The organism is Streptomyces wuyuanensis (assembly GCF_900103455.1).
Classification (GTDB): domain Bacteria; phylum Actinomycetota; class Actinomycetes; order Streptomycetales; family Streptomycetaceae; genus Streptomyces; species Streptomyces wuyuanensis.
This window is the reverse complement of record NZ_FNHI01000013.1, coordinates 52181-108446: the sequence shown is the minus strand read 5'-3', so window position 1 is coordinate 108446 and position 56266 is coordinate 52181. Positions and strand designations below refer to the sequence as shown.

49 protein-coding genes and 3 pseudogenes (1 of these 52 only partly in view) are annotated in these 56266 nt (G+C 72.8%); 22 read left to right on the top strand and 30 right to left on the bottom strand.

Features of this window, described 5'->3' with window-relative positions; genetic code table 11:
* Nucleotides 1–213: 213 nt before the first annotated feature.
* Nucleotides 214–1473 carry an MFS transporter gene (locus tag BLT82_RS20100; RefSeq protein WP_093656743.1) on the top strand — a complete coding sequence of 420 codons (1260 nt, stop codon included), beginning with the start codon at nt 214–216 and terminating at the stop codon, nt 1471–1473.
* Nucleotides 1474–1821: 348 nt separating this feature from the next.
* On the opposite strand, the gene BLT82_RS20095 is transcribed toward BLT82_RS20100, so the two are convergent.
* Nucleotides 1822–3087, bottom strand: coding sequence for a S8 family peptidase (locus BLT82_RS20095; protein ID WP_093656741.1), 1266 nt, complete (start codon nt 3085–3087; stop codon nt 1822–1824).
* Between the two features lie 420 nt (nt 3088–3507).
* Between BLT82_RS20095 and BLT82_RS20090 the strand changes: the two genes are divergently transcribed.
* Nucleotides 3508–7191, top strand: coding sequence for a S8 family serine peptidase (locus BLT82_RS20090; protein ID WP_093656739.1), 3684 nt, complete (start codon nt 3508–3510; stop codon nt 7189–7191).
* A gap of 146 nt (nt 7192–7337) precedes the next feature.
* Here the strand turns inward: BLT82_RS20090 and BLT82_RS20085 are convergent, their stop codons facing one another.
* The 7 genes from BLT82_RS20085 to BLT82_RS20055 all read right to left on the bottom strand — a co-directional run bounded on the left by BLT82_RS20085 (nt 7338) and on the right by BLT82_RS20055 (nt 14722).
* On the bottom strand, nt 7338–7583 hold the full coding sequence (locus BLT82_RS20085; protein ID WP_093656737.1) for a hypothetical protein: 246 nt from the start codon (nt 7581–7583) through the stop codon (nt 7338–7340).
* Nucleotides 7567–7818, bottom strand: coding sequence for a DUF6400 family protein (locus BLT82_RS20080; RefSeq protein WP_093656735.1), 252 nt, complete (start codon nt 7816–7818; stop codon nt 7567–7569). The genes BLT82_RS20085 and BLT82_RS20080 overlap by 17 nt, the downstream gene beginning before the upstream one ends.
* A gap of 277 nt (nt 7819–8095) precedes the next feature.
* Nucleotides 8096–9454, bottom strand: coding sequence for a carboxyl transferase domain-containing protein (locus BLT82_RS20075; RefSeq protein ID WP_093656733.1), 1359 nt, complete (start codon nt 9452–9454; stop codon nt 8096–8098).
* Nucleotides 9447–10928, bottom strand: a complete 1482-nt coding sequence (locus tag BLT82_RS20070; RefSeq protein ID WP_093656731.1) for an acyl-CoA synthetase — start codon at nt 10926–10928, stop codon at nt 9447–9449. The genes BLT82_RS20075 and BLT82_RS20070 overlap by 8 nt, the downstream gene beginning before the upstream one ends.
* A gap of 153 nt (nt 10929–11081) precedes the next feature.
* Entirely contained in the window at nt 11082–12977 is a 1896-nt protein-coding gene (locus BLT82_RS20065) for a GAF domain-containing protein (protein WP_244292053.1), read from the bottom strand.
* Nucleotides 12978–13002: 25 nt separating this feature from the next.
* Entirely contained in the window at nt 13003–14040 is a 1038-nt protein-coding gene (locus BLT82_RS20060) for a rod shape-determining protein (protein WP_093656729.1), read from the bottom strand.
* Nucleotides 14041–14164: 124 nt separating this feature from the next.
* Nucleotides 14165–14722, bottom strand: coding sequence for a hypothetical protein (locus BLT82_RS20055; RefSeq protein WP_093656727.1), 558 nt, complete (start codon nt 14720–14722; stop codon nt 14165–14167).
* A gap of 138 nt (nt 14723–14860) precedes the next feature.
* Between BLT82_RS20055 and BLT82_RS20050 the strand changes: the two genes are divergently transcribed.
* Complete coding sequence (locus BLT82_RS20050; RefSeq protein WP_244292052.1) at nt 14861–15586, top strand: SCO2400 family protein; 726 nt, start codon at nt 14861–14863, stop codon at nt 15584–15586.
* A gap of 38 nt (nt 15587–15624) precedes the next feature.
* On the opposite strand, the gene BLT82_RS20045 is transcribed toward BLT82_RS20050, so the two are convergent.
* On the bottom strand, nt 15625–16062 hold the full coding sequence (locus tag BLT82_RS20045) for a MarR family winged helix-turn-helix transcriptional regulator (protein WP_093656723.1): 438 nt from the start codon (nt 16060–16062) through the stop codon (nt 15625–15627).
* Between the two features lie 89 nt (nt 16063–16151).
* On the opposite strand from BLT82_RS20045, the gene BLT82_RS20040 reads away from it, so the two are divergent.
* Nucleotides 16152–17171 carry an NADP-dependent oxidoreductase gene (locus tag BLT82_RS20040; protein ID WP_093656721.1) on the top strand — a complete coding sequence of 340 codons (1020 nt, stop codon included), beginning with the start codon at nt 16152–16154 and terminating at the stop codon, nt 17169–17171.
* Nucleotides 17172–17398: 227 nt separating this feature from the next.
* Nucleotides 17399–17821, top strand: a complete 423-nt coding sequence (locus BLT82_RS20035; RefSeq protein WP_093656719.1) for an organic hydroperoxide resistance protein — start codon at nt 17399–17401, stop codon at nt 17819–17821.
* A gap of 185 nt (nt 17822–18006) precedes the next feature.
* Here BLT82_RS20035 and BLT82_RS20030 read toward each other — a convergent pair whose 3' ends face one another.
* Nucleotides 18007–20565, bottom strand: coding sequence for a M14 family zinc carboxypeptidase (locus tag BLT82_RS20030; RefSeq protein WP_093656717.1), 2559 nt, complete (start codon nt 20563–20565; stop codon nt 18007–18009).
* A 236-nt stretch (nt 20566–20801) separates the two neighbouring features.
* Between BLT82_RS20030 and BLT82_RS20025 the strand changes: the two genes are divergently transcribed.
* Nucleotides 20802–21698: an EI24 domain-containing protein gene (locus tag BLT82_RS20025; protein WP_093656715.1), complete on the top strand. Its 897-nt coding sequence runs from the start codon at nt 20802–20804 to the stop codon at nt 21696–21698.
* Between the two features lie 64 nt (nt 21699–21762).
* On the opposite strand, the gene BLT82_RS20020 is transcribed toward BLT82_RS20025, so the two are convergent.
* Together BLT82_RS20020 and BLT82_RS20015 are read right to left on the bottom strand one after the other, a co-directional pair.
* A complete protein-coding gene (locus BLT82_RS20020) occupies nt 21763–22989 on the bottom strand; it encodes a pyroglutamyl-peptidase I (RefSeq protein WP_244292056.1) in 1227 nt (408 codons plus the stop codon).
* Nucleotides 22990–23383: 394 nt separating this feature from the next.
* Complete coding sequence (locus BLT82_RS20015; protein WP_093656713.1) at nt 23384–24274, bottom strand: SGNH/GDSL hydrolase family protein; 891 nt, start codon at nt 24272–24274, stop codon at nt 23384–23386.
* Nucleotides 24275–24528: 254 nt separating this feature from the next.
* Here BLT82_RS20015 and BLT82_RS20010 point away from each other — a divergent pair, with 254 nt between their 5' ends.
* Complete coding sequence (locus BLT82_RS20010; RefSeq protein WP_093656711.1) at nt 24529–25023, top strand: DUF3145 domain-containing protein; 495 nt, start codon at nt 24529–24531, stop codon at nt 25021–25023.
* 361 nt (nt 25024–25384) lie between these two features.
* On the opposite strand, the pseudogene BLT82_RS38025 reads toward BLT82_RS20010, so the two are convergent.
* Nucleotides 25385–25495, bottom strand: a pseudogene (locus BLT82_RS38025) (hypothetical protein); the annotation flags it as partial.
* On the opposite strand from BLT82_RS38025, the gene BLT82_RS38020 reads away from it, so the two are divergent.
* Entirely contained in the window at nt 25494–25706 is a 213-nt protein-coding gene (locus tag BLT82_RS38020) for a hemerythrin domain-containing protein (protein ID WP_342029418.1), read from the top strand. The pseudogene BLT82_RS38025 and the gene BLT82_RS38020 sit on opposite strands and share 2 nt — an antisense overlap.
* 53 nt (nt 25707–25759) lie before the next feature.
* Entirely contained in the window at nt 25760–26023 is a 264-nt protein-coding gene (locus BLT82_RS38015) for a hypothetical protein (protein WP_244292051.1), read from the top strand.
* Between the two features lie 151 nt (nt 26024–26174).
* Here BLT82_RS38015 and fabF read toward each other — a convergent pair whose 3' ends face one another.
* The 5 genes from fabF to BLT82_RS19975 all read right to left on the bottom strand — a co-directional run bounded on the left by fabF (nt 26175) and on the right by BLT82_RS19975 (nt 31089).
* A complete protein-coding gene (fabF, locus tag BLT82_RS19995; protein ID WP_093656709.1) occupies nt 26175–27437 on the bottom strand; it encodes a beta-ketoacyl-ACP synthase II in 1263 nt (420 codons plus the stop codon).
* Nucleotides 27438–27516: 79 nt separating this feature from the next.
* The gene (locus tag BLT82_RS19990; protein ID WP_017945077.1) at nt 27517–27765 is read right to left on the bottom strand and encodes an acyl carrier protein; all 249 of its coding nucleotides are present in this window, start codon (nt 27763–27765) and stop codon (nt 27517–27519) included.
* 80 nt (nt 27766–27845) lie between these two features.
* Entirely contained in the window at nt 27846–28847 is a 1002-nt protein-coding gene (locus BLT82_RS19985; protein ID WP_093656707.1) for a ketoacyl-ACP synthase III, read from the bottom strand.
* A 17-nt stretch (nt 28848–28864) separates the two neighbouring features.
* Nucleotides 28865–29803 (bottom strand): ACP S-malonyltransferase, encoded by a 939-nt coding sequence (locus tag BLT82_RS19980; protein WP_093656705.1) that lies wholly within the window; start codon nt 29801–29803, stop codon nt 28865–28867.
* 89 nt (nt 29804–29892) lie between these two features.
* The gene (locus tag BLT82_RS19975; protein WP_093656703.1) at nt 29893–31089 is read right to left on the bottom strand and encodes a PucR family transcriptional regulator; all 1197 of its coding nucleotides are present in this window, start codon (nt 31087–31089) and stop codon (nt 29893–29895) included.
* Between the two features lie 165 nt (nt 31090–31254).
* On the opposite strand from BLT82_RS19975, the gene BLT82_RS19970 reads away from it, so the two are divergent.
* Nucleotides 31255–31908, top strand: a complete 654-nt coding sequence (locus BLT82_RS19970) for a pirin family protein (protein ID WP_093656701.1) — start codon at nt 31255–31257, stop codon at nt 31906–31908.
* A gap of 213 nt (nt 31909–32121) precedes the next feature.
* On the opposite strand, the gene BLT82_RS19965 is transcribed toward BLT82_RS19970, so the two are convergent.
* Together BLT82_RS19965 and BLT82_RS19960 are read right to left on the bottom strand one after the other, a co-directional pair.
* A complete protein-coding gene (locus tag BLT82_RS19965) occupies nt 32122–32946 on the bottom strand; it encodes a serine hydrolase domain-containing protein (RefSeq protein ID WP_093656699.1) in 825 nt (274 codons plus the stop codon).
* Nucleotides 32947–32956: 10 nt separating this feature from the next.
* Nucleotides 32957–33422: pseudogene (locus BLT82_RS19960) on the bottom strand (GNAT family N-acetyltransferase).
* A gap of 97 nt (nt 33423–33519) precedes the next feature.
* Here BLT82_RS19960 and BLT82_RS19955 point away from each other — a divergent pair.
* Together BLT82_RS19955 and BLT82_RS19950 are read left to right on the top strand one after the other, a co-directional pair.
* Nucleotides 33520–33975 carry a MerR family transcriptional regulator gene (locus BLT82_RS19955; protein WP_093656961.1) on the top strand — a complete coding sequence of 152 codons (456 nt, stop codon included), beginning with the start codon at nt 33520–33522 and terminating at the stop codon, nt 33973–33975.
* A gap of 80 nt (nt 33976–34055) precedes the next feature.
* Nucleotides 34056–34986 (top strand): annotated as a pseudogene (locus BLT82_RS19950) (aldo/keto reductase).
* 69 nt (nt 34987–35055) lie between these two features.
* Here BLT82_RS19950 and BLT82_RS19945 read toward each other — a convergent pair.
* From BLT82_RS19945 to BLT82_RS19915, 7 genes are all read right to left on the bottom strand, one after another.
* The gene (locus tag BLT82_RS19945) at nt 35056–36258 is read right to left on the bottom strand and encodes an acyltransferase family protein (protein WP_093656697.1); all 1203 of its coding nucleotides are present in this window, start codon (nt 36256–36258) and stop codon (nt 35056–35058) included.
* A complete protein-coding gene (locus BLT82_RS19940; RefSeq protein WP_093656695.1) occupies nt 36255–37325 on the bottom strand; it encodes an alpha/beta hydrolase in 1071 nt (356 codons plus the stop codon). The genes BLT82_RS19945 and BLT82_RS19940 overlap by 4 nt, the downstream gene beginning before the upstream one ends.
* A gap of 200 nt (nt 37326–37525) precedes the next feature.
* Nucleotides 37526–38206 carry a response regulator gene (locus BLT82_RS19935; protein ID WP_093656693.1) on the bottom strand — a complete coding sequence of 227 codons (681 nt, stop codon included), beginning with the start codon at nt 38204–38206 and terminating at the stop codon, nt 37526–37528.
* Nucleotides 38203–39597 carry a sensor histidine kinase gene (locus tag BLT82_RS19930; protein WP_093656691.1) on the bottom strand — a complete coding sequence of 465 codons (1395 nt, stop codon included), beginning with the start codon at nt 39595–39597 and terminating at the stop codon, nt 38203–38205. Before BLT82_RS19930 ends, BLT82_RS19935 begins: the two co-directional genes overlap by 4 nt.
* A 210-nt stretch (nt 39598–39807) precedes the next feature.
* The gene (locus BLT82_RS19925; protein WP_093656689.1) at nt 39808–40674 is read right to left on the bottom strand and encodes a DUF4429 domain-containing protein; all 867 of its coding nucleotides are present in this window, start codon (nt 40672–40674) and stop codon (nt 39808–39810) included.
* An 86-nt stretch (nt 40675–40760) separates the two neighbouring features.
* Entirely contained in the window at nt 40761–41972 is a 1212-nt protein-coding gene (locus tag BLT82_RS19920) for an alpha/beta hydrolase (RefSeq protein WP_167746047.1), read from the bottom strand.
* An 86-nt stretch (nt 41973–42058) separates the two neighbouring features.
* Nucleotides 42059–42778: a TetR/AcrR family transcriptional regulator gene (locus BLT82_RS19915; RefSeq protein ID WP_093656687.1), complete on the bottom strand. Its 720-nt coding sequence runs from the start codon at nt 42776–42778 to the stop codon at nt 42059–42061.
* A gap of 126 nt (nt 42779–42904) precedes the next feature.
* Between BLT82_RS19915 and BLT82_RS19910 the strand changes: the two genes are divergently transcribed.
* Together BLT82_RS19910 and BLT82_RS19905 are read left to right on the top strand one after the other, a co-directional pair.
* Nucleotides 42905–44509, top strand: a complete 1605-nt coding sequence (locus BLT82_RS19910) for an MFS transporter (protein WP_093656685.1) — start codon at nt 42905–42907, stop codon at nt 44507–44509.
* 277 nt (nt 44510–44786) lie between these two features.
* Nucleotides 44787–45209 (top strand): peptidase inhibitor family I36 protein, encoded by a 423-nt coding sequence (locus tag BLT82_RS19905; protein WP_093656683.1) that lies wholly within the window; start codon nt 44787–44789, stop codon nt 45207–45209.
* On the opposite strand, the gene BLT82_RS19900 is transcribed toward BLT82_RS19905, so the two are convergent.
* Nucleotides 45190–45969, bottom strand: coding sequence for a potassium channel family protein (locus BLT82_RS19900; RefSeq protein WP_167746046.1), 780 nt, complete (start codon nt 45967–45969; stop codon nt 45190–45192). The two genes, BLT82_RS19905 and BLT82_RS19900, sit on opposite strands and share 20 nt — an antisense overlap.
* 103 nt (nt 45970–46072) lie before the next feature.
* Nucleotides 46073–48820 (bottom strand): pyruvate dehydrogenase (acetyl-transferring), homodimeric type, encoded by a 2748-nt coding sequence (aceE, locus tag BLT82_RS19895; protein WP_093656679.1) that lies wholly within the window; start codon nt 48818–48820, stop codon nt 46073–46075.
* A 339-nt stretch (nt 48821–49159) separates the two neighbouring features.
* Here aceE and BLT82_RS19890 point away from each other — a divergent pair, with 339 nt between their 5' ends.
* The 6 genes from BLT82_RS19890 to BLT82_RS19865 all read left to right on the top strand — a co-directional run bounded on the left by BLT82_RS19890 (nt 49160) and on the right by BLT82_RS19865 (nt 53774).
* Nucleotides 49160–49588: a DUF3052 domain-containing protein gene (locus BLT82_RS19890; RefSeq protein WP_093656677.1), complete on the top strand. Its 429-nt coding sequence runs from the start codon at nt 49160–49162 to the stop codon at nt 49586–49588.
* A 168-nt stretch (nt 49589–49756) separates the two neighbouring features.
* On the top strand, nt 49757–50215 hold the full coding sequence (locus BLT82_RS19885; protein WP_093656675.1) for a peroxiredoxin: 459 nt from the start codon (nt 49757–49759) through the stop codon (nt 50213–50215).
* Between the two features lie 133 nt (nt 50216–50348).
* Nucleotides 50349–50924: a TerD family protein gene (locus BLT82_RS19880; protein WP_093656957.1), complete on the top strand. Its 576-nt coding sequence runs from the start codon at nt 50349–50351 to the stop codon at nt 50922–50924.
* A 90-nt stretch (nt 50925–51014) separates the two neighbouring features.
* Nucleotides 51015–51590: a TerD family protein gene (locus BLT82_RS19875; protein ID WP_093656673.1), complete on the top strand. Its 576-nt coding sequence runs from the start codon at nt 51015–51017 to the stop codon at nt 51588–51590.
* 159 nt (nt 51591–51749) lie between these two features.
* Entirely contained in the window at nt 51750–52883 is a 1134-nt protein-coding gene (locus tag BLT82_RS19870; protein ID WP_093656672.1) for a DUF475 domain-containing protein, read from the top strand.
* A gap of 153 nt (nt 52884–53036) precedes the next feature.
* Nucleotides 53037–53774, top strand: a complete 738-nt coding sequence (locus BLT82_RS19865) for a TerD family protein (RefSeq protein ID WP_093656670.1) — start codon at nt 53037–53039, stop codon at nt 53772–53774.
* 32 nt (nt 53775–53806) lie between these two features.
* Here BLT82_RS19865 and BLT82_RS19860 read toward each other — a convergent pair whose 3' ends face one another.
* Nucleotides 53807–54646 carry a TerD family protein gene (locus tag BLT82_RS19860; RefSeq protein WP_093656668.1) on the bottom strand — a complete coding sequence of 280 codons (840 nt, stop codon included), beginning with the start codon at nt 54644–54646 and terminating at the stop codon, nt 53807–53809.
* A gap of 335 nt (nt 54647–54981) precedes the next feature.
* Between BLT82_RS19860 and BLT82_RS19855 the strand changes: the two genes are divergently transcribed.
* The gene (locus BLT82_RS19855; RefSeq protein WP_093656666.1) at nt 54982–56145 is read left to right on the top strand and encodes an HpcH/HpaI aldolase/citrate lyase family protein; all 1164 of its coding nucleotides are present in this window, start codon (nt 54982–54984) and stop codon (nt 56143–56145) included.
* A protein-coding gene (locus BLT82_RS19850) for a phosphoribosyltransferase (RefSeq protein ID WP_093656664.1) crosses the window boundary here: on the top strand, nt 56145–56266 show its 5' portion. It continues 2410 nt past the right edge of the window; only the first 122 of its 2532 coding nucleotides appear in the window; the start codon lies at nt 56145–56147; the stop codon falls past the right edge of the window. Before BLT82_RS19855 ends, BLT82_RS19850 begins: the two co-directional genes overlap by 1 nt.

The window sequence follows — 56266 nt, the reverse complement described above, 5'->3', positions numbered from 1 at the left end:
CGCCCGGGCGCCCTGCGCGTGCCGCCGGGCGCCCGGCCGGCCCGCTCCGTACAGCCGAGCTCCGTACAGCGGACGACGGGCCGAGGGGCCGAGGGCGGGCCCCGCCTCGTGGAGGGCTTGTGCGGTCCGCGCACGGTGTAAGGGGCTCCGTCGCCGGCGCCCATATACTTCCGCCATGCCGCCCATAGCCGCCCGCCGTGCGACGGTCCGCGCATGACCGCCACCGGCACCCCCGCCCGCAGGCCCCGCATACTCGCCGACCTCACACCGCTGCGCGCCTCCGCCGACTACCGGCGGCTCTGGTTCGGCAACACGGTCTCCTGGATCGGCCAGGGCATGACCACCCTGGCGATCTCGCTCCAGGTCTACGACATCACGCACTCGACGTTCTCCGTCGGGCTCGTCGGTCTCTTCTCCCTCGTCCCGCTGATCGCCTTCGGCCTGTACGGGGGCGCCGTCGCCGACACCGTGGACAGGCGCGCGCTCGGGCTCTACAGCGCGGCGGGTTCCGCCGGACTGTCGGCCGCGCTCGCCGCGGCGGCGTTCGCGGGCTTCCACCACGTCTGGTTCCTGTACGGCGTCGTCGCGCTCCAGGCCGTGTGCGCCGCGCTCAACGCGCCCGCCCGCAGCGCGATGATCCCGAGGCTGCTGCCTCCCGAACAGCTGCCGGCCGCCAACGCCCTCTCGTCCATGACGATGACGTCCGGCATGCTGCTCGGCCCGATGCTGGGCGGACTGATCGTCGGCTACGGCGGCTACCAGTCCGCCTACTTCGTCGATTTCGTCGCCTTCGGCGCCGCGCTGTACGCGATGTGGCGGCTGCCGTCGATGCTGCCCGACCGCGACGGAGCGAAGGGCGGGCGCGCGTCCGTGCTCGACGGGCTGCGCTTCCTCGCCACCCGGCCGAACATCCGGATGACGTTCTTCTCCGACTTCTGCGCCATGATCCTCGCCCATCCGCGCGCGCTCTTCCCGGCCGTGGCCGGGCTCTGGTACGGCGGGGACGCCCGTACGACGGGTCTGCTCGTCGCGGCGCCCGCCGTCGGCGCGCTGCTCGGCGGGGTGTTCTCCGGCTGGCAGGGGCGCATCCGGCGGCACGGGGTGGCGATCCTGCTCGCCGTGGCCGCGTGGGGCACCGCGATCGCCGTGTTCGGTCTCACCAGGAACCTCTGGCTCGGACTGCTCTTCCTCGCGCTGGCCGGCTGCGCGGACACGGTCTCCATGGTCTTCCGCAACACCATGCTGCAGGCGGCCGCGCCGGATGAGATGCGCGGCCGCCTGCAGGGGGTGTTCATCGTCGTCGTGGCGGGCGGCCCCCGCCTCGGCGACTTCCTCGCCGGCTCGGTCGCCGACCTCACCTCGCCCGCCGTCGCCGTCACCGGCGGCGGGCTCGCCTGCGTCCTGGCGATCGGTCTGCTCACGCTGCGCGGCAGGGGCTTCGTGCGCTACGACGCCCGTCGGCCGACGCCGTGACGACCGTGGAGCCGTTCCCCCGGTGACGCTCGCGCCTTGACGCCGTCACGCCCTCACGCCGTCAGCAACGCTGTCACGCCTTGACGCCCTCACGCCGTCGGGTACGCGTCACGTCCTTGACGCCTTGACGCCTTGACGCCTTGACGCCTTGACGCCTTGACGCCCTGACGTCGCGGCGTCCGGAGGCCCGTGCCGAGGGCGGCCCTCGGCACGGGCCTCCGATCCCCGGACCCCCGAGGTGCCGGGCCCGTCACCGGACCTTCCGGTCCCCGGGGCGCCGGGCCCAGACCGCGTCCCCGAACCCGGCCTGGGGCCCGGGGATCCCCGGGGCCGCCCCGTTCGGCCGGGTCAGAAGTTGCGGAGCCTCAGCAGAGGCTCCTTGATGCCGTCGAGGTCCTCCGACGGCCAGATCCAGTCCATGCCGCCCGCGTTCACCAGCGCCGACTTCACATCGGCGGGGGAGGCGCCCGGGTGGGTCGCCCGGTGGAGGGCCGCGCCGCCCGCGACGTGCGGCGCGGCCATGGAGGTGCCGGACAGGGTGGAGTAGCCGCCGTTCCTGAAGGTGGAGCGGATGCACACGCCGGGGGCGATCAGGTCCACGTCGCGGCCGTAGTTGGAGAAGTCCGCCAGGGTGTCGTCCCGGTCGGTGCGGCACGTCGCGCTGCCGAGGCCGCCCGACTTGCCGTCGAAGTCGGCCAGTGCGCTGACCGTGATCACCTCGTCGTAGGCGGCGGGGACGAAGCCGGCCGCGTCGTTGTGGTCGTTGCCGGCGGCGACCGCGTAGGTGACGCCCCTGGCCACCGAGTTGCAGATCGCCTGGTGCATGGCGTCGTTGTTGGACTTGCCGCAGTTGCCGTCGTCCTTGCCCGAGCCGCCCAGGCTCATGTTGGCGACCTCGATCTCGTCGGCGTGCTCGGTGACGTAGTCGATGCCGCAGATGACGTTCGAGGTGCTGCCCGAGCCGAACGGGCTGAGCACCTGCACCGGCCAGATCCGTACGCCCGGTGCCACGCCGACCACGCCCGTGTCGTTGTCGAGGGCGCCGATCGTGCCGGCCACATGCGTGCCGTGACCGTGCATGTCCATGGGCGGCAGCATCGGGAGCCAGCAGTTCTTGCCCCCGGCCTTGTACACGTTGAGATCGGGGTGGCCCGCGTCGACACCGGTGTCGATGACCGCCACGTCGGCGTCGACCCTGGTGTCCTTGCCGTCGATCGCGGCAGTCGGGCTGAGGTCGGCCTCCGCCCGGTCCACACCGGTCGGCACCGACTGGGCGGCGATCCGCACCGGACGGTCGGGCTCCACGGACCGGACTCCGGGCTCGTCCGCGAGCGCGGCCGCCGTGGCCGCCGACATCGACGCCGCGTAGCCGTGCAGGGCGTGCCGGTAGACGTGCGACACCCTGGCGCCCATGGACGACGCCCGCACGACGGCGGCGTTCACGGCCGCGTCGGCGCTCCCCGCCTCGGAGGCGTCCTTGAGCGTCACGATGTACCGGCCGGTGGTCTGACCGTGGGTCTGGCCGGGCTGTGCGGTCGTGCCGGCGACCGCGGTGGCGGAGGGAGCGGCCGCGAGTGCCAGGACGACTAGTGCAGCGCCGAAGATCTTGGGCATCCCAGACCTTTCTTGAGTAAGTCGACGGAAGCCGACCGGCTTTCGCCGGGTCTGTTCCGGAACGTCAATGTCCTTGGCGCTTACAGCTAGCAGCTCGCGGGAGGTGCGGCGGTCCGACATCCGGGCGGTCACCGGATTGCTGACTACTCGTCATCCATATAGCTGCGTCATATGCCCTGAAGAATTCGCGGATCCCGGCCCCCGGCGGGCCGCGCGCGGTGGCCCGGCCGTCCGGGCGGTCCCACCCGGCGGCCCGACGCCCCGCCCCCGGCGGGCGTCCCGGTCGCACCGCACCCATGGCAAGTAGCCGCCATGGCAGATAACCGCCAACGCTCCGCCGCCCCAACCGACTTCCCAGCCCCCAGACTCGTCGCCAACGCCCGTCACCCCCCGTCACCGGGCGTACGAGGAGAGACATCCATGACCAGAGCGCCCGCGAGAAGGAGAGCCCGGCTGCTCGCCGCCGGCCTGTCCCTCGCCCTGCTCCCGGCCGGACAGGCCCTCGCCGCCGGGTCACCGCAGCACGGCACCGGGACCCGCGCCCCGTCCCAGGCCCCCGCCCGGCACACCGTCACGCTGATCACCGGGGACACGGTCACCGTCACCGAACTCGGCGGCGGACGCAAGGCCGTCGCCGTGGACCGCCGGGAGGGCGCCACCGGCGCCGTGCGCAGCGAGATCGTGGACGGCCGGGTCACCGTCGTACCCGACGAGGCCCGCCCCTACCTGGACGCAGGCGTCCTCGACGAGCGCCTCTTCGACGTCACCGGACTCGTCGCGCAGGGCGTCGACGGCGATCTCCCGCTGATCGTCACCTACGCCGGGGGCGCCCGTGCCGCCGCCCCGCGCGGCGGTGACGTCACCCGGGATCTGCCCAGCGTCGGCGGTGTCGCGATGACCGCCGAACCGGGCGTCCTCTGGAGCGCCGTCACCGGCTCCGGCTCCGGTGTGCGACGCACGTTCTCCGGAGGCATCGAGAAGATCTGGCTGGACGGCCGGGTGCGCGCCGACATGGCCGAGTCCAACGCCCAGATCGGCACTCCCGACGCCTGGCAGGCCGGGCTCACCGGAAAGGGCGTCAGGGTCGCCGTACTGGACACCGGGGTCGACGCGGGACACCCCGACCTCCGGGACAGGATCTCGGCGAGCAGGTCGTTCGTCGAGGGCCAGGAGGTCGCCGACAAGGACGGCCACGGCACCCACGTCACCTCCACCGTCGGCGGCAGCGGTGCCGCGTCCGACGGACGCGAGAAGGGCGTCGCGCCCGGTGCCGAACTCGCCGTCGGCAAGGTCCTTTCCGACGAGGGCTTCGGCAGCGAGTCGCAGATCATCGCCGGCATGGAGTGGGCCGCCAAGGACATCGACGCCAAGATCGTGTCGATGAGCCTCGGCTCCCGGGAGGCGAGTGACGGCACCGACCCGATGGCCGAGGCGGTCGACACCCTCTCCGCCGAGACCGGCGCCCTGTTCGTCATCGCGGCCGGCAACTCCGGCGCCCCCGGCACCATCGGTTCGCCCGGTGCGGCGGACTCGGCGCTCACCGTCGGCGCCGTCGACTCCGGGGACCGGGCCGCCTGGTTCACCAGCCAGGGGCCGCGGTACCGGGACAACGCGCTCAAGCCCGATCTCTCCGCGCCCGGCGTCGGCATCCTCGCCGCCCGCTCCCAACTGGCCCCAGGCAGCGGCCTCTACACCTCCATGGACGGCACGTCCATGGCCACGCCGCATGTCGCGGGCGTCGCGGCGCTGCTCGCCGAGCAGCACCCCGACTGGACCGGGGCGCAGCTCAAGGACGCGCTGATGTCGTCCTCGAAGCCGCTCGACGAGTCGCCGTACGCCCTCGGCGCCGGCCGGGTGGACGTACCGGCCGCGACGCGCGCCCGGATCACCGCCACCGGCTCCGCCGACCTCGGCTTCCTCGCCTGGCCGTACGACGGCAACGAGCCGGTCACCAGGACCCTCACCTACGCCAACTCCGGTGACACGCCCGTCACTCTGGACCTGGCCGTCGAAGGAGCTCCGGCCGGGGTCGCCACCCTCGCCGACTCCACCCTCACCGTTCCGGCCCACGGCACCGCGCGGACCACCGTCACCGGCGACGGGGCCAAGGCCGCAGTGGGCACCAACGGCGGCCGGATCACCGCCACCGCGGCCGACGGCACGGTCGCCGCCCGTACCGCCTTCGGCCTGGTCAAGGAGGAGGAGCGGTACACCCTCACGGTCCGGGTCAAGGACCGTGACGGGGCCCCGGCCGCGACCCGACTCGTGGTGCAGCGGCTCGCCGAGGGCGAGGACCCGTTCCCGGCCGACGTCGGCGCCTCCGGCACGCTCGAACTGCGTCTGAAGCCCGGCACGTACACCGCCTCGACCTTCCTCGACGTACGCGGCAGCAAGGGCGCCGACTCGCTCGGCCTCGGCTTCCTCGGCGAACCCGAGATCACCCTCGACCGCGATCGCGAGATCACCCTCGACGGCCGCCGGCTGCGCGAGATCCGCGCCGAGGTCGACAGGCGCACCGAGACCCGTCAGCTCCTCATGGAGTTCGACCGCGACGCGAACGGCGTCTCCTACGGCGGGGCCGTGCAGGTGCCGTTGACGTACGACTCGGTCTTCGCCGCGCCCACCCGCAGGCCCGCCACCGGCACCTTCGAGTACCGGACCGTCTGGCGGCTCGGCAAGCCGCTGCTGGAGGCGGAGGCCGGCGGCAAGCGCCTCGCCGACGCGACCGTGCAGCCCGGCAGCACCGTCCTCGACGGCGGCCTCGGGCTCCCGGTCGTGGACGCGGGCGCCGGTGACACGGCCGCCTACCGGGGCAAGGACGTGCGCGGCAAGGCCGTCGTCGTACGGCACACGGACGCGGTCGGGCCCGTGGAGCTCGCCCAGAACGCCGAGGACGCCGGCGCCAAGGCCCTGTTCGTCACCGACGACGTGCCCGGCCGGCTGATGGCCTGGTTCGGCACCGCCGACTACGAGACCCGTCCGCTGCACGTGGCCACCGTGGGCTCCGCTGACGGGGCGCGGCTGCGCTCCGCCGCCGCCCGCCACCAGCGGCTGGAGCTGACCGGCACCCGGTACACGCCGTATGTGTACGACCTCTCGCAGGGGCACCCGGGCGCCGTCCCGGAGGACCTCGTCTTCCGGCCCGGCAAGCGGGATCTCGCCGTTCTGGACAGCCGCTTCCACGGCACCCGCCCCGCGGACGGCGGCGAGTTCCGCTACTCGATCACCGACACGTTCCCGATCGGGTTCGGCTTCCCGGAGCGGATCGCCTTCCCGGCCGAGCGCACCGACTACGTCAGCACCGGCCCCGGCCAGCGCTGGCACGAGTCCGTCACCAACGGCCCCGACGCGATCGAGCAGCGCAGCGGCACGCCCGTGTACCGGGGCGGCACGCGCACGACGCTGAACTGGTTCCGGCCGGTGTGGCACCCGTGGCTCGGCACCGGTCTCGGCTGGGGCCAGCAGCGCACCGGCAACGACCTGAGGTTCAACACGCCGGGCTGGGGCGACTCGGGCCCCGACCACACCGGCTTCGGCAACGTCTGGGGCGACGACTCGATGACCCAGTTCACCGAGGTGTACGTGGACGGGGAGCGGGTCGACCGCCGGATGAGCTCCGGCGCGTACGCCTGGGACGTCAAACCGACCGAGCAGGAGTTCCGGGTCGTCACCGACACCACGCTGGACCCGGAGCGGTGGCGGCTGTCCACCCGCGGGCACTCCGAGTGGACCTTCCGCTCCGAGGAGACCCCGGCCGACCGCGAAACCCTCCTGCCGATGCTGAACCTCGGCTTCGACGTGGACACCGACCTGACCGGGAACGTCCGCGCCGGGCGCAAGCTCGACGTTGGGGTCTTCTCCGAGTACGTCAAGGGCGCCACCGGCACGGGCCGGATCACCGGGGCGACGCTGGAGGTGTCGTACGACGACGGGGCGACCTGGCACAAGGTTCGGCTCGACCACGAGCGTGGGGCTCGCGCGGCGTGGGAGACGTCGCTCACCGTGCCGAAGGGCGCCGGCTTCGTCTCGCTGCGGGCCTCCGCGTCGGACGACCGGGGCGGCTCGGTGAAGCAGGAGATCATCCGGGCGGTCGGCGTGGAATGACGCGCCGGCGGCACCGGTAGGGCAGGCCCGGTACGGCGAAGCGGCGCCGTACCGGGCCGTTCCACGCCCGGCCCGAGGGCCGTGGTTCTGCAGTGCGGCCCGGGTTCAGCAGGGCGGCGGGTCACCCGCCGGGCTGCGGCCCGGGTTCAGCAGGGCGGCGGGTCACCCGCCGGGCGCTTGGCGCGGCGGCGGGTGTCGACCGACCACATGTGGGTGCAGCCGGGGCACTGCAGGTGGACCACCGCGCCCTGGTTGGAGATCAGATAGCGCCAGTGCTCCCCGCAGTTGCGCCGGTCGGCGCAGGTGGCGCAGTCCCGTGCGTCGTCGCAGGCGGGGCAGGGCAGCCAGGCGCGGCGGGCGATGTCGGCCTGCGGATCAATGGGAAGGCGCACGGCCTGGGCCCCCTTCCGGAAGGACCCCGGCGGCGACGAGCATGTCGTACGTCCGCTGCTGCTCGGCGTCGAGACCCGAGTAGAGCAGCGCGTACGCCGCCTCCTCGCCCTCCAGCGCGGCCACGGGGTCCCAGTCGGGTCCCAGCGCGGCCACCACCTCGGCCCGGCGGCGGGCCTCCTCGAAGGTCAGGTCGATCTCGAACGGTATGAGGTCGGGCGAACGGTCCTGGTCCATGGGCGACACTTCCGGTGGTGCTGCGGTGCGGTGGCCCTCTCGGGCGGAGTGCCACGTCTACCAGAGGCGACCGCGCGAGGGAAGGGTTGCCTAAGTTGCTGTGACGCACCTCATGGGCCCCCACACGGACAACTCGGCCCCGCACGCCGGGTCGCGCGGATCCAGCGAACCGCAGGGATCCCCCGGGCCGCGCGGATTCCGCGAACCGCACGGTTCACCCGGGTCGCGCGGATCCCTCGAACCGCACGGTTCACCCGGGTACGGCCGGATCGCCGGGTCACTCTGCGCGGGCCACGATCCCCCGCACCACCCCGAGCTCGACGAGGTCCCGCGGCCGCAGCCGGAGCTGGTCGGCGGTCGCCGGTGTCTCGGAGGGGTCCCGCTTGAGGATCGCCGCGGCGAGTTCGGGCGCGATGACCGAGAAGTAGCTGTCGGGCGTGACCCAGGTGTTTCCGGGAGCGGCCAGCGCCAGCGCCCCGCCGGAACCTCCCTCGCCGATCACGAGCGTCGTCACCGGGACGCGCACCGACGCCACCGCCGCGAAGACGTCGGCGATGGCCGCGCCCGCCCCGCCCCGCTCGGCCTCGGCGTCGTTCGCGGCACCGGGCGTGTCCACGAGGGTGAGCACCGGTATCCCCAGCCGGTCGGCGAGCCGGACCAGCCGGGCCGCCGTGCGGTAGCCGGCGGGCCGGGTCGCGGTCCCGGCCTGGGCGGCGTACGCCACCACCCGGCCCTCCCGCAGGCCGAAGCCGCAGATCATCCCGGGGTCCGTACCGCCGCACCGGTCGCCGTGCACGTCCGCCCGCTCGTCGAACCACGCGTCGAGATACGCCTGCGCACGGGGCCGGTGCCGCGCCCGCGCCCGCCGCACGGCCTCCCAGCCGGTGGCCGCGGCGCCGTACGCGCCGTCGAGCGCCAGGGGCGGCGGGACCGGCGCGCCGCCCGGCACCGGCTCCCTGGTGCCGCCCGTCAGCAGCCGCAGCCACAGCGACAGCGCCGGACGCAGCCGCTCCGGGGCGACGACCGCGTCGATCTGCCCCGCGGCCAGCTGCCCCTCGGCCGTGTACGCCGACGGGTCCGCATCCGGCGGCCTGACCCGGGACCCGGCGAAACCGACCTGCGCTCCCGGCAGCGCGAGGATCACGTCCGCGCCCGCCCCGAGCGTGGCCCAGCCGCCGCCGGTGGTGGGGTCGCGGACCACCGCGAGCTGCGGCAGCCCGGCCGCGCGGGTCAGGGCCGAGGCACGCGCCACCCGCTGGAGCTGGCCGAGGGCGACCATGCCCTCCTGCATCCTGCTGCCGCCCGTCGCGATCAGCGACACCAGCGGCAGCCGCTCGGCGCGGGCGTGCGCGTACGCCTCCTCCAGCAGGTCCCCGGTCCGCCGGCCCAGCGACCCGCCGAGGAACCGGAACTCGAACGACACCAGCACGGCGGGCCGGCCACCGATGTGCGCCGTCCCCCAGACGACGGACTCCCTCTCACCCGTCCGCGTCTCGGCGCGCGCCCTCGACCGCGCGTATCCGTCCCACCCGAGCGGTCCGTCCCCGGAGCGGTCCTCGGCCGTTGTCTGCGGGTGCTCCTCGAAGACGTCGGCGGCCAGGGCCGCCGCCTCACGTGCCGTCAGGGCGTCAGCCATGGAGGGCCCGCTTCATGATCTTGCCCATGTCGTTGCGGGGGAGCGCGTCGAGGAAGCGGACCGTGCGCGGGCGCTTGTGCGGGGCGAGCTGGGCCGCGACATGGTCCGCGAGCTCGTCCCCGGACGGCGGACCGGCCGGATCGGCGGGCACCACCCACGCCACCACCCGCTCGCCCAGGTCGTCGTCCGGTTCGCCGGTCACCGCGGCCTCCCGTACCTGCGGGTGCTCCAGCAGCGCGTTCTCGATCTCACCGGCGCCGATCTTGTAGCCGCCGCTCTTGATCAGGTCCGTCGCCTTTCGGCCCACGATCCGCACCTGCCCGTCGGGGGCCCGGACCGCCATGTCGCCCGTGCGGAACCAGTCGCCGTCGAAGGCCGCCGCGGTCGCGTCCGGCCGGTTCAGATAGCCGGTGAACAGGTTCGGCCCCCGCACCTGGATCTCGCCGACGGTCTCACCGTCCAGGTCCGTGATCTCCGTCCCGTCCTCCTCCACCAGCCGCAACTCCACACCCGGCAGCGGGAGGCCCACCGATCCGGGGCACGGTTCGCCGGCCACCCGGACGCTCGTGTTCATCAGCGTCTCGGTCATTCCGTACCGCTCGACCACCCGCCGGCCCGTCGCCGCGAAGAGCCGCTCGTGGTCGTGGACGGGCAGCGCCGCCGAGCCCGACACCAGCAGACGTGCGCCGGCGAGGGACCGCGTCAGCTCCCGGTCGCCGCCCACCGCCTCCGCCAGCCGGTGGTACATCGTCGGCACCCCGAACAGCATCGTCCCGCCGGCCCCGAGCTCCCGCCCGACGCCCTCGGCCGAGAACCTCCCGAGGTGCCGCACCGAGCCGCCCCGCCGCAGCGGCCCCAGGACGCCGAGGATCAGCCCGTGCACGTGGAACAGCGGCAGGGCGTGGACGAGGACGTCGTCGCCCGTCCACGCCCAGGCGTCGGCCAGCGCGTCCAGGGTGGCCGCGATCGCCCGGCGCGGCAGCACCGCGCCCTTCGGGGGGCCGGTGGTCCCCGAGGTGTAGACGATCAGCGCCGGGGCCTCGGGACCCGGCTCGGCCGGCAGGCCACCGCCACCACCCACCGGTTCGTCCCCGGCCCCCGCCACGCGGACGTCGATCCGCTCCAACCCGGCCAGCGCGGGCGGCAGTTCGTCGTCCGGGCCGGCCAGCACCAGCCGCGGCGCGCTGTCACCGGCGATGTGGGCCAGCTCCCGCTCTCCCGTACGCGGGTTGAGCGGTACGGCGGGCACCCCCGCGAGCAGGGCGGCCACCACGCCGACGGCGGTCTCCAGCGTGGGCGTGGCCCAGACCGCGACCCTGCCGGCCCCGGCGATCCGCTCCGCCGTCGCCCCGGCGGCGGACGCCAGCGCGCCGTACGTCAGCTCCCGGTCGCCGAAGCACAGCGCGGGCCGGTGCCGTACGTCGCCGGACGTGCCGTCCGCGACGGCCGCCAGAGCCGGGAAGAGAGCACTCACGGGTCCGTCCTCCTCAAGTCGCTTCCGCACGGGGCAGGTCGTGGGCGCCCGCGGCCCCACCATTCTCCCCGCGAACACCTACCCGTGCGTAACGAACGCCCGGGCCCGGAGCGGGACGGGACGGTGCGCCGGCGGCAGGTCGGAGAGGGGCGGTCAGAGGGGCGTCTCCCACACCACCGTCGTGCCGCTCCTGGCCGAACCCTCGCCTCCGGGCGAACCCTCGCTCCCGGCGGCACCGCGCGGGGCGACACGGTCGGGCGCGGTGCCGTCCGGTGCGACACGGTGTGGCGCGGTGTCGTCCGGGGGCGCGTGGGCAGGCGCGGCGCCGGTCCGTTCCACGGGCGGCGGTTCGGTGCCGCGCCGATTCCCGTCGTCCGTTGCGCCGACGTCTGCGCCGACGTCCCGCGGCGCGTTGTCGCTGACGGTGAGGCGCAGGGCGCGGCGGCCGTCGGGGAGGGTCCCGGTGGCGTCGACCTCGACGTCGACCGCGGTGAGGCCCGGCCGCCGACGCGCCGCGGTGAGCGCGGCACGCAGTGCTGCGAGGAGCGCGTCTTGGTGCTCCTCGTCCACGAGGGCGTCCACCGGCCCGGCGAAGTGCACGGAGGGCCGGAAGCCGAGCCGGCCCGCGGCGCCGCCGGTCTCCCGCAGCACCCGGCCGCGGAAGGACGCCGACGCGTCCGCCGGGGGCTGCTGGAGAGCGAAGATCGCGGTCCGGACCTCCTGGATGGTGGAGTCCAGTTCGTCGATGGCCCGCCCGAGCAGCTCGTTCTCCGCCGACTGGTCCGCCGCCCGCCGCCGCGTCGACTCCAGCATCATCTCCGTGGCGAACAGCCGCTGGACGACGAGGTCGTGCAGATCCCGGGCGATCCGGTCGCGGTCCTCGTACACGGCGAGCTGCTCCCGGTTGTGCCGGGTGTCCGCGAGGACCAGAGCCATGGCTGCCTGGGAGGCGAACTGCGAGGCCAGCAGCCGCTCGACCGCCGTGTACGGGCGCCCGCCGCGCCGCCGCGGCAGGGCGAGCGTGCCGATCAGGCGCCCGCAGCTCTGCAGCGGCAGCATCATCGACGGACCGAACCGGTGCCGTACGGGCGTCGTCATCCGCGGGTCCGTCGCGGAGTCCTCGATGAAGACCGGCTCCCCGCCGAGGAGTTGGACGAGTACGTCCGAGCCGGGCTCGATGGTGGTGCCGATCAGGTCCCCGGGATCGTCGAGCGTCGAGGCCGCGACGATCTCCATGCCGCCTCCCGGGGTGGGCATGAGGACGACACCGGCGTCGGCGTCGGCGAGCACCCGGGCCCGCTCGGCGACCGTCATCAGCGCGTCAGCGGCGGCCTCGCCCGTGAGCAGGGCGTTGGTCACGGCCGCGGCGCCCTCGATCCAGCGCTCCCGCTGACGGGCCGTCTCGTACAGCCGGGCGTTGCCGATGGCGATACCGGCCTGCGCGCCGAGGACCCTCAGCAGCGCCAGGTCGTCCTCGGTGAAGGGGCCCTCGCGCTTCTCGGCGAGGTAGAGGTTGCCGAACACCTCGGTGTGCACGCGGATCGGTACGCCGAGGAAGGACTCCATCGCCGGATGTTTCTCCGGCACCCCGGCCGAGCGCGGGTCGCTGCCCAGGTCGTCCACGCGCAGGGGCCGCGGGTCCTCGATGAGAGCGCCGATGAGGCCGGTGTGGCCGCCGGGGAGCCGTCCGATCCGCTCCCGCTCGGCATCGCTCAGTCCGGAGGTGTACAGCTCGGTGATCGTGTCGCGTTCCGGGTCGACGACGCCGAGCGCCGCGTAGCGCGCGCCGGTCAGCTCGGTCGCCGAGTCCACGAGGTGCTGCAGCGTCGCGCGCAGTTCGAGGTCGGTGCCGACGCCGAGCACCGCCTCCAGCAGCGCCGGCAGCCGCTCGTACACCGGGCCGGGCGGCTCCGAGGCCCCGGGGGAGGGGCCGTCCGGCGCGGTGCCCGCCGGCTCGGAGTTGTCCGGTGCGGGGCCGTCCGGCGCGGTGCCGTCCCGCCCGGAGCCGTCCGGTGCGGGACCCTCCGACGACGTACCGGCAGGCGGCATCACCGGGCCCGGGTCCGGGGCGGGCTCAGGCGGTGAGCGGGGAGAGGACCATCGAGGAGATGTTGCCCTCCAGCATCTCCCCGAGTCCCAGCACCGCACACACGTCGGGCCGTTCGGCGATGAGGACCGGCATACCGGTCGCGTCCCGCAGCATCTGGTCGAGTCCGGGCAGCAGCGCGCTGCCGCCGACCATCATGATCCCGCGGTCGGCGAGATCGGCGACGAGGTCGGGCGGGCAGTCGCGCAGGATCTTGCCGATGCCGTCCAGCACCGCGGTGAGCGGTGTGTGGATCGCGTCCCGGACCGCGGCGGTGTCGACCCGTACGGACCGCGCCAGCCCGGTCGCCACGTCCCGGCCGTGGATCTCGGTGGTGGAGGGTCCCTGGAGGGTGAGGCCGTTCTCGCTGAGCGCGATCTGGAGGGGGCGCACCGACTGGCTCGGCAGCATCAGCTCGTGCTGGTGGCGCAGGTGCTGGATGACGGCGTGGTCCACGGCCTCGCCGCCGACCGGGATGCGGGCCGCGGTGACGATGGAACCGAGGGACAGGACGGCGACCTGGGTGGTGGCCGCGCCGCACATCATGATCATCGTGGCGGTCGGCTGCTCCACCGGGAGTCCGCAGCCGACGGCCGCGGCGATCAGCGTGTCGACCAGTTCGACCCGCCGCGCCCCGAGTCCGACCAGCGTCTCCACGGTGGCGCGCTGGGCGAGGGGATCTGCCTCGTGGGGGGTGCACGCGGCGGCGCGCAGCCGCGGCTTGCGGCGCAGCTGCCGGCGGAGCTTCTCGCCGAGCAGATGGCGGAGCATGCGCTGGGCCATGTCGATGTCGACGACGGTGCCGCCGGAGACCGGGCGCATCACCCGGATGTAGTCGGGGGTGCGGCCGGTCATCTGCTCGGCGAACTCGCCGACGGCGATGAGAGCGCCGTTGCGGATGTTGACGGCGGCGACGCTCGGCTGGTCGACGACGAGCCCGACGCCCTTCACGTAGACCCGGGTCCGCGCGGCGCCCAGGTCGACGGCGACGTGGCAGCGGCGCAACTGCTCAAGACTTACGGTCATGGCAGGTCCTCCCGAGACGGTTCCCTCCTCGCATCCTGCGATCGCCGGGCGCGTGACGCGCGCTGGGCTGAGCCGGTCGGGGGTGCGGTCCACGAGGGGACGCGTGCCGGGGCGTGACGTCACATCAGGAGGCGTAGGCGACGCGTTGCAGCAGGCCCCAGGTGAATTCCGCCACGCACGAGCGCCCGTCGGGCACCTCGAACGCGAGCCGCCAGCGGGTGGGCGCCGTGCCCTCCATCGGCCGTACCGGGGCGAAGGCCGCGGCGACCTCGTCGACCGTGCAGCACCAGGGGCGCAGGTCGTCCGCCGTCCGCAGCTCGGGCCCGGGGGCACCCGGCGCCCGTACGAGCCATTCGTTCCAGACGGCCCCGCCCGGCCCGGCCAGCACCTCGAACCGCAGGTCGGGCCACAGGGGGACGCGCCACCGCAGCGCGTCGCACTCCAGGTCGCCGATCCTGCGGCGGTCCGTGGACTCCGGTTCGCCGAGCACGGAGCGGTACCGGGCGAGGGACCCGCGGGCGCGCGGGGAGCGCACGATCGCCTGCCACCGGCGGTTCGCCTCCCGCATCTCACCGGCCGACGCCCCCAGCTCACGGCGGGCCTCCTCGACGAGTTCCGGCTGATGGTCGGCCATCCGGCGGAGCAGGACGAGCTGGAACGCGCGCGGTCCGAAGGGGTTCATGCCCTCATCGTGCCCGTATGGACCGGTCCGTGAGGACGGCCTGACCAGCCGACGTGCCGAGGAACTTCGGATTCCACACAGGATCCTCACAGTCCCGCCTACCTCAGGTGTCGCATCGCTGCATACGCTCCGGGAGCCATGGATTACTGCCACCAGTGCCGCCGACACCTCAACGGGGCCTTGGCGTGCGCCGGGTGCGGTACTCCCGCCGAGGAACTGCGCCACTTCCGGCCCGCCTCCGCCGCGGCCGAGAGCGACGTCGTCGTCGAACTGGGCGGCGCGTACGGCGACGAGGACCGGTCGCCGGCCGGCCGCCGCCGGGCCGGTGCTCAGGGCCGTCGCGCCCGCAAGGCTGCCGGCACCCGCAGGGCGCGCCGCAAGCGCGGGCGGAAGGTGCTCATGGGGACGCTCGGGCTGGCGCTCGCCGCGGGCGCGCTGAGCCTGGCGGAACTGGCCCGGGAGTCCTCCGGCGGCGGTGACGACACCTCCGTCGAGGTGCGTGAGCAGGAGTCCCTGGAGGTCGACGACATACCCGAGCCGACCGGCAGCGCGGAGCCGCCGCCGGGGCCGAGTGCGGTGAGCGAGCCGCCCACGACGACGTCCGCCACGGCCAGGCCGACCGGAGCGGTCGGGCGCGGCAGCCCCAGACCCACGGTGGAGGCGTCCGAGCCCCAGGAGGGTCCGACGGAATCGGCGCCGGCCGAGTCCGATCCGCGTGACGACGACGCCCCGTCCCCGACGGGCGACCCGTCGCAGGAGCCCTCGCAGTCGCCTTCGTCCCCGCCGCCGCCTCCGCCCCCCGCGGAGCCGTCGCCCTCACCGACGCCGACGAGGGACTGCTGGCTGATCTTCTGGTGCTCGTAGCGCCCTGAGCCCGTCCGGTACCGCGCCGCGCAGGGTGCCTACGCGCCGGCCTCGGCGCCCAGCATCCGCTGCAGCAGGTCCCGCAGCGTCCTGCGCTCCTCCGCCGACAGCTCCGCGAGCGGCTCGCGCGCGAAATGCAGGGCGTCGCGGAGCTCGCGGGCCGTCTGACGGCCCTCGTCCGTGGCCGCGGCTATCTTCACCCGGCGGTCGGCCGGGTCCGGCCGGCGTTCCACCAGGCCGCGCGCCTCCAGCCGGTCGATGATCCCCGTGACGTTCGACGGCTCGCACTTCAGCTTCAGGGCGATCCGGCGCATGGCCGTGGGCTCCATGGACAGCAGCCCGAGCACCCTGGCCTGCGCGCCGGTGAGGTGGTAGCGCGCCGCGACCTCCTCGTACTCGTCGTGGTACCGCGCCACGACGGTGCCGATGAGATCGACGACCTCGAGGGTCAGCGGGTCCGTGCGCGTGGTGGCCATGCCGTCAGCATACCCAGATACTTGACAACGTGAAATATTCAGTCGCATGGTTGTTTCAGAACATGAAGCATTTCTAGGAGGCCCGCACCATGCCCGCACTTCCCGCGACCAGCCGCGAATGGCACCTCGTCTCCCGCCCGCACGGCTGGCCCCAGCCTGAGGACGTCGCCCTGCGTGAGGCCCCGGTGACCGAACCGGGCGAGGGGCGCATCCTCGTCCGCAACCTCCACTTCTCCGTGGACCCGTACATGCGCGGGCGCATGAACGACGTGAAGTCGTACGTACCGCCGTTCCAGCTGGACCAGCCCATGGAGGGCGGCGCGGTCGGCGAGATCGTCGCTTCGAACGCGGAGGGCTTCGCGGTCGGCGACCACGTCCTGCACGGCCTCGGCTGGCGCGAGTACGCGGACGTGGAGGCCCGGCACGCCGTCAAGGTCGACGCCTCCGTCGCCCCGCTCTCCGCCTACCTCGGCGTGCTCGGCATGCCGGGCCTCACCGCCTACGCCGGGCTGTTCGAGGTCGCGTCGTTCAAGGAGGGCGACGCGGTCTTCGTCTCGGGCGCGGCCGGTGCGGTCGGCAGCCAGGTCGGCCAGATGGCGAAGCTGAAGGGCGCCTCGCGCGTCATCGGCTCGGCCGGCTCCGACGAGAAGGTCAAGCTCCTCGTCGAGGAGTACGGCTTCGACGCCGCCTTCAACTACAAGAAGGGCCCCGTCGCCGAGCAGTTGAAGGAGGCCGCTCCCGACGGCATCGACGTCTACTTCGACAACGTCGGCGGCGAGCACCTGGAGGCCGCGATCTCCTCGTTCAACGTGCACGGCCGCGCCACCATCTGCGGGATGATCGCCCAGTACAACGCGACCGAGCCCACCCCCGCGCCGCGCAACCTCGCCCTGGTCATCGGCAAGCGCCTGCGGCTGCAGGGAATGCTCGTCAACGACCACCGCGCGCTCCAGGGCCAGTTCGTCCAGGAGGTCGCGGGCTGGCTGGCCTCGGGCGAGCTGAAGTACGACGAGACGGTCGTCGAGGGCATCGAGAACGGCTTCGACGCGTTCCTCGGCCTGCTGCGCGGCGAGAACACCGGAAAGATGATCGTCTCGCTGACCCGCTGAGGGCTGTCCCGTAGTCACCGGTGGATCAGCTCGCGGCGTCGGATGCGGTGCATCGCAAGGCGGAGGGTCGCCCTCATACCGGGCGTACTCGGGCGATCCGACAACGCAGCGAGGTGCCGTGGCTGTCGACGCGCGCCGGCTGGGGATCGCGGACAGCCCTTAGACTCGGCTCAGCCGTCGCGGTCGTGGGCGCGAGCCGCGGCGAACGACAGAAGGAACCCAGACCCATGTCGATCCAGCAGTCCGACGTCCTGTACACCGCGGTCGCCACGGCGGAGAACGGCCGTGACGGCCGCGTCGCCACCGACGACGGCAAGCTCGACGTCGTCGTCAACCCGCCGAAGGAGATGGGCGGTTCCGGCGCGGGCACGAACCCGGAGCAGCTCTTCGCCGCCGGCTTCAGCGCCTGCTTCCAGGGTGCGCTCGGCGTCGTCGCCCGCCAGGAGAAGGCCGACGTCTCCGGCTCGACGGTCACCGCCGAGGTCGGCATCGGCAGGAACGACGACGGCTTCGGCATCATCGTGAAGATCTCCGCGGTCATCCCGAACGTGGACGCCGCCACCGCCCGTGAGCTGGTCGAGAAGGCCCACCAGGTGTGCCCGTACTCCAAGGCCACCCGCGGCAACATCACGGTCGAACTCGCGGTCTGACACGGGTGTGCCGGGCCGCCCGGCGCACCCGCCCGACGCACGGGACGAGGGCCGCACCCCCCGGGGGGTGCGGCCCTCGTCGCGCGCCCGGCCCGCCCTGCCCGCCCGGCCCCCTCGTCGCGGGCACGCCCGACTCACGGGCACACCGGACCGGTCGGTATCGCCGCCGGTCCGGCCACGCCCGTTCAGCGCAGCAGCAGTGCCCGGCCGACCTGCGCGAACACACCCTTCGGATGGTCGCGGAACAGCGGCTCGGTGCCGAACAGCACCACCGGGCCGCCGTACGCCGACGTGCCGCCGACCACCGACGCCCTGCCCGCCGCGTCCCGCGGGCCGCCCGTACCGTCCGCACCCGCCGGCCAGTGTCCCGACACCAGCGGGTTCCCGGAGGCGTAGTACTGCTCGGCGCGCACACCCCGGCCGAGGTCGGTGAACCACATCGGGGAGTAGACGAACGTGTGCGGCGGGGCGCCCGCGGTGATCCGGCCGGAATTGACCACCCGTACGACACCGTTGGCGTCCCCGTTGCCCTCCACCGCACGGACCGGCAGCAGACCGGCGGAGGCGTTGAAGGCGGCCCCCGCCGCGCCGGACGCGACCACGGCCGTACCGCGCCGGGTGAGGAAGCCGTCGAGGGCGGCCCGCGCCGCCGGGGTCAGCCTGGCGAGGTCCAGGCCCGAGGACACGAACAGCGCGTCCGCCGACGACCAGTCGAAGCCCGCGTTGAGCACGTCGGCCGACACAGGCACCACGTCGAAGCCCATCTCGCGAAGCGCGAACAGCTCCCCGGCGCTCACCGCTGCGGCCACCCTCGTCCGCCTCAGCGGTACCGGGCTCCGCTCCCCGGTCGCCCGGAACTCCACTCCGTACCGGGCGGCCGCCGCCCTCGCCTCCGCCCGCGCCGAGCCCGGCACCAGCGCCGAACCGTCGGCGGCCCGGCGCACCGGGACGCCCCGGGCCAGGAGGGAGTTGACCGCCGCCAGCTCCCTCGGGTCGTCGAGCCGCAGCCGGAGGTCGCCGCGGCGCGCGACGGAGCCCGCCGGCGCGGCGGACCGCACGGGCCGGCCGTCCACCCCGACGGCGCCCCCGGTCACCTCGTCCACGGTCGCGCCCCACAGCAGCCCGAGGCTCCAGCCCGAGATGTCGTACATCGTGGAGACGTCCGCGCTGATGTCCCGGCCGTCGGCGAGGATCACGTTCGCCAGGCCCCGCTTGGGCTGGTGCATGTCGACCAGGTACGTGCCGGCCGGGTAGCCGCGGCCCGCCGCCCGGAAGGGCGAGCGCGCCCGCTCCACGCGCACGTCGTTGGCGACCAGATGGTCCACGAGCCGCGCCGCCGCCGTCGCGCTGCGCTGACGGGCACCCGCCGGGATGACGTACGCCCGCGGGAACGTCGTCGTGTAGACGTCCTCCGGGCCGATCCCGGGCACGCCCGGCACGGTCGCCTCCGACACCGGCCGCTGGGCCTCACCCGCCGCGCCGCGCCGGAACGTCTCGATCTGGTCGGCGATCACGGACGCCCGGTGGGTGTGCGTCCAGTCGAGGGCGGCGCGCATCGCCGCACCCGCGATGTCCGTGTTGATCGCGGCCCTGCGGCGCAGCTCGGCCACGGGCAGGGTGTCGTACGACCGGTTGTTGACGGTCATCGGGAACTCGATGGTGTGCGAGGCCACCGCGCCGTGGAACGGCATGTACTGCGGGGTGAAGATCGGCGGCCAGTCGTCCCAGCCCTCCTCCTGGTCGCGGAAGGGGATGGCGGCCGGCTCGACGCCGTCCTTCTCCGGGGTGTAGCCGAGGCCGTTGACGGCCTTCTCCATGCCCAGCGCGTTCGCGTAGGCGTTCTTCAGGAAGAGGTCGTACTCGTAGTTCTCGCCGTGCGGCGGGGTGGTCGGCTCGATCAGCGTGCCGTTGACGTACCCGTGGAGGTCGAGCATCACCGCGGGCTGCTTGTCGACGGTGATCCGGCGCATCGCGCGGGTCTCCGGCTGGGAGGCGGTGATGAAGTCCCGGTTGAGGTCGAAGCCGTTGGCGTTGGAGCGGGTGCCCGCGATCCGGCCGTCCGGATTCGCGGTGAGGTTGACGTAGATCCGGTTCCTCGCGAGCAGGGACGCGGTCCGCGCGTCCTTCGCCCGCGCCAGCTCCTCGATGAGCCTCAGTGCGGCGTCGGTGCCCTCCCACTCGTTGCCGTGGATGTTGTTGTTGAGGAAGACCGGGGTCTTGTAGGCGGCCTTGACGTGCCGGTCCCGCGCCGCGACGGCGGGGCGGTTCTCGATGAGCTCGCGCATCCGCTCCTGGTCACGGGCCTCCTTGGCGGTCTCCGGAGCGGTGACGGTCACCAGGTACAGATCGTGCCCGCCGGCCGAGCGCCCGGCGATCTCGACGCTGACCCGGTCGCCCAGCCCCTGCAGGGCGTTCAGCCGGGGCGCCAGCGAGTGGTACGGGGCCAGCCCCAGCTTGACCGACTTGTCGGCGGGGTTCACCGGCGGGGGAGCGAGTGCCGTCCGCCGCGGATAGCCGCCGTCCTTGCGCAGCCCCGGCTCCGCGACCTCGAGGGCCCGCAGCGCGCCCGCCCCGACCGGGGCGGCGTCCCGCCCGGTGTCCCGGCCCGCTCCTTCGCGTACGTGGTGGGGGACGTCGGGCCCCGGGACGGCCGCCGCCGGGCCGGGGGCGAGGAGCAGCGCACCCGCCACGGCGACGGCGGCGGCGCCCGCGGTGGCGGCCAGGACGGATCTGGACATGCCCATGCGTACGGACCTCCGGTGGGTCGGAAGCGTTCGGTACGCAGGGTCTACCTGTTCAACTGGGGCACGACAAGAGGGGCTTGAGTGGCGAACGGGGGACGGTCCGCCGTGCCGGCCGGGGAGCCGCGGGACGGCGGCGCTGCCGGCGCGGCCCGCCGCGGAGCCCCGGTCCACAGGCGGGCGGACTTCGTCCACAGGCCCACGACCGGGGGTTCCGGTCCCCGTATAGGGTGTTGCGCATGCGTGATCTGGGTGCGGGCTTCGGCTACTTGGTGAAGGGGCAGCAGTGGGTGGGCCGGCACGGCCGGTGGTTCGGCATCGGGCTGCTGCCCGGGCTGATCACCCTCGTGCTGTACGCCGGAGCCCTCGTCGGGCTCGCCTACGGCGCCGACGACCTCGTGAGCTGGGCCACCCCGTTCGCGGCGGACTGGTCGTCGCCGTGGCAGGGGCTGTTCCGCGGCTTCCTCACGGCACTGGTCTGGGTCTTCGGCCTCTTCCTCGCCGTGATCACGTTCACCGCCGTGACGCTCCTGGTGGGCCAGCCGTTCTACGAGTCGCTCTCCGAGGCCGTCGACCGCTCCGAGGGCGGTGAGGTCCCGCGCTCCGGGCTGCCGCTCTGGCGCGAGCTGTGGATCTCCGCACGGGACAGCCTGCGGATCGTGATCCGCGTCGCGGTGTACGGCGTGCTGCTCTTCGCCCTCGGGTTCGTGCCCGTCGTCGGCCAGACCGTCGTCCCCGTGCTCGGCTTCTGCGTCACCGGCTTCTTCCTCGCCGAGGAGCTCACCGCCGTGGCCCTCCAGCGGCGACGGGTCGAGCTCAGGGAGCGCCTCGTGCTGCTCCGCGGCCGGCGCATGCTCACCCTCGGCTTCGGCGTTCCGCTGGCGCTGGCCTTCCTCGTCCCGTTCGTCGCGGTGCTGCTGATGCCGGGCGCGGTCGCGGGCGCCACGCTGCTGGTGCGCGACCTGACGGAGGACAGGGGCGAGGCGGAGCCCGGCGACGGGACTCCGGACCGCCACCCGTACCCGGCGCCGGAAGCGCACGCCCACCCTCAGCCGGGGCAGGCCCCGTACGCGAGCCGCAACCAGGGCCAGACCTCCGCGCCGTACGGCTTCGGCAAGGACGAGGCCCGCTCCTGAGGGCTGGCCCGTAGGACCGGCGGGCGGAGTGCCACCGCCCGCCGGTGGGTTTCAGCGGTGGGCCTCAGCGGTGGGCCGCCGACACCGCCACGATGGCCCGCACCTGGGCGATGATGTCCAGCCGGTTCCGTACGAACCCGGGGTCGGTCACGGTGCCCGTCGCCGGGTCGGTGTTGCCCGCGCCGAACTCGAGCACCGGTGTGTGCACATGGCCACCGGGCAGGGTGTCGTGCAGGCCGAGACGGTCGCGCAGCAGCGTGGCCCGGTAGGCGATCTCGTTGGACAGGTAGTTCCCGCCGCCTCCCGCACGGGCCGTGGAGCCGGAGGTCGGGCCGTCGGGGCGGACCACCGGTTCGGTGCCGCCCGCGGGTATCTCGGTGACGGACGTGTTGTCGTACACCGGGAAGCGTCCGGTTTCCGCGGCCACGACGGCCGCGTACGGCAGGGTCGTCGAGGTCCACTGCGGCTGTGCCGCGGGCCCGGCCACCGGCACGGTCTCCGTGCGCGAGACGTTCTCGTTGTCCGGGAAGCCGCCGCGCCAGGCGCCGTTGGTGCGCTCGATGTCGAAGCGCCCGACCCGGCCCTGGCTCACGGTCGTGAAGAGATCCGCCTCGGGCAGCCGTTGGCGCAGGGTCCGCTCGACGGTGCCGGCGGCGAAGTCCGCCCAGCGCACCGGGAAGACCGCGGTCTCGATCCGGGCCAGGCCGCCGTCCGGGGTGCGCAGCCAGGTGCCGTCGAGGGCGAGCGCCGTCGCCCCGCTCGGGTTGCTGATCCTGATGTCGCGGTCCAGGGTGAACGGGTCGAAGCCGGTCAGCACGATCCGCTTGAAGCCCTTGCCGACGGTCCTCCCTGCTCCCGGGAAGTCCATGGTGTCCTGGCCGCGGGAGGTCCGCTCCAGCTCACCGAGCAGCCGCTCGCGCGCCTCGGCGGACAGGGCGAACCGCGGCTCCCAGGCGCGCAGTTCTCGGGTCATGCCCAGCCGCGCCCAGTACAGCGGGCGGTCGTCGTCGCGGCTGAGGTCCCCGCGTGCGGGACCCCTGCCCTGCGCCCGGTCGACGGCCCGCCGCCACAGCGCCGAGCCGTGCCGGTCCACGACCCGGCCGGCCTCGGCGTACGAGTCCGCCGACCGCAGCGCCGCGGCGAACCCGCCCGCCACGGAGTCGAACCCACTGCGCCGCAGGATCTCCCGCGGCACGGCCCGGTCCAGCCGCTGCTCCTCCACGGCCGCCGCGGCCGGAGCCCCCGCCCCCGCCGGTGGTTCGCCCGCGCTCGCCGGGACCGTGCCGGCCATCGTGCCCGCCACCGCCGTCACGACCAGCACCCCGAGTGTCCGCCGCACACCGCATCCCTCCGCCGAAACCGCTCTGCCCGAAGTCGCCAGTATGGGAAAGAAGTTGGGGGCGTGACCAGAGGGGGAGCCGGTGCCTGCCGGGCGGGGGTGGCGGTCCGAGCGGGGCCGGACACGGCAGCGGAGCCCGCAAACGCGATACACGTCACGTGGAGGCCGGCGGTTCGGCGCGCCTGCACGACTCATGACGGGGAATCAGCATCCTGGAGGTTCGCCCCGGTTCCACGAGGTCCGGCGCGCCCTACGGGGAGCGCCACGCGACCGGTGATTCCCCGGGGCTCCCGATCACCCCGGGGCGGTCCCTGACAGCCGCCCCGGGGCCCGCCCGGTCCGCGGCCTACGCCGGCGGCCGCGCCGCGGTGATGTTCCGGTACGCGATCTCCGCCAGCCGGCTCTGGCCGTTCCTGCTCGGATGGAACCAGTCCCAGGGGCTCAGCTGCTCGCCGGTGAAGCGGTAGTCGAAGACGGCGTCACCGTCGTACCGGCAGCGCAGGTCCTTCGCGCAGACGTCCCGCAGCGCCCGGTTGTAGGCGACGACACGGTCGTGCACGAGCGCCCTGCGCTCCTGGGCCGCGGGGCCCAGGTCGTCCGCGTCCTCCAGCATCGAGGCGCAGATGCCGAGCTTCCAGATCTGCTTGCCGAGCGGATTGCCGCGCCCGGTCGACCAGAGCCGCTTCAGGTCCGGCACGCTCGACACGTACACGTGCGCCTTCGGCGCGGTGCGGCGCAGCGAGCGCATCGCGGCCGTGAACGACTCGGTGAACTCCGCGACCGGTGTCATCCGCGCGGGGGTGTCCCGGCAGGCGTCGTTGGCCCCCACCATCACCGTCACCAACTCGGGCCTGCGGTCCGCCGCCGCGGTCATCTGCGCGGGCAGATCGGCCATCCGCGCCCCGGACCGCGCGTGGTTCCAGGCGCGCTGCGTCGCGGCCGTCGTCCCCAGCAGCCTCAGCGCGAGACTGCGCACGGCCGTGTCGGTGCCGGTCGCCCAGGACACCTCGGGGCAGTCCGCGAACAGCGAGCAGGCGTCGAAGCCGCGGGTGATGGAGTCGCCGACCGCGGCCAGTGAGCCGGGAGCACGGTCCCAAACCCGCGTGGGGGACGGTTTCGGCCGCTCCGCGGACTCGCGCCGGGGCTCCGGGGGTGCGTCGCATCCGACCGGACCGGCCGTGATCGCCACGGCCGCCGCGACGGCAGCGGCGACGGCGCGGCGCCGGATTTCACGCATCTGCCCTCCCCCGAGGCGTCCTGGCGGGTGAATGCTTGGTGCGTACGGGGCCCGGGAGGGGCTGTACGACACACCTGGGCCCCCGTCGCACGGTAGCTTTGCCCACGTCGAACCAGAGGCACCTGGCTCGCCGGCTCCAGTAAATTACATCACGTCATATGCTGTCCGCTTTTTGGTGTTTGGCGGGATTCGTACTTGATGTTGTTTACTGAGGCCGCTGGGAAGGTGATCCTCGTCCCACACTGGAGGTCCCGGTGACGACACGCGGCGTTCTCTATGTCCACTCCGCACCACGCGCGCTGTGCCCGCACGTCGAATGGGCGGTCGCGGGCGTCCTCGGCGTACGGGTCCAGCTCGACTGGATCCGCCAGCCCGCGTCCCCCGGCACCTGGAGATCCGAGTTCTCCTGGCAGGGTGAGAGCGGCACGGCCTCCAAGCTGGCGTCCGCGCTGCGCGGCTGGCAGCTGCTCCGCTTCGAGGTGACCGCGGAGCCCTGCACCACCGCGGAGGGCGAGCGCTACAGCGCCACGCCCGACCTCGGCATCTTCCACGCCGTCACCGGCATCCACGGCGACATCCTCATCCCCGAGGACCGCCTCCGCGCGGCCCTCGCGCGTTCGGCCCAGGGCGAGACGGAGCTCGAGGCGGAGATCTCCAAGCTGCTCGGCAAGCCCTGGGACGACGAGCTCGAGCCGTTCCGGTACGCGGGCGAGGGCGCCCCGGTCCGCTGGCTCCACCAGGTGGTCTGACCCACCGGTTCCACCCGGGCGGCCGAGGGGCCGGTCCCGTGTCCTGCTCCGCGCCCGTCCGCTCTCGGGGCCTCGCCTCTCGGCGCGGCTGTCCCGCCGCTACGGCCGCGGGCTCAGCGCTTCCCGGCCGCCCGCTCCTGGCGGTCCAGCTCGGTGAGCAGCCGGCGCAGCAGTGACCGTGCCGCGGCGACCTCGGCGTCCGGCACGTCCGCGAACAGCTCGCGATGCCGCTCCGTCGCCCTCTCCGTGACCTTCCCCAGTGCCTTCCGGCCGCCGGCGGTGAGGGTGAGTACGGGGAGCCCCGGTGGTCGGGGTTGTCGGCGTAGGCGGCGTGGCCCTGTTCCACGAGGTCGTTGGCGACCCGCTGCACGTTCTGCCGGGTCACCCCCAGGCGTCGTGCCGCCTGGGGCACGGTCAGGGACGGCGCTGACCCGGCGTCCGGGGAGCGGTCCGCCGAGCGCTGCCTGGCCATGACCGCGGAACTGCACGAGCACGCCGCCCACGAGGACACGTACATACATCCCCTGCTGCGGGAGCGGGCCCCGGCCGCGGCCGACGCCCTGGACGCCGAGCATCTGAGGCTCGACGCGGCCCTCGCGGCCCTCGACGAACGAGCACGCGCCTTCCCGGGAACGGCCCCGCAGCCCGCCCCGAGGTCCAGCACGGGTTCTACCTGGCCCTGAACGAGCTCATCAGCGCCTACCTGGCCCATCTGCACGCCGAGGAGACCGTCGCCGTGCCCGCGCTGTGGCGGCACTGCGGAGACGACGAACTCGGGGCCGTCTTCGGGGCGTTCCGCGCTTCCCGAACCCCGGAGGAGGGGCTCACCGACCTCCAGCGGATGCTCCCCGCCCTGCCGCCCGCGGTCCGCGCGGCCGTCGCGCGCGCGAGCGTCGAGTCCGTGCCCGGCGAGGAGGCGGGCCGCAGCCTCGACGCCCTCTCCACCACGCTCACCCCGGGACAGCGCGCCCGTCTCTGCACGGACCTCGGCGTCGCGTAGGCGTGGGCGCTGCGCTGACGGACGGCCCCAGGCGGCCCCGTACCGGGGGAAGGGCCGAGCCGACCGGGGACCGTCCCGCGGCAACGACCGGGCCCCGCCTCCCGCGAAGGGAGACGGGGCCCGGTCCTCGTCGTCGTGCGTCGGACGTGCGTCAGACGGTTCGGAAGGCAAGCACCACGTTGTGGCCGCCGAAGCCGAACGAGTTGTTGATCGCGGCGATCGTGCCCTCGGGCAGCGCACGCGGCTCACCGCGGACGATGTCCGCCTCGATCTCGTCGTCCATGTCGTCGACGTTCACGGTCGGCGGGGCCTGGCGGTGGTGCAGCGCCAGGACCGTCGCGACGGTCTCGATACCGCCGGCGCCGCCCAGCAGATGGCCCGTCATCGACTTCGTCGCGGAGATCGCGACATGGTCGAGGTCGTCGCCCAGCACCTTGCGCAGCGCCTTGATCTCGGCGATGTCGCCCTGCGGCGTGGAGGTGGCGTGCGCGTTGAGGTGGACCACCTCGGACGGCTTCAGACCCGTGTTGTCCAGCAGGTTCTGCACCGCCGTGGCGACACCGCGGCCGGTCGGCTCGGGCTGCGCGATGTGGTGGCTGTCCGCGGACAGGCCCTGACCCAGCGCCTCGCAGTAGACACGTGCGCCGCGCGCGGCCGCGTGCTCGGCGGACTCCAGGATGACGACACCCGCGCCCTCGCCCAGCACGAAGCCGTCACGGGCCTTGTCGTACGGCCGGGAGGCCCGCTCGGGCTCGTCGTTGTTCTTGGACATCGCCATCATGTTGGCGAACGCCGCGATCGGCAGGGGGTGGATCGCGGCCTCGGTGCCGCCGGCGACCACGACGTCCGCGCGGCCGTTGCGGATCATCTCGATGGCGTAGCCGATCGCCTCGGCTCCCGACGCGCAGGCGGAGACCGGGGTGTGCACGCCGGCCTGGGCGTTCACCTCCAGACCGACGTTGGCGGAGGGGCCGTTGGGCATCAGCATCGGCACGGTGTGCGGGGAGACGCGGCGTACGCCCTTCTCCTTCAGCACGTCGTACTGGTCGAGCAGGGTGGTGACACCGCCGATACCGGAGGCGATGACCGCGCCGAGGCGGTCGGGAAGGATGTTCCCGTCCTCGCCGGCCGGGGCGGTGAAGCCCGCGTCGGCCCACGCCTCACGTGCCGCGATCAGCGCGAACTGGGCCGAGCGGTCCAGCTTGCGCGCCTGCGGCCGGGGCAGGACCTCGCCCGGGTCGACCGCCGCGGGGGCGGCGATGCGGACGGGCAGTTCCTCGAAGCGCTCTCCCTCGAGGGGCTTGACGCCGGAACGTCCCGCCATCAGACCTTCCCAGGTCGATGCGGAGTCGCCACCCAGCGGTGTGGTTGCGCCGATACCGGTGACGACCACAGTGCGATTGGTCGAGCTCACAGGAATTCTTTCTCCACGGTCTATGAGGGTTCGTGAATCAGCGGCGCCACCGCTGGGTGGCGTACCTGATCGGCCTGGATCAGGCCTGGTGCTTCAGGATGTACTCGGCTGCGTCGCCGACGGTCTTGAGGTTCTTGACGTCCTCGTCCGGGATCTTGACGTCGAAGCGCTCCTCGGCGGCGACGACGACCTCGACCATGGACAGCGAGTCGACGTCCAGGTCGTCGGTGAAGGACTTGTCCAGCTGGACGTCCTCCGCCGGGATACCGGCGATCTCGTTGACGATCTCGGCGAGACCTTCGACGATCTCTTCCTGAGTGGCGGCCATGTGGCGCTCCTTCGGTGTGTAGCAGAGGGTTGAACGGGCTTGCCCGGAGGACCGGATATCCGGAAGATCCGGATGCTTGCCTAGGGGAGGGTAACGACCGTCGCGGCGTAGACGAGACCCGCCCCGAAGCCGATGACGAGCGCGGTGTCGCCGCTCTTCGCCTGCCCGGTCGCCAGAAGCCGCTCCATCGCGAGCGGAATCGAGGCGGCCGAGGTGTTGCCGGTGGTCTCCACGTCACGGGCGACCGTGACGTGCTCCGGCAGTTTCAGAGTCTTCACCATCGAGTCGATGATCCGCATGTTCGCCTGGTGCGGGATGAAGACGTCCAGTTCGTCCGCGGTGATCCCGGCCGCGTCCAGCGCCTGCTGGGCGACCTTCGCCATCTCGAACACGGCCCAGCGGAACACCGCCTGGCCCTCCTGGGTGATGGCGGGGAACCGCTCGACGGCGCCGTCGCGGTAGTCCGACCACGGCACGGTCTGCTTGATGGTCTCCGACTTGTCGCCCTCGGAACCCCACACGGTGGGACCGATCCGGGGCTCCTGCGCGGGACCGACGACGACGGCGCCCGCGCCGTCGCCGAAGAGGAATGCCGTGGCGCGGTCCTCCAGGTCGGTCAGGTCGCTGAGCCGTTCGACGCCGATGACCAGCACGTACTCGGCCGAGCCCTCGACGACCATGCCCTTGGCGAGGGTCAGGCCGTAGCCGAAGCCCGCGCAGCCCGCGGAGATGTCGAACGCGGCGGGCTTGACCGCGCCGATCTTGTCGGCGATCTCCGTGGCGACGGCCGGGGTCTGCTTGAAGTGCGACACGGTCGAGACGATCACGCCGCCGACCTGCTCCGGGGTGAGCCCGGCGTCGGCGATGGCCTTGCCCGCCGCCTCGACCGACATCGCCGTCACGGTCTCCTCGTCGTTCGCCCAGTGACGGGTGGAGATGCCCGAGCGGGAGCGGATCCACTCGTCGGAGGAGTCGATCGTCTCGAGGATCACCTCGTTGGGCACGACCCGGGTCGGACGGTAGCCGCCGACACCCATGATGCGTGCGTACGGGGCGCCCTTGCTGGGCTTGATCTTCGACATGCTGTCTCGGCTCCTTGTCAGGCGCCCGCCGCGTCAGCGGCAGGTGAACCGGTCTCGGCGAGCAGCGTGCGGGCCGCGTCGAGGTCGTCGGGGGTCTTCAGCGCGAGCGTCTTGACGCCCGGCAGCGCGCGCTTGGCGAGACCGGTGAGGGTGCCGCCCGGGCACACCTCGACGAGGGCGGTCACGCCCAGTTCCTTGAAGGTCTCCATGCACAGGTCCCAGCGGACCGGGTTGGCGACCTGGCCGACCAGCCGGGACACGACCTCGTCACCGCCGGCGACGGTGCGCCCGTCCTTGTTGGAGACGTACGGCACCTTGGGGTCGGCCGGGGCGAGCGCCTTCGCGGCCTCCTCCAGCCGTGCGACCGCGGGGGCCATGTGGTGCGTGTGGAACGCTCCGGCGACCTTGAGCGCGACGACCTTCCGGACGCCCTCGGGCTTGTCCGCCTCCAGCGCGGCGAGCTGCTCCTTGGTGCCGGCGGCGACGATCTGCCCGGCGCCGTTGACGTTCGCGGCGGTCAGCCCGAGCTTCTCCAGGTGCGCGGTGCTCACCTCGGGGTCGCCCCCGAGCAGGGCCGACATGCCGGTCTCCGTGACGGCGGCGGCCTCGGCCATCGCCAGACCGCGGGTCCGTACGAGCCGGAGCGCGGCGGTCGGGTCGAGGACGCCCGCGAACGCCGCGGCCGTGAACTCACCGACGCTGTGACCGGCGACGGCGTCCGGCACGACCTCACCGAGCGCGGCGGCGGACAGCAGGCCGGCCGCGACGAGCAGCGGCTGGGCCACGGCCGTGTCGCGGATCTCGTCCGCGTCGGCCTTCGTGCCGTAGTGGGCGAGGTCGAGCCCGATGGCGTCGGACCAGGCCGCGATGCGGTCGGAGGCGCCGGGGAGTTCGAGCCAGGGAGTCAGGAAGCCGGGCGTCTGAGCGCCTTGGCCGGGAGCGACGAGTACGAGCACCCTCACACTCTCTCTTGTGGATGGTCCCGGCCGCCCGTGGGGACAGGGACCAAGAACCGTCAGGGGAATTGTTGGTGTCCGACAAAATCCTAGAGTTGCTGATCTCCGTCTACCAGACGCCCGAGGATGAGCGCGATCCGCAGAGTGAACGCGGAACGGACATCGGACGGTGACCAGCCGGTGACATCAGTCACACGTCGCAGCCGGTAGCGGACGGTGTTGGGATGCACGAACAGCATCCGTGCCGCCCCCTCCAGACTGCTTGCCTGCTCCAGATACACACTCAGCGTCTCCAGGAGGGCCGAGCCCGCCTCCTCGAGCGGTCTGTAGATCTCCTCCACCAGTTGTTCTCGCGCGGACGGATCGCCCGCGATCGCGCGCTCCGGAAGGAGATCATCCGCCAGTACCGGCCGCGGCGCGTCCTGCCACGCGGAGCACGCCTTCAGTCCGGCCGCCGCGGCCTGTGCCGACCTCGTCGCCGCCAGCAGATCCGGCACGACGGGGCCCGCCACCACCGGGCCGGCCGCGTACGGGCCGATCAGGGCCTTCGCCACGTGCAGCGGGTTGTCGCTGCCGCCCGCGATCACGACGAGCCGGTCGCCGAGCACGCCCGTCAGCACCTGGAGCTTGGCGTGCCGGGCCGCACGCCGGATCGCCTCCACCGTCAGCTCGCTGTCCCCGTCGGGCGCTGTGCCGAGCACGACGCACACGTGCTCCGGGGCGTTCCAGCCGAGCGCCGCGGCCCGGCTGACGGCCCCTTCGTCGGCCTCGCCCGACAGCACGGCGTTGACCACGAGCGACTCCAGCCGGGCGTCCCATGCGCCGCGGGCCTCGGCGGCCTGCGCGTACACCTGGGCGGTCGCGAAGGCGATCTCCCGCGCGTAGACCAGCAGCGCCTCGCGCAGCACGGACTCGTCGCCCGGCGCGGCGACCTCCTCGATCGCGGACTCCATGACCTCGATGGTCGTCCGCACCATCTCCACGGTCTGGCGCAGGGTGATCGCACGGGTCAGCTCGCGCGGGGCGGTGCCGAAGACGTCCGTCGAGATCGCCTGCGGCGTCTCGGGGTGCCGGAACCATTCGGTGAACGCGGCGATACCGGCCTGGGCGACCAGGCCGATCCACGACCGGTTCTCCGGGGGCATCGCCCGGTACCACGGCAGCGTCTCGTCCATGCGGGCGATCGCGTTCGCGGCGAGGCGCCCGGACGACTGCTCCAGGCGCTTCAGGGTCGCGGAGTGCGGATGGGCGGCGTTCGGGGGCAGAGCCGGTTCGGGATGGGGCACGGGGACAAGAGTGCCTTATCCGGACGCCGCGGCGGAGACGCGGGTCCGGGACAGGGCCCCGGACCCCGGTGGGCCACCGCCGGCGCCCCGGTTCCGCCCGGCATAAGGAACGGGCGGACCGCGGGGAGGCCGCCCGGCCGGTCCGGCGTCTACGGTGGAGGCGTGATGTCCATACGGCGCGCCGGTGAGCGCTACCGCGGTGGGGACGCGTCCGCCGGCATCGAGTCCCTGCACTCCTTCTCGTTCGGTCGCTTCTACGATCCGGACAACCTCCGCTTCGGCGCGGTCATCGCCTGCAACGAGGAGCGGCTCGCCCCCGGCGCCGGGTTCGACGAGCACCCGCACAGCCACACCGAGATCGTGACGTGGGTGGTGGACGGCGAGCTGACCCACCGGGACTCCGCGGGCCACGCCACCGTCGTACGGCCGGGCGACGTCCAGCGGCTCAGCTCCGCCGGCGGGGTGCGGCACGTCGAACGGAACGACGCCGGCACACCGCTCACGTTCGTGCAGATGTGGCTCGCGCCGAAGGAGCCGGGCGGCGAACCGTCCTACGAGATCGTCCGCGGCATCGCCGACTCGACGCCCTACGCGCTTCCGGAGGCCGGGGCGATGCTGCACGTGCGCCGCCTCGCCGGCGACGAGCGGACCGCCGTGCCGGACGCCCCCTTCGTGTACGTCCACGTCGTCCGGGGCGTCGTCAGGATCGACGGCGAGGCGCTGGGCCCCGGCGACGCCGCCCGGATCACGGATGCCGACGGCCTCGAACTCACCGCGGCCGCGCCCGCGGAGGTGCTGATGTGGGAGCTGTCCGGCTGACCGGGCCCCGCTCCCCGGTGCCCGGCCGGCGGCGCCGGACCCGACCCGCCGCGCCCGGCAGCCGCCATGTCGCGTGCGTGGAGGCGGCGTCCGGACGGGCGGGGCTCGGCATGGACGTGCGGCGGGTCGTCAGGACGCCCTGGGAGAGGACCGGTTGGGCGGGGCCTTGGTCGTCGAAGGGCTGCCGGCCGGCCGTGTGAACCGCCCTGGTGTTCAGTGCGCCCGGCCGCGCAGTTCGGCGAGCACCGCGTCGGTGAACGGCGGCCATGCCTCGACCGCCCAGGGCCCGAAGGCGCGGTCGCTCAGCGCCACGCACGCGGCGCCGGCGTCCGGGTCGATCCACAGGAACGTGCCGGACTGGCCGAAGTGGCCGAAGGTGCGGGGCGAGGACGCGGAGCCGGTCCAGTGCGGGGACTTGCCGTCGCGGATCTCGAAGCCGAGTCCCCAGTCGTTCGGCTTCTGGTGGCCGTAGCCGGGCAGCACGCCGGACAGGCCGGGGTGCACCACCGACATCGCCTCCAGGACCGTCCTGGGGTCGAGCAGCCGCGGGGCCTGCACCTCGGCGGCGAAACGCGCGAGGTCGTCGACCGTCGAGACGCCGTCCTTCGCGGGCGAGCCGTCGAGCGTCGTCGAGGTCATGCCCAGCGGCTCCAGCACCGCCTGACGCAGATACTCGGCGAACGGGATGTCCGTGGCCTTCGCGATGTGGTCGCCGAGCACCTCGAAGCCGGCGTTCGAGTACAGCCGGCGGTTCCCGGGCGGGGCCGTCACCCGGTGCTCGTCGAACGCGAGGCCGCTGGTGTGCGCCAGCAGATGCCGCACGGTGGCGCCGTCGGGCCCCGCGGGCTCGTCCAGCTCAACCGCGCCCTCCTCGTAGGCGACGAGCGCGGCGTAGGCCGCGAGCGGCTTGGTGACCGAGGCCAGCGGGAAGCGGTGCCCCGTGGGGCCGTGGGCACCGGCGACGGTGCCGTCCGCGCGCACGACTGCGGCGGCCGCGGTGGGGACGGGCCAGTTCTCGATCAACGCCAGGCTCTGCATGGCTACGAGCCTAGAGGGTCAGCCGCATCGCGGGATCCGGGGTCCGTACGAAGCCGAGGGAGGCGTACAGGGGCTCGCCCTCGGCGCTCGCCCGCAGGTCGACCCGGCGGACTCCGCGCGCCCGGAACCAGCCGAGCAGCCCCCCCCACGCACGCGCGCGAGTGGCCCCGGCGGCGCCGGTCGGGATCGGTGGCGACACTGAAGACGTGGCCGGTCCTCCCCGTGGGATCGGCAGGGCTCCCGACGCGGTGCTCGATCGTGCCGACGGCGCAGGCGGCGAGTCCTCCGGGGCGCTCGACCACGAAGGCGGCCATGTCCCCCTCGGGATCGGCGAGACGCCTGCGGAAGGTCTCGACGGCGGCGGCCTGCCAGCCCGTCTCCGAGGTCTCGTGCCGCGCCGTCGACGCGAGCATGACGGCACGGAGGCGGACCAGCTCTCCGGCGTCGTCGGGGAGTGCGGGTCGTGCGAGGCTCATGGACGGAGGAGGCTACCGCTCCGGCGGCCGCCCCCGGCGCGGAACCGGCGGGATTTCGCTTGCTTCGAGTGCACTCGAACCTTCTAGCGTGGAGGTCATGACGGTGCTGGAGACCACATCCGCGACGACCGACATCTGCGCATCGGCGCCCCCCGCCCATCCCCGCCCCGACGGGCAGGACCACTACACCATCAGCGAGGTCGCCGACTGGACCGGCCTGAGCGCGCACACGCTGCGCTGGTACGAGCGGATCGGCCTGATGCCGCACATCGACCGCTCGCACACCGGACAGCGGCGCTTCAGGAACCGCGACCTGGACTGGCTGACCTTCGTCGGCAAGCTCCGGCGGACCGGGATGCCGGTCGCCGACATGGTCCGCTACGCCGAGCTGGCGCGCGCGGGCGAGGACACGTACGAGCAGCGGCAGGAGCTGCTGGAGTCGACGCGGCGCGACGTCCGCGCCCGGATCGCCGAACTCCAGGACACCCTCGCCGTGCTCGACTACAAGATCAACTTCTATGCGGGCGCCCAGCGGGCGCCGGAGAGGCCCTGAGCCCCATGACGGACGGCACGATCGAGAAGGTACGGCTCGGCACGGCGGGTCCCGAGGTCGGGGTGCAGGGGCTCGGCTGCATGGGCATGAGCGAGTTCTACGGAGACACCGACGAGGCGGCGGCCCGCGACACCCTGGACGCGGCGCTGGAGGCCGGCGTCACGCTCTTCGACACCGCCGACATATACGGCGGCGGCGCCAACGAGGAGTTCCTCAGGCCGTTCGTGACGGCGCACCGGGACCAGATCACCCTCGCCACGAAGTTCTCCATCGTCCGCCGCGCGGACGACCCGGCCTTCCGGGGCATCAGCAACGACCCCGCGTACATCCGCGAGGCGGTGGAGGCCAGTCTGCGCCGGCTCGGCGTCGACGTGATCGACCTCTACTACATGCACCGCCGCGACCCCGGCGTACCGCTCGCCGAGTCCGTCGGCGCGATGGCGGAACTCGTGCGGGCGGGCAAGGTCCGCCATCTCGGACTCAGCGAGGTGACCGGTGCGCGAGGCGCACGCCGTCCACCCCATCGCCGCGCTGCAGTCCGAGTGGTCGCTCTTCAGTCGCTCCGTCGAGCGGAGCGCGGTGGGCGCGGCCGCGGAGCTGGGCGTGGCGCTGGTGCCGTACTCGCCCCTCGGCCGGGGCTTCCTCACCGGCGCGTTCGCGAACGCGGCGGAGCTCTCCGAGGGCGACTTCCGGCGCCGGCAGCCGCGGTTCACCGGCGATGCGGCCGCGGCGAACGCGCAACTGCTGGAGCCCGTCCGCAAGATCGCCGCCGCGCACGGCGCCACACCGGCGCAGATCGCCCTCGCCTGGGTCCAGCAGCGGGCCGGCGTCCACGGCCTCCCGGTCGTCCCCATCCCGGGCACCCGCAAGCGGGGCCGCCTGGAGGAGAACGTCGCGGCCACCCGGATCACGCTCACGCCCGGCGACCTGGCGCTGCTGGAGCCGATCGCGGGGCGCGTGGTGGGGGACCGGTACCCGGACATGTCCTCGACATCGGAGGCCCGCGAGTAGCGCGCTCGCGCCGGGCCGATCCCGGTCCCGGCCGTCTGCTCGGCCGCGGCGCGCAGGCGGAGCGGCCTCCTACGTCAAGCCCAGCACGAACGCCGTGAAGCCCAGCGCGAGAACGCCCGCCGCCGCGCGCCGGGCCGCGCCCACGCCGCGCCACGGAGGCTCGAAGCCCCGTGCGTACCGGCCGATCAGCACCAGCAGCAGGGCGAACACGGGCAGCCAGGCCGCCCGCGCGGCCACCCAGCCCAGCGTGTCGGGCGCCGTCGTCAGCCCCGGGACGGCCCCCGCGTACGACGCGGGTACCGCCGCGGCGAGCATCGCTGTCTGGTGCCAGCAGAGGATCGTCATCGCGGAGAGGTTGACGACGACGACCGGCGCCCACAGCGCGGGCCGTGCCAGCAGCCGGCCGATGCGTTCGCGGAGCAGGATCGCCGCGCCGCTCTGCGCCGAGGCGAGCGCGAGGACCAGCAGCGACGGCGGATGTGAGTTGGTGCGGGACTCACCGGGGACCCCGACCATCGACGCCGGGTAGTGGAAGACGCCGATCAGCACGGCGAACAGCGCGGCCCCGCCCGCCGCCAGCAGCAGCGCACCGCGCCGGCCGATGCGCTTCTCGCCCCAGGAGACGCCGAGTTGGTAGGCGAAGAGCCAGCCAGGGAGGATGTTCAGCACGCTCAGCCAGGACGGTACGGCGCCGGCGTACGGCCCGTACCGCAGGAGGTCGACGGCGGCGACGGACAGCAGCAGCGGTACCGCGGACCAACCGCCGAGGCGCCGGGCGGCACGTACGCAGAGCGGTGTGAGCGCGGTGACGACGACGTAGACGCCCACGAACCACAGCGGCTGGACCACGAGCGTCGCCCCGGTCCGCAGGGTGTCGTCCGGCACGCCCGCGGCCGACAGCACCGCGATCAGCGCCGCCCACACGGCCGTCACACCCAGCACGGGGCGTCCGAGCCGGGCCACCCGTCCCTTCAGCCAGTCGGTGGCACCGCCGGGCCGGCGGTGGTAGGAGAGGGCCGACGCACAGCCGCCCACCAGGAAGAAGATGCCCAGCATCTGCAGGACCCAGCTGACGGGCGCGAAGGCGCCGAACGCGGACAGCGGGCTCGCGTTGTGGATCGCGCCGTCCGCGTCCACGGTGAAACCGCCGAGCATCCAGTGCCCGGCCGGCACGGCCAGCAGCGCGAGGGCGCGCAGACCGTCGATCGCGCGGTCGCGGTGGGCCGGGGTCGACGCCTCGATCCTCGCGACGAGCGGGGCGAGTGTCCTCATCGGGCCTCTCCCCGCGCGATCGAGGCGAAGGCGCGCAGCGACGAGGTGCCGCGCGCGAAGTAGCCGGTGTGGCCCTCGGTGTCGTCCGCGGGCACCCGACGGGCGCCGAACTCGGGTGCGGTGGGGTCGGTTCCGTGGCCGAGTCCGGCGAGCCGGACGTGGGGCACCTTGGAGATCCAGTCGGACGGGGCTTTGGCGGCCCAGACGCGGGCGTCGGTGCGCAGGTCGGCGACGCTGTCCGCGCGCATCCCGGGGGAGCCGAAGGCGACGATGTCCGTGGCGCCGGCCCGCTGCGCGGCGAGACCGCAGACGACGGAGCCGTAACTGTGGCAGAACAGGGCCGGGCGGGCGGCGCCGGTCGCCGCGATGCCGCGGGTGAACCGCGCCAGCCGCTCGGCCCCGGCCTCGGCGAGGTCCCCGGTGGCGGCGTCGACGCCCACGCCGACGGGCGTGGTGTAGCCGGCCCAGGCGACCACGGCGACGCTCCCGGTGGCCTTCCCGGCGCGGTCGTACCCGGCGGGGCCGTGGCCGGCGGCGCTTCCGGGGACGTCCCACGCCCGGTCGTTCGCCGCCTCGTACAGCGACCGCGCCATCTCACGCGTGCGGTCGAAGGTCCCGGCGTCGATGTCCGAGCCCGGGACGACGACGGCGACGCGGCCGGCCCGGGTGAGGTCCCCGAAGACCTCGGCGACCTGGCCGCGGCCGCGCGGGTCGTACGCGAGGATCTGCCGGCCGTCCGCAGCGCCGCCCGGCGCCAGGGCGTTGGCCCGGTACCGCAGGGCCGGCGGTGCGCCGTCGAGATTGCCGACCACGAACGGGTGCCGCACGAGCAGCCGTTGCCGCTGAGCAGCCGTCAGGCCGGCGAAGAACTCCGATACGTCACCCGGGGCCGCGGTGCCGGGGTCGGGCAGGGCGCGGCCCAGCGAGCGGTCCGCCCGCCATTCCTCCGAACCGGGCGGCGGCCCCGTGACGGGTGTCTGGGAGGTGCCCGAGGCCCACCCCGCCGTGCCGGTGACGACGACCGCCGCGACCGCCACCGCGGCCAGGGTCCTTCTGAACCGTCGCATGATCCCCTCTTCCTCGTCCGTCCTGTCGACGGCGAGGAAGGTAGGAACGGGACGGGTGAGGGGGCGTCACACCCGGGAGCCAACTCCGGGGTGATACCGGGGTATTCGGGGGTGGTACCGGAGTAGGGGGCGGGCCGGGCGCGCGCCCGCGATCATCACCGCCCGACCGCCCGCGATCACCACCGCCCGACCGCCCGCGGCTACCGGTCGCCCGGGGTCACCAGGCCCGACTCGTACGCGAAGACCACCGCTTGGGCGCGGTCGCGCAGCCCGAGCTTCGACAGCACCCGGCCGATGTGGGTCTTGACCGTCTGCTCGGCGAGAACCAGCCGGCCGGCGATCTCCTGGTTGGACAGGCCGCGGGCGATCAGCTCCAGGACCTCCGTCTCGCGCGGCGTGAGCCCGTTGAGCCGCAGGGCGGCGCCGTTCTTCCGGAGGGCCGGCCGCTGGGCCGCGAAGTCGGCGATGAGCCGCCGGGTCACCGACGGCGCCAGCAGTGCCTCGCCCGCGGCGACCACCCGGACCGCGGAGATCAGGTCGGCCGGCGGGGCGTCCTTCAGCAGGAACCCGGACGCGCCCGCGCGCAGCGCCTCGTACACGTAGTCGTCCACGTCGAAGGTGGTCAGCATCAGCACCTTCGGCACCTGCACCACGCCCGGCGGCGGGGACAGGATCTCGCGTGCCGCGGCGAGTCCGTCCAGCTCCGGCATCCGCACGTCCATCAGGACCACGTCGGGGAGCGCGGCGCGGGCGGCCTCGATGCCCCGGCGGCCGTCGGGGGCCTCGCCGACGACGTCGATGTCCGCCTGCGCGGCCAGCAGCGCGGCGAACCCCGCGCGCACCATGGCCTGGTCGTCGACGATGATCACGCGGATGGTCAACTGGGGTCCTTCACCTCGTCCGGGTCCGCCACGGTCGTCAGCGGCATGCGTGCGGCGATCCGGAAGCCGCCGTCCGGCAGCGGCCCGGCGTCCAGGGTGCCGCCGGTCAACCGTACGCGTTCGCGCATCCCGACCAGCCCGTGTCCGGTCCCGGACGCCTCCAGCGGTGAAACGGGTTCCGCCGCGGGGCCGTTGACCACGAGCACCGTCAGATGGGCGTCGTCCGAGCCGACCGAGACCCGCGTCGCCGCTCCCGGTGCGTGCCGCACCACGTTCGCCAGTGCCTCCTGCACGATGCGGTACGCCGAGAGGTCCACCGCCTGCGGTACGTCGCCCGGGTCCGCTGCGAGCGACAGTTCGGCCGGCACCCCGGCCCGAACCGTCGCCTCCACCATCTGCTGGAGCCGGTCGAGGCCGGGCTGCGGCGCGCGCTCGCCCTCGGAGCCCTCGCTGCGCAGCACCGCGAGGAGCCGCCGCATCTCGGTCAGGGACTCCCGTGCTCCGGCCGCGATCGTCGCGAACTCCTCCCGGGCGGCGGGGGACAGCCCGTCGATCCGGTACGGCGCCGAGTCGGCCTGCACGGTGATCACGGACATGTGGTGGGCGACCACGTCGTGCAACTCGCGGGCGATGCGGGCGCGCTCCTCCAGCAGGGTGCGCCGGGCCCGTTCGGCTTCGCTGATGGTCTCCTGCTCGGCGAGTCGCCGCTGCACCTCGCCCCGGGTGCGCAGGGTGTCGGCGACCAGCAGCACGATCCCGCTCAGCACGAACAGCAGTACGTGGATGCCGTCACTGAGCCGCTGCGAGACCAGCTCGAAGAGGAAACCGGCCGCGCCCGTCAGCAGCCAGACGGCCACCAGGGTGCGCCGTCGCTCGCGCAGCCCCAGGCACAGCATCAGCAGCAGGTAGCCGACGACCGCCATCGGCGTCCAGGGCCAGCTCCTGCCCTCCGTGCCGTCCGCGCCCAGCAGGGCCACCGCGCCGAGCACATCGGCGGCGAAGACGATCCACCACGCCTTCAGCGGCCGGGTCACGGCCAGCAGCAGCGGGGCGGTCTGGGCCGTGGCCAGGGCTCCGGCGAGGGCGCCGCCGAGGCGGTAGTCCTGGGTGAGGACGTTGATCGTGACGGGCAGGAGCGCACTCACGGCGGCCAGCCCCAGCGCGTACGGCAGCCACCGCCGGGTGCGCGAGGACGTCCTCGGCAGCGGGGGGCCAGACGGCGGTGCCGGTGTGGTGAGCGCCGCGGCGAGCGACCGCAGGGCCTCCCGAGCGGCGGAACGGGCCTGTCGCGCGGGCTTCGAGCGGGCGGCGTCCCGCAGCAGGCTCCCGGCCCGGGACGCCCGTGCCGGTTCCGGGCGGCCGTTCCCGGCGGAGGAGGGCGTGGTGGTCATGGCGGCTCCAGCGTAGGCACCCCGGAGAGGCGGCCGCGTCATACCGGAGGGCCGGACGGGATGTCATACCCCGGTATGACCTCCCGTGCCGCGGTCCGGTCGGGGCGTGCGGTGGTCACGGCGTGCCGGTGGTGCCGGCGCGGTCCGGGTGTGACGTCGGGCGGTACCGGTGGTTTCCGCGGCCCGGTGCGGTTCGCCGGGTACGGGTTCCTACAGCTCCGCGAGCAGCTCGGCCTTCTTGGCGCGGAACTCCTCGTCCGTGACGAGCCCCGAGCTGTGCAGTTCGCCGAGGTGCCGTATCCGTTCCGCGACGCCCGCCGGGTCGTGCGGGTGCGCGGGTGCCGCCGGCTGCACGGGCGCGGCCTCGCGGACCGCCTCGAGGACAGCGGCCGCGAACGGCAGCGATTCGTGCACCGGTCCGTAACCGAGGCCGAAGACGACCGCGGCGGGGTCCTGGTCGGCCTGCGAGGGCCGCTCCCCGGTACCGCCCGGGGCGCCCCGGAGCAGCAGCCGCAGATGGCCGTCGAACACCTCCGGGGAGCGCCACTCGACCCCGGTCAGCTCGGATACGGCGTAGCTCTGGTCGCCGGCCTTCCACTTCGCCGACGAGGCACCCGTCCACGACCAGCGGAAGGACACCCTGTCCCCGTCGAACACCGCCTTGCCGTCGTACGCCTTGAACTGCCGCGGCGCGCCGACGGACGAGACCAGGTACCGGGCCGCGGGGCCGGCACCGGGGCCGGGCAGCACGGCGCGCAGCTCGTCGGCGTAGTACTCGGCCAGCGTCTCGCGATCCGCCGGCAGCACCAGCCGGTACGGGTCCGCGCCCTCCTTCAGCTGGCCCGCCGCCGCGTCCATCAGCGGATCGGCACCTGGTCTCGGCACCGCGTGCAGCACGACGGTGCCGCGTTTGCCCGGGGAGAGGGTCACCGACTCGAGCGCTTCGAGGGGGACGTGCCGTTCGTCCAGCACCTGGAACAGCTTCGGCGTACCGCGGTTCCCCCGAGTGAAGCGGATGAGCACGGAGTCCGGTTCGAACTCCCAGGTGGCATGAATTCCGGCCAGCACATCACCCATGCGCCTCATCGTATGCGGCGGGCGCCCGCGCGTCGCCCCCGTGAACAAGGCGGTCATATGCCCCTCGCCACAGTGCTCTACGCGCGTCAGATCACTTCCGCACCGTAAATTCCACTGCGGCACGCGGAGTTGCCGTCTTCGCAGCTGACCGTCCGGTACGAACCGACGCCTATCTCGGCGAAGTTGCTGAGGCTCTCCGTGCCCGGCTCGAAATAGCCGGTGTGGCCGACCGCTCCCGCCGCCGACAGCACCCGTGCCCCGAAGTCCGGCGTCACCGGGTCGGCGCCGTGGCCGAGCCCGCCGACCTCCAGGTACGGCACGTCCTCGATCCAGTCGTCGCTGTCCCGCATCGCCCACACCCGGGCGTCCGTGCCCAGCTGGGCCGCGGTCTCGGCGCGCATGCCGGGGCTGCCCGCGACCGCCATGTCACGGACCCGTCCGGGCAGTTCGCGCGCGGCGACCCCGCATACCACCGAGCCGTAGCTGTGGCAGAACAGCGACACCTCGGCCCGGCCGGGCAGCGCCCCCGTCAGGGCCACCAGGCGGTTCGCGCCGTTCGCGGCGAGCCGGCCGGTGGAGGCGTCGAGTCCGACGCCCGCGGGCGAGGTGTAGTCGGCCCAGGCGATGACGGCCGTGCGCACGGAGGGGGCGGCGGCGCGCTCCGCCGTGTAGAGGGACTGCGCCATGCCCACCGGGGCGGAGTACTTGCGCTTGCTCCGCTCGAACGTCAGGAGGTTGGTGTCGACTCCGGGGACGATCACGGAGACCCGCCGCGCCCGGTCGAGATCGCCGAAGACCTCGGCGACACGGCCCTTCCCGCTCGGGTCGAAGGCGAGGATCTGGCGGCCGGGGCGCAGCAGCGACTCGTACCGGTGCATGCGCCGGCTCGCCTCGTGGCGCCCCTCGGCGGAGAGCCTGCCGTCGCGCATCCGCCGCTTCTCCTCCTGGCGCGCCTGGTCCAGTGCGATCCGGTTGGCGCGGTAGCGCAGCGTCACCGGCGCACCGTTGAGATTGCCCACGACGAGCGGATGGCGATCCGCCAGCGAGGCCGCCTTCCTGGCTCCGAGGGAGGAGAAGAATCCGGCCAGGACGCCGGGGGACGACTCCGGGTCCGGGAGCGCGCGGTGCCCGACACGGGCCTGCTCCCACGCGGCGAGCGCGGTCACCCGGGCGTCGACGGGACCGCGTTGGTGCCGTACAGCGGTCCAGCCGGTGGTCGCGAGCAGCACGAACACCACGGCGAGAGCGAGGAGGGCGCGCCAGACGTTCAGTGTGGGGGAGGAGTCGAAAGCAGTCACTGGGGGAACAGCCTAGGGCGAGCCCGGGGGCCCTCACGGCGACCGTGAGGGAGATCACGCGTCTGGGGGCGCGCGACGGCGTGCGGCTACTCCGTGTGTGCGCCGGCCTCACGTTCCGGCGTGTCCGCGGCGTCCGGGCGCGTCCGGTCCGTCCGGCCCCGGGCGGGACGCGCGGCGGGGCTGCGCCAGTCCGTGGCGAGGGCGGGCTCCAGGTGGTCGAGGTAGTCCTCGGTCAGCTCCCGGATGGCCTCGACGCTCGCGTCCTCGCCCTGCCCCCAGAGCCGTCCGGTGACCCGCATCACGGCGGCGAAGGCGGCGACGGCGACGCGCGGCCGGGGGTCCGTGTCGACGTCTAGGCCCTCGCGGTCGGCGATCAGCCGGGCGACCTGCTCGTCCAGCTCGGCGGAGCGGCGCAGGTGGACGGCGATCAGGGACGGCGTCGACTCGATCATCTGGTAGGCCCGCATGTGGAGTTCGACCGGAACGACCTGCCCGATGGCCTCTCCTATGGTGTCCCAGGCCGACCGCACCGCGTGGCGCATCGCCTCGAACGGCCCTTCCTCCGGCGGTCGTCGGCGCAGCGCGTCGACGAAGTGGGACTCGACCATGTCCTGGACGGCGAAGACGACCTCCTCCTTGTTGGCGAAGTAGCGGAAGAAGGTGCGCTGGGAGACCTCCACGGCGTCGGCGATCTCGTCGACCGTCGTGTGCTCGTACCCCTGCGTCGTGAAGAGCTCCAGCGCCGCGCGCAGCAGGGCGTCGCGGGTGCGCTGCTTCTTCAGCTCACGCAGTCCGGTTCCCGTCACCTATGGGCCCGCTCTCCGTCGTCCTTGTGTTGCTTTTCCCAGCTCAGCGTACTTGTGAGCCACGTGACAGTTACCGGCGGATGAAATGTTTTGTCAACTGTCAGTGGCTGACATAATGTCTCCGGCATGACTAGTCAGACCACCGTCGACAAGGTGCCCGTGGACCGCGGTCCCGCCCCGGCACCGGCCAAGGGGCTCCGCGGCCACCCCTGGCTGACGCTCTTCGCCGTGGCCATCGGCGTGATGATGGTGGCCCTGGACGGCACGATCGTCGCGATCGCCAACCCGGCCATCCAGCGCGATCTCGGCGCGACCCTGGCCGACGTCCAGTGGATCACCAACGGATATCTGCTGGCGCTCGCCGTCGCGCTGATCACCGCCGGCAAGCTCGGTGACCGCTTCGGCCACCGGCAGACCTTCCTGATCGGTGTCGCGGGCTTCGCCGCGGCCTCCGCCGCGATCGGGCTCTCCGACTCCATCGCCCTCGTCGTCGGCTTCCGCGTGCTCCAGGGACTCTTCGGCGCACTGCTGATGCCCGCCGCGCTCGGCCTGCTGCGGGCCACCTTCCCCGCCGAGAAGCTCAACATGGCCATCGGCATCTGGGGCATGGTCATCGGCGCCTCCACCGCCGGCGGTCCGATCCTCGGCGGTGTGCTCGTCGAGCACGTCAGCTGGCAGTCCGTCTTCTTCATCAACGTGCCCGTAGGCGTCGTCGCGCTGGCCCTCGGCCTCGTGATCCTCAGGGACCACCGTGCCGAGAACGCCCCGCGGTCCTTCGACATCCCCGGCATCGTGCTGCTGTCCGGCGCGATGTTCGCCCTCATCTGGCCGCTCATCAAGGCCGGTGAGTGGGGGTGGGGCTCGGCGAGCACGCTGGGCTGGCTGGCCGGTGCCCTGGTCCTCTTCGTGGTGTTCGCGGTGTGGGAGACCCGGGTGGCGGAGCCGCTCATCCCCCTGCGGCTGTTCCGCTCCGTCCCGGTCTCCGCGGGCACGGTGCTGATGGTGCTCATGGCCTTCGCCTTCATGGGCGGACTGTTCTTCGTCACCTTCTACCTGGCGAACGTGCACGGCATGAGCGCGGTGGACAGCGGTCTGCACCTGCTGCCGCTCACCGCGATGATGATCGTCTCCTCGCCGCTCGCCGGTGCGCTCATCACCAAGTTCGGCCCGCGCGTACCGCTGGTCGGCGGCATGGTGTGCACCGCGGTCGCGATGTTCGGCATGACCACTCTTTCGGCGGACACCGAAACCCTGCCCATGTCCGTGTGGCTGGCGCTCCTCGGTCTCGGCCTGGCCCCGGTCATGGTCGGCGCCACCGAGGTCATCGTCGGCAACGCCCCGCTGGAGCTCTCCGGTGTCGCGGGCGGTCTGCAGCAGGCCGCCATGCAGGTCGGCGGCAGCCTCGGCACGGCCGTGCTGGGCGCGGTGATGTCGGCCAGGGTCAGCTCGGACCTCGCGGAGAACTGGGCGGACGCCGAGCTGCCGCCGCTGCCGCCGGAGCAGCTCGGCCTGGCCGAGCAGGCCGTCGAGGTCGGTATGGCCCCGCTGGCGCCCGGCACCCCGCAGCCGGTCGCCGCGCAGATCACCCAGGTCACCCACGACACCTTCATCTCGGGCATGGGCATGGCCTTCACCGTCGCCGGCATCGTCGCCGTGGTGGCGGCCGCGGTGGCCCTCTTCACCAAGCGCGGCGAGAACGCGGAGGCGGGTGCGGGCGCGGCCCACATCTGACCCCGGGCCGCGAGCCCCCGCGAGGCGCCGACCCCTCGTGCGCGACAGCCCCGCCGTGGGGCCCCTCCCGAGCCGAAGGGCACGGGGGAGGTCCCGGCGGGGCTGTCCCCTATCAGGGTGAACCGGTCCGGCGGGTCTTCCGGACCGCCCTCGCCACCGGTCAGGGTGCGGTCAGGTGATCCACGGCGTGGATCAGCACGGACGGCCCGACGGGCGCGGACCGGTCAGGACGCCGTACGGGTCACCTGCCGACACACCGACACGGGGGTAGATCCACATGCGTACGACCGTCCTCACCACAGCGGCCCTGGCCGCCCTGTGCCTGCTCGCACCCGCCGCCGCTGCCTCCGTGCCCCGGCCCGCTGCTCCGGCCGTCCCGGCACCGGCGGCGCCGAGCGGGCAGGCCGCGCCGCCCCGGCTCGGCAGCTGTGCCCCCGGCGAGCTCTGCCTCTGGGCGAAACCGGGCTTCACGGGGGCACGCCAGGTCCACGAGCTGTCCGGCATCGACATCGAGTCCTGCGTTCCGCTCCCGGCGGGCGCCGGCGCCCAGGCCCTCGCCAACCGCACCGGCCGCCCCGTCACCGCCTACCAGTCGGCGGAGTGCGCGGAGACCGGTGAGTTCGAGACGTACCCGGGCGGCGGGACCTGGGTGCCGCAGACCCCGTACCGGGTACGGGCGTTCAAGGTGTGGGAGAACTAGGGGGCGGTACGGCGGGCTCGTCGGCCGCGGCCGACGGCCCCGCCGACAGCCGCGCCACCTCCGCCCGCAGCTCCCTGACCTCCTGGGTCAGGGCCTCCAGGAGGGCCGTGCGGCGGCGCTCCTCGGCGTCGTCGCGCTCGAAGCGGGAGATGAACCAGGCCGCGATGTTGGCGGTGACGACACCGAGGAGCGCGATTCCGGACAGCATCAGCCCGACCGCGAGCACCCGTCCCAGGCCCGTCGTCGGCGCGTGGTCGCCGTAGCCGACGGTCGTCATCGTGGTGAACGACCACCACACGGCGTCACCCAGCGTCCGGATGTTCCCCTCCGGCGCGTCCCGCTCGACGGCCAGCACCGCGAGCGAGCCGAACATCATCAGCCCGACCACCGCACCCGCCACATACGTGGTGAGCGTGATCTGCGGGGCCATCCGGGCCCGCCGGCCGACCAGGAGGAGCGTGGAGACCACCCGCAGCAGCCGCAGCGGCTGCACCAGCGGCAGCAGCACCGCGAGCAGGTCCAGCGGATGCCTCCGCACGAAGAGCCACTTGTACGGGGCCAGCGACAGCCGCACCAGGTAGTCGGCGGCGAAAGCGCCCCAGACGGTCCACTCCACGATCCGGCAGCCCTGGTGGGCCCACCCGGGGGCGTCCGGCAGCACGATCGGCACCGCGTACGCGAGGCCGAACACCACGGCGAGCACCAGCAGCGGCCCCTGCGTGCGGGCCTCCCAGCGCATCTGCGCCGTACGTTCCTTCATGCCCGGGATCGTAGGCGGGTGCGGAGGGAGCCCTCCCCCCGCACCCGCCCACGCGTGTCCGTCCGGGCACGGGGACGCCCGCGCGGGTCCGTCCCCGGCACACCTACGCGTCGCCGCCGGCGGCACCCGGGTCGGCCGCCGCCACGTCCAGCAGCTGGTAGCGGTCCACGGCCTGCTTCAGCACCGAGCGGTCGACCTTGCCCTCCTGGGCCAGCTCGGTGAGGACCGCCAGCACGATCGACTGGGCGTCGATGTGGAAGTACCGGCGGGCCGCACCCCGGGTGTCCGCGAAGCCGAATCCGTCCGCCCCCAGCGAGGTGTAGCGGCCGGGCACCCAGCGGGCGATCTGGTCCGGTACGGAACGCATCCAGTCGGACACGGCCACGAACGGGCCCTCGGCGCCGCCGAGCTTCCGCGTCACGTACGGGACGCGCTGCTCCTCCTCGGGGTGGAGCAGGTTGTACTCCTCCGTCGCCACGGCCTCGCGGCGCAGCTCGTTCCAGGAGGTCGCCGACCAGACCCCGGCCCTGACGTTCCACTCCTCGGCGAGGATCCGCTGCGCCTCCAGGGCCCACGGCACGGCCACACCGGACGCCATGATCTGCGCCGGGATCTGGCCCGCCTCGCCCTCCTTGAAGCGGTGGATGCCCTTGAGGATGCCCTCCACGTCGACGTTCTCGGGCTCGGCCGGGTGCTGGATGGGCTCGTTGTAGACGGTCAGGTAGTAGAAGACGTCCTCGCCGTGCGGGTGCTCGGCGTCGCCGCCGTACATCCGGCGCAGACCGTCCTTGACGATGTGCGCGATCTCGAAGCCGAACGCCGGGTCGTACGCGACACAGGCCGGGTTCGTGGAGGCCAGTAGCTGGGAGTGGCCGTCCGCGTGCTGCAGACCTTCACCGGTCAGGGTCGTGCGCCCGGCGGTCGCGCCGAGTACGAACCCGCGCGAGAGCTGGTCGGCCATCTGCCAGAACTGGTCACCGGTCCGCTGGAAACCGAACATCGAGTAGAAGACGTAGACCGGGATCAGCGGTTCGCCGTGGGTGGCGTAGGCCGAGCCGGCCGCGATCAGCGAGGCGGTGCAGCCCGCCTCCGAGATGCCGTCGTGCAGCATCTGCCCGGTCGGCGACTCCTTGTACGCGAGGAGCAGCTCACGGTCCACGGCCTCGTACTGCTGGCCGAGCGGGTTGTAGATCTTCGCGCTCGGGAAGAACGAGTCCATGCCGAACGTGCGGTACTCGTCCGGCGCGATCAGCACGAACCGCTTGCCGATCTCCTTGTCCCGCATGAGGTCCTTCAGCAGTCGTACGAACGCCATGGTGGTGGCGATCGACTGCTGGCCGGAGCCCTTCTTCACGGCCGCGTACGTCTTGTCGTCCGGCAGGGCCAGCGGCTGCGACCGCACGACGCGGGTCGGGACGTACCCGCCCAGGCCCTTGCGGCGGTCGTGCATGTACTGGATCTCCTCCGAGTCGCGGCCCGGGTGGTAGTACGGCGGCAGGCCGGACTCCAGCTGTGCGTCGCTGATCGGGAGGTGCAGCCGGTCGCGGAAGCCCTTGAGGTCGTCGACCGTCAGCTTCTTCATCTGGTGGGTCGCGTTGCGGCCCTCGAAGTTCGGGCCAAGCGTCCAGCCCTTGACCGTCTGGGCCAGGATCACGGTCGGCTGGCCCTTGTGGGCGCGGGCCGCGGAGTAGGCCGCGAAGATCTTCCGGTGGTCGTGGCCGCCGCGGCCGAGGTGGAGGATCTGGTCGTCGGTCATGTTCTCGACCATGGCGCGCAGCCGCTGGTCGTCGCCGAAGAAGTGCCGGCGGATGTAGTCACCGGTCTCCGTCGCGTACGTCTGGAACTGGCCGTCCGGCGTCGTGTTCAGCTTGTTGACCAGGAGGCCGTCGCGGTCCCGGGCGAGCAGCGGGTCCCAGGTGCGGTCCCAGATCAGCTTGATCACGTTCCAGCCGGCGCCGCGGAAGATCGACTCCAGTTCCTGGATGATCTTGCCGTTGCCGCGCACCGGGCCGTCGAGCCGCTGCAGATTGCAGTTGACCACGAACGTCAGGTTGTCCAGGCCCTCACGGGCGGCGATCGACAGCTGGCCGAGCGACTCCGGCTCGTCCATCTCGCCGTCGCCGAGGAAGGCCCACACGTGCGAGCGGGAGGTGTCGGCGATGCCGCGCGCCTCCATGTAGCGGTTCATCCGCGCCTGGTAGATCGCGCCGATCGGGCCGAGGCCCATCGAGACGGTCGGGAACTCCCAGAAGTCCGGCATCAGCCGCGGGTGCGGATAGGACGACAGGCCGTTCGGGAACTTCGACTTCTCCTGGCGGAAGGCGTCGAGCTGGGTCTCGTTCAGTCGGTCCAGCAGGAACGCGCGGGCGTAGACGCCGGGCGAGGCGTGGCCCTGGAAGAAGATCTGGTCGCCGCCGTCGCCCTCGTCCTTGCCGCGGAAGAAGTGGTTGAAGCCCACGTCGTAGAGGGAGGCGGAGGACGCGAAGGTGGCGATGTGGCCGCCGACGCCGATCCCGGGGCGCTGGGCGCGGGACACCATCACCGCGGCGTTCCAGCGGGTGGCGTTCAGGATCCTGCGCTCGATCTCCTCGTTGCCGGGGAAGAACGGCTCGTCCTTGGTCGCGATGGTGTTCACGTAGTCCGTGCTGCGCATCTCGGGCACGGCCACGCGCTTCTCGCGGGCCCGCTCGATCAGTCGCAGCATGAGGTAGCGGGCCCGCTCGCGGCCGCGCTCGTCGACGGCGGCGTCGAGCGAGTCGAGCCACTCCTGGGTCTCCTCCGGATCGAAGTCCGGGACCTGGCTCGGAAGGCCGCCAATGATGATCGGGTTGCGATCTGATCCGGAAGCCACGCTGTTCCTTCGCTGGTCGGTTGGTATGTCGTTACGCGCTCCCCATCGTGTACCCCCGGGGAGCAAAACGTCATCTCTACCGAACGGTAACCAACCGGCCCCGATTGGCGAACCGTGGGCGCGGAAGCGTACAAAGGGTGCGAAGGGGTGAGCGCGACTCACCAGGGCGGACGGAAGCCCGTCCCCGGAGTTGGGGCGACACGGCCGTAAACGTCACCGTTTCGGCGGTCTCGGCGGCCGGGTACTTGCGCGATCCGTCCCGCCCGTGTGGACTACGGCCAATGCCTCGCGTACGCGCGCGGCTGAAGCATTTTCCGAAACAAGATCAGGAGGCAAGCCGTGAGCGCGACCGCGGACCACGCGGAGGAGCGGACCAACCCGGCGGCGAGGCTGGGGTTCGAGCCCGGACAGGTGGTCCAGGAGATCGGCTACGACGACGACGTCGAGCACGAGCTCCGTGAGGGCATCGAAGCCGCAATCGGCCAGGAACTCGTCGACGAGGACTACGACGACGTCGCGGACGTCGTCCTGCTGTGGTTCCGCGACGAGGACGGCGACCTTACGGACGCGCTCGTGGACGCCATCGGTCTGGTCGACGACGGCGGAGTGGTCTGGCTGCTGACGCCGAAGACCGGCCGTGACGGTTACGTCGAGCCCAGTGACATCAACGAGGCCGCCCAGACGGCGGGCCTCTCGCAGACCAAGAGCATCAACGCGGGCAAGGACTGGACCGGCAGCAGGCTGGTCACGCCCAAGGCCAAGCGCTGATCCACAGCTGACCCGGGGCCCCTGCCGGCTGATCGCCGGCGGGGGCCCTGTGCGTGCGTCCCTGTGCGTAGGCTGGGCGGCATCACAGCGGCCCGGAGCCGCGGCGGCGGCCCACGGCCGCGTCGGCCGCTCCGGTGCCGGAGCGGCCAACGAAGGGATGCGGCAGTCATGGCGATCGAGGTCGGCACCAAGGCCCCGGACTTCGAGCTGAAGGACAACCACGGGCGGACCGTGAAGCTGGCCGATTTCCGCGGCGAGAAGAACGTGGTGCTGCTCTTCTACCCCTTCGCCTTCACCGGGGTGTGCACGGGCGAGCTCTGCGCGCTCCGCGACGAGCTGCCGAGGTTCGTCAACGACGACACCCAGCTGCTCGCCGTCTCCAACGACTCCATCCACACCCTGCGCGTCTTCGCCGAGCAGGAGAGCCTCGAGTACCCGCTGCTGTCGGACTTCTGGCCGCACGGCGAGACCTCGCGGGCGTACGGAGTGTTCGACGAGGACAAGGGCTGCGCGGTGCGCGGCACCTTCATCATCGACAAGGAGGGCGTGGTGCGCTGGACCGTCGTCAACGGCCTGCCCGACGCACGCGACCTGAACGACTACGTCAAGGCACTGGACACCCTGTGACGGCGATCGACACCCTGTGATCCTTCGGGCCAACTATCTGTTTCGCCCGGGAACCGGTCACTAGGATCCAGTCGTTGATCCGAATGCCAACGCACGACGGGGGCGCTGCCCCTGAAACCACATGGGAGGACTCGTGGGAGTCAGCCTCAGCAAGGGCGGCAACGTCTCGCTGACCAAGGCCGCCCCCAACCTGACCGCGGTCACCGTCGGTCTGGGCTGGGACGTCCGTACCACCACCGGCACCGACTTCGACCTCGACGCCAGCGCGCTGCTGGCGAACGCCGAGGGCAAGGTTGCGGCCGACGGCAACTTCGTGTTCTTCAACAACCTGAAGAGCCCCGACGGCTCGGTGGAGCACACCGGTGACAACCTCACCGGTGAGGGCGAGGGCGACGACGAGCAGATCAAGGTCAACCTGGCCGGGGTCCCCGCCGACGTCCAGAAGATCGTTTTCCCGGTGTCGATCTACGACGCCGAGACCCGTCAGCAGTCCTTCGGCCAGGTCCGCAACGCGTTCATCCGCGTGGTGAACCAGGCCAACGGCGAGGAGCTCGCCCGGTACGACCTGAGCGAGGATGCCTCGACCGAGACCGCCATGGTCTTCGGTGAGCTGTACCGCAACGGCGCGGAGTGGAAGTTCCGTGCCATCGGCCAGGGCTACGCCTCCGGCCTGCGCGGCATCGCGCAGGACTTCGGCGTCAACGTCTGAGCCGACATCACCTGAAGTGTCCGGCGCCGCACACACCCGTGCGGCGCCGGACGCGCCTGCAGTTCCGTACGTTCAGGGGAGGACACCGACATGGGCGTCACGCTCGCCAAGGGAGGCAATGTCTCCCTCTCCAAGGCCGCACCCAACCTCACCCAGGTCCTCATCGGGCTCGGCTGGGACGCACGCTCCACCACCGGAGCGCCGTTCGACCTCGACGCCAGCGCACTGCTCTGCCAGTCGGGCCGGGTGCTGGGGGACGACTTCTTCATCTTCTACAACAACCTGACCAGCCCGGAGGGTTCGGTCACGCACACCGGCGACAACCTCACGGGTGAGGGTGACGGGGACGACGAATCCCTGATCGTCGACCTCACCAAGGTGCCGCCGCACTGCGACAAGATCATCTTCCCGGTCTCGATCCACGAGGCGGACAATCGCGGCCAGACGTTCGGCCAGGTCGGCAACGCCTTCATCCGCGTGGTCAACCAGGCCGACGGGCAGGAGCTCGCCCGGTACGACCTGAGCGAGGACGCCTCCACCGAAACGGCGATGATCTTCGGCGAGCTGTACCGGTACGGGGGCGAATGGAAGTTCCGGGCGGTGGGTCAGGGGTACGCGTCGGGGCTCCGGGGCATCGCTCTAGACTTCGGGGTCAACGTTTCCTAAAGCACTGCTCCGGCTTGGTTAAAAGCGGGGGCCGGAGGTCCTGGGCCCCTGTCGGGGACCGGGGCCCGCCCCCGGGGATAATGCAGCGGAAGCCGCGTGCGGCGCGGGGGGAATCCCGCTCTCGGCGGGGGAGCTCCGTACACAACGATTGGGTAGCCAGTGGTACTGAAAACCTTCGGCTGGTCGTTCGCAGTCACTGCGCTCGGCCTGGTCGCTGCGGTGTTCTACGGGGGATGGACGGCTTTCGGGCTCGTCGCGATCCTGTCCATTCTGGAGGTCTCGCTCTCCTTCGACAACGCGGTGGTCAACGCCGGCGTGCTGAAGAAGATGAGCGAGTTCTGGCAGAAGATCTTCCTCACCATCGGCATCCTGATCGCCGTCTTCGGCATGCGGCTGGTGTTCCCCGTCGTGATCGTCTCGGTCACGGCGCAACTCGGCCCCATCGAGGCGGTCGACCTCGCCCTGAACGACCACGCCCGCTACGAGGAACTGGTCACCGACGCCCACCCCGCCATCGCGGCCTTCGGCGGCATGTTCCTGCTCATGATCTTCCTCGACTTCATCTTCGAGGACCGGGAGATCAAGTGGCTCGCCTGGCTGGAGCGGCCCCTGGCCAAGCTGGGCAAGATCGACATGCTGGCGGCCTGTGTCGCGCTGATCATCCTGCTGATCACCGCGACGACCTTCGCCGTCCACGCCCACCAGTACGGCGGAGTGCACGTCGACAAGTCGTCCACGGTGCTGCTCGCCGGTGTCGCCGGCCTCGTCACGTACATGGTCGTGGGCGGTCTCTCCGGCTTCTTCGAGGAAAAGCTCGAAGAGGAGGAGGAGCGCGAGCACGAGGCCGAGGAGGAGGCCAAGCGGGCCGGCAAGCCCGTCTCGGCCGCCAAGCTCGTCGGCAAGGCCGCGTTCTTCATGTTCATGTACCTCGAGGTGCTCGACGCCTCCTTCTCCTTCGACGGCGTCATCGGCGCCTTCGCGGTCAGCAACGACCCGGTGGTCATCGCGCTCGGCCTCGGCATCGGCGCCATGTACGTCCGGTCCCTCACCGTCTACCTGGTCCGCCAGGGCACCCTCGACGACTACGTCTACCTGGAGCACGGCGCCCACTACGCGATCGGCGCGCTGGCCGTGATCCTGCTGATCACCATCCAGTACGAGGTCCCCGAGGTCGTCACCGGCCTGATCGGCGTGGCCCTGATCGCCTGGTCCTTCTGGTCCTCCGTGCGGCGCAACCAGCGCCTGAAGGCGCACGAGGAGAAGGAAGAGGCACTCGCGGCAAAGGAAGTGTGACACCGCGGGCTTTGAGGAACGCTCTCAGCGGGGCGGCCGGGAGGCATATGGTCTCCGGGCCGCCCCGCGCGGCTGCCGGGCCCCCGGGTCACGGGGCCGCGCGGTGTATCCGGACCGGCCCCGGGAGAGGGCCGGCGCAGTCAGGGGTGGGACATGGCGTTCTGGGATGGTTTGTGGCGCGGCAGGGCAGCGCAGTTCGACTCGGGCAGCGCCTCGACCAACTCCATCCAGCTGACCAAGCGGCGACCGCAGGTCTCGCTCTCCAAGCAGAGCGCCGCCACGGGCAACCTCCGGGTCAACCTCTCCTGGCGGATGCGGACCTCCGACATCGAGGGCCGGTCCCGGCAGAGCGGGCGGCTGCTGCGCAATCCGTCGAAGCTCTTCCGGCCCGAGGTGGTGCAGGCGCACACCCAGGGCGTCGTCAACGTGGACCTCGACCTCGGCTGCCTGTACGAGATGACGGACGGCAGCAAGGGTGTGGTGCAGCCGCTCGGCAGCTTCTTCGGCAGCCTGAACGAGCCGCCGTACGTCCGCCTCAGCGGTGACGACCGGTTCGGCGCGCCGTCCGGGGAGACGCTGTTCGTCAACCTGGACCACCGGGACTCGATCAGGCGCCTGCTGTTCTTCGTCTACATCTACGACCGGACGCCCGCCTTCGACCGCACGCACGCCAAGGTGACGCTCTACCCCAGCAACGGGCCGCGCGTGGAGATCGAACTGGACGAGCGCGCCCCGCAGGCCCGCTCGTGTGCCGTGTTCATGGTCGAGAACGTCAAGGGCGAGCTGATCGTGCGCCGCGAGGTGAAGTTCGTCTACGGCTTCCAGGCCGAGCTGGACCGGCTGTACGGCTGGGGCCTGCAATGGGGCCGCGGCTACAAGACCAAGGCCTGAGCCGCTGCCGCAGGCCCCTTCCGCCCCACGCTTCAGTGCCGGATGAACTGGGGCCCCATCGGAGGCAGCCGGAAGTCGGGGTCCGGCGCGGGACCGGCCGCGGCTGCCGGCTGGGGGTAGCCGTAGGCGGGCTGCGTCACCGGAGAGGCCGGCTGCGGGTAGCCGTAGGCGGGCTGCGTCGTGGGGGAGGCCGGCTGGGGGTAGCCGTAGGCGGGCTGCGCCGCAGGGGACGCGGGCTGGGGGTAGCCGTACGACGGCTCGGCCTGCGGCTGTGGCTGCGCCTCGGGCTGTGCCTGCGGCGCGGGCCCGGCGGTCGCGGCCGACGGCTCACTGTCGTCCACCGAGATGCCGAAGGCCGTGGCCAGACCGATCAGCCCGGTCGGATAGCCCTGCCCCACCGCGCGGAACTTCCAGCCCTCGCCGCGCCGGTACAGCTCGCCGCAGATGACCGCGGTCTCCTCGCCCGTCTCGGCCCGGACGTCGAACACGGCCAGCGGCTCTCCGTCGGGCACCGCGGCGTCGTACAGCATGATCCGCAGGTCCGGGACCCCGGAGAACGTGCCCCCGTCGGACGACGCCGCGAGCACCACCTGGTCCACGGAGGCGTCGAGCGAGCCGACGTCCGCCTGGACCGTGTCGGTCAGCCCCTCGGCGGTGCGCTTCTTGGGCAGCAGCCGCACGAACCCGGAGGGGTGCCTGGGCTGGTTGTAGAAGACGAAGTCCTCGTCGGCGCGCACACGGCCGTCGGTGCCCAGCAGCAGGGCGGAGGCGTCCACGTCCGGGACGCCGGCGCCGGGTGTCCAGCGCAGCACTGCCCGGATCGAGGTCGCTCCCAGCGGAACGTTGGAGCCCTTCGGCATCGCGTGCGTCATGCCCGTCATCCTGCCCTCCCGCGCCCCGTACGGACAACGCGGGGTTGGCTCCCGGGTGCCCGTACGCGGTCGGGCGGCCCGCTCGTACCCGCGCGGCACCGCCCCGCTGCCGTCCCGCGCCGGTTCCCCCGGGCCCGTGGCGCCTCGTACGGCCGTACGGACATCGAGGACCCTGCCGGGCATGTCGCCCGCCGGCAGGGGGCAGTCTGAGTCGGGGACCGAAGTGCACGAGTTACCTGGATTTCATATGGCCGGGGAACTCGCGACACTTGTCCCTACGTACTATTACCGGCCACCCAAACCACAGGGCCGCACAGGCAGTACGGGGGACTCACATGCGTCATTTCGGGCATATCCCGGCCACTGCCCGGAAGGAGCTGTTCCATCAGGAGCCGGCCGAGTTCGACGCCGGCTCTCCCGCAGGCATGCTCTCCGTGGCGCTCGGCGCCACGCTCTACAGCCCGGCGACCCGGCCCGCCCTCGCGGACGACGTGCTGAAGCAGGCCGCGCGCGGAGTGGTCTCCATGGTCCTCTGCCTGGAGGATTCCATCGACGACGCCGATGTCTCCGCCGCCGAGGACAACCTCGTCCGCCAGTTCGCCGACCTTGACGTGCGCGGGGCCGAGCCGCCGCTGCTGTTCGTGCGGGTGCGCGAGCCCGGCCAGATCGAGGACCTGGTCCGGCGTCTCGGCCCCTCGAGCCGATTGCTGTCCGGTTTTGTACTTCCCAAATTCACCGAGGAGCGCGGCGGCCCCTTCCTGGAGGCCGTCTCCGCCGCCGAATCCGTGATCGGCCGCACGCTCTACGTGATGCCGGTGCTCGAATCGCCCGAGCTCCTCCACCTGGAGACCCGGTACGAGACCCTGACCGGTATCGCCCGCTCCGTCGGCCGCCACCGGGACCGGATCCTCGCCCTCCGCCTCGGTGTCACCGACTTCTGCTCCGCCTACGGGCTGCGCCGCCCGCCCGACATGACCGCGTACGACGTCCAGATCGTCGCCAACGTCATCGCGGACGTCGTCAACGTCCTGGGCCGCTCCGACGGCACCGGCTTCACCATCACCGGCCCGGTCTGGGAGTACTTCCGCCTCCAGGAGCGCATGTTCAAGCCGCAGCTGCGCCGCAGCCCCTTCATGGAGGTGCGGGCCGAGGAACTGCGCACGGCACTGATCGAGCACGACCTCGACGGACTGCTCCGGGAGATCGAGCTGGACCGGGCCAACGGGCTCCTCGGCAAGACCTGCATCCACCCCTCCCACGTGCTGCCAGTCCACGCTCTGTCGGTGGTCAGTCACGAGGAGTTCAGCGACGCGCAGGACGTCCTTCGCCCGGAGCGGGGAGGCGGCGGAGTGATGCGTTCGGCCTACACGAACAAAATGAACGAGGTGAAGCCGCACCGCGCCTGGGCGGAGCGCACTCTCCGGCGCGCCGAGGCCTTCGGCGTCGCCCGGGAGGACGTCGGCTTCGTGGAGCTGCTGACCGCGGGTCTGGCAGGCTGATGAAGGAGGAAGACGAAGCAGTGGAGTGGTCGGGCAGCTGGGTCTCCCAGCGACTGGGCGTGGAGCTCGTCGGCGACGACGGGCTGAAGGAGCTGCTCGGCCTGGCTCTGCGGCGCAATCC

Excerpts from the sequence above, each read along its gene's own strand:
- BLT82_RS38020 (WP_342029418.1), top strand. The coding sequence starts at position 25,494 with ATGACCGCGGAACTGCACGAGCACGCCGCCCACGAGGACACGTACATA.
- BLT82_RS19905 (WP_093656683.1), top strand. The coding sequence starts at position 44,787 with ATGCGTACGACCGTCCTCACCACAGCGGCCCTGGCCGCCCTGTGCCTG.
- BLT82_RS19970 (WP_093656701.1), top strand. The coding sequence starts at position 31,255 with ATGTCCATACGGCGCGCCGGTGAGCGCTACCGCGGTGGGGACGCGTCC.
- BLT82_RS19945 (WP_093656697.1), bottom strand. The coding sequence starts at position 36,258 with ATGAGGACACTCGCCCCGCTCGTCGCGAGGATCGAGGCGTCGACCCCG.
- BLT82_RS20020 (WP_244292056.1), bottom strand. The coding sequence starts at position 22,989 with ATGGCCGGCACGGTCCCGGCGAGCGCGGGCGAACCACCGGCGGGGGCG.
- BLT82_RS20045 (WP_093656723.1), bottom strand. The coding sequence starts at position 16,062 with ATGGCCACCACGCGCACGGACCCGCTGACCCTCGAGGTCGTCGATCTC.
- BLT82_RS20030 (WP_093656717.1), bottom strand. The coding sequence starts at position 20,565 with ATGGGCATGTCCAGATCCGTCCTGGCCGCCACCGCGGGCGCCGCCGCC.
- BLT82_RS20095 (WP_093656741.1), bottom strand. The coding sequence starts at position 3,087 with ATGCCCAAGATCTTCGGCGCTGCACTAGTCGTCCTGGCACTCGCGGCC.
- BLT82_RS19940 (WP_093656695.1), bottom strand. The coding sequence starts at position 37,325 with ATGCGACGGTTCAGAAGGACCCTGGCCGCGGTGGCGGTCGCGGCGGTC.
- BLT82_RS20100 (WP_093656743.1), top strand. The coding sequence starts at position 214 with ATGACCGCCACCGGCACCCCCGCCCGCAGGCCCCGCATACTCGCCGAC.
- BLT82_RS19990 (WP_017945077.1), bottom strand. The coding sequence starts at position 27,765 with ATGGCCGCCACTCAGGAAGAGATCGTCGAAGGTCTCGCCGAGATCGTC.
- BLT82_RS19985 (WP_093656707.1), bottom strand. The coding sequence starts at position 28,847 with ATGTCGAAGATCAAGCCCAGCAAGGGCGCCCCGTACGCACGCATCATG.
- BLT82_RS20040 (WP_093656721.1), top strand. The coding sequence starts at position 16,152 with ATGCCCGCACTTCCCGCGACCAGCCGCGAATGGCACCTCGTCTCCCGC.
- BLT82_RS19855 (WP_093656666.1), top strand. The coding sequence starts at position 54,982 with ATGCGTCATTTCGGGCATATCCCGGCCACTGCCCGGAAGGAGCTGTTC.
- BLT82_RS19930 (WP_093656691.1), bottom strand. The coding sequence starts at position 39,597 with ATGACCACCACGCCCTCCTCCGCCGGGAACGGCCGCCCGGAACCGGCA.
- BLT82_RS20025 (WP_093656715.1), top strand. The coding sequence starts at position 20,802 with ATGCGTGATCTGGGTGCGGGCTTCGGCTACTTGGTGAAGGGGCAGCAG.
- BLT82_RS19925 (WP_093656689.1), bottom strand. The coding sequence starts at position 40,674 with ATGGGTGATGTGCTGGCCGGAATTCATGCCACCTGGGAGTTCGAACCG.
- BLT82_RS19860 (WP_093656668.1), bottom strand. The coding sequence starts at position 54,646 with ATGACGCACGCGATGCCGAAGGGCTCCAACGTTCCGCTGGGAGCGACC.
- BLT82_RS20060 (WP_093656729.1), bottom strand. The coding sequence starts at position 14,040 with ATGACCGTAAGTCTTGAGCAGTTGCGCCGCTGCCACGTCGCCGTCGAC.
- BLT82_RS20080 (WP_093656735.1), bottom strand. The coding sequence starts at position 7,818 with ATGGACCAGGACCGTTCGCCCGACCTCATACCGTTCGAGATCGACCTG.
- BLT82_RS19955 (WP_093656961.1), top strand. The coding sequence starts at position 33,520 with ATGACGGTGCTGGAGACCACATCCGCGACGACCGACATCTGCGCATCG.
- BLT82_RS20065 (WP_244292053.1), bottom strand. The coding sequence starts at position 12,977 with ATGCCGCCTGCCGGTACGTCGTCGGAGGGTCCCGCACCGGACGGCTCC.
- BLT82_RS20075 (WP_093656733.1), bottom strand. The coding sequence starts at position 9,454 with ATGGCTGACGCCCTGACGGCACGTGAGGCGGCGGCCCTGGCCGCCGAC.
- BLT82_RS19910 (WP_093656685.1), top strand. The coding sequence starts at position 42,905 with ATGACTAGTCAGACCACCGTCGACAAGGTGCCCGTGGACCGCGGTCCC.
- BLT82_RS19875 (WP_093656673.1), top strand. The coding sequence starts at position 51,015 with ATGGGCGTCACGCTCGCCAAGGGAGGCAATGTCTCCCTCTCCAAGGCC.
- BLT82_RS20015 (WP_093656713.1), bottom strand. The coding sequence starts at position 24,274 with ATGCGTGAAATCCGGCGCCGCGCCGTCGCCGCTGCCGTCGCGGCGGCC.
- BLT82_RS20035 (WP_093656719.1), top strand. The coding sequence starts at position 17,399 with ATGTCGATCCAGCAGTCCGACGTCCTGTACACCGCGGTCGCCACGGCG.
- BLT82_RS20055 (WP_093656727.1), bottom strand. The coding sequence starts at position 14,722 with ATGAACCCCTTCGGACCGCGCGCGTTCCAGCTCGTCCTGCTCCGCCGG.
- BLT82_RS19885 (WP_093656675.1), top strand. The coding sequence starts at position 49,757 with ATGGCGATCGAGGTCGGCACCAAGGCCCCGGACTTCGAGCTGAAGGAC.
- BLT82_RS19865 (WP_093656670.1), top strand. The coding sequence starts at position 53,037 with ATGGCGTTCTGGGATGGTTTGTGGCGCGGCAGGGCAGCGCAGTTCGAC.
- BLT82_RS19900 (WP_167746046.1), bottom strand. The coding sequence starts at position 45,969 with ATGAAGGAACGTACGGCGCAGATGCGCTGGGAGGCCCGCACGCAGGGG.
- BLT82_RS20050 (WP_244292052.1), top strand. The coding sequence starts at position 14,861 with ATGGATTACTGCCACCAGTGCCGCCGACACCTCAACGGGGCCTTGGCG.
- BLT82_RS20090 (WP_093656739.1), top strand. The coding sequence starts at position 3,508 with ATGACCAGAGCGCCCGCGAGAAGGAGAGCCCGGCTGCTCGCCGCCGGC.
- BLT82_RS19965 (WP_093656699.1), bottom strand. The coding sequence starts at position 32,946 with ATGCAGAGCCTGGCGTTGATCGAGAACTGGCCCGTCCCCACCGCGGCC.